The sequence below is a fragment of the Vreelandella sp. ssv genome (assembly GCF_059448525.1).
This window is the reverse complement of sequence record NZ_CM182545.1, coordinates 1842925-1900172: the sequence shown is the minus strand read 5'-3', so window position 1 is coordinate 1900172 and position 57248 is coordinate 1842925. Positions and strand designations below refer to the sequence as shown.

At 51.4% G+C, this 57248-nt stretch carries 59 protein-coding genes and 1 tRNA gene (2 of these 60 only partly in view); 35 read left to right on the top strand and 25 right to left on the bottom strand.

Annotated elements, in window-relative coordinates; translation table 11 throughout:
• Both AC5TBW_RS08705 and AC5TBW_RS08700 read right to left on the bottom strand, forming a co-directional pair.
• Positions 1-38, bottom strand: partial view of a GntR family transcriptional regulator gene (locus AC5TBW_RS08705; RefSeq protein WP_495511671.1) — the 5' portion only. Its footprint begins 664 nt before the window's first position; the window shows 38 of its 702 coding nt (coding positions 1-38); the start codon lies at positions 36-38; the stop codon falls past the left edge of the window.
• Positions 39-100: 62 nt separating this feature from the next.
• Entirely contained in the window at positions 101-1888 is a 1788-nt protein-coding gene (locus tag AC5TBW_RS08700; RefSeq protein WP_495511670.1) for an IlvD/Edd family dehydratase, read from the bottom strand.
• 208 nt (positions 1889-2096) lie between these two features.
• On the opposite strand from AC5TBW_RS08700, the gene AC5TBW_RS08695 reads away from it, so the two are divergent.
• From AC5TBW_RS08695 to rnk, 10 genes are all read left to right on the top strand, one after another.
• Positions 2097-3068, top strand: coding sequence for a tripartite tricarboxylate transporter substrate binding protein (locus tag AC5TBW_RS08695; protein WP_280106700.1), 972 nt, complete (start codon positions 2097-2099; stop codon positions 3066-3068).
• A 48-nt stretch (positions 3069-3116) separates the two neighbouring features.
• Positions 3117-3620, top strand: coding sequence for a tripartite tricarboxylate transporter TctB family protein (locus AC5TBW_RS08690; protein ID WP_495511669.1), 504 nt, complete (start codon positions 3117-3119; stop codon positions 3618-3620).
• Positions 3621-3721: 101 nt separating this feature from the next.
• The gene (locus AC5TBW_RS08685) at positions 3722-5227 is read left to right on the top strand and encodes a tripartite tricarboxylate transporter permease (protein ID WP_495511668.1); all 1506 of its coding nucleotides are present in this window, start codon (positions 3722-3724) and stop codon (positions 5225-5227) included.
• Positions 5228-5253: 26 nt separating this feature from the next.
• A complete protein-coding gene (locus AC5TBW_RS08680; protein ID WP_495511667.1) occupies positions 5254-6375 on the top strand; it encodes a mandelate racemase/muconate lactonizing enzyme family protein in 1122 nt (373 codons plus the stop codon).
• 23 nt (positions 6376-6398) lie between these two features.
• Positions 6399-7328, top strand: a complete 930-nt coding sequence (locus tag AC5TBW_RS08675; RefSeq protein ID WP_495511666.1) for a dihydrodipicolinate synthase family protein — start codon at positions 6399-6401, stop codon at positions 7326-7328.
• A complete protein-coding gene (locus AC5TBW_RS08670) occupies positions 7321-8337 on the top strand; it encodes a 2-hydroxyacid dehydrogenase (RefSeq protein ID WP_495511665.1) in 1017 nt (338 codons plus the stop codon). Before AC5TBW_RS08675 ends, AC5TBW_RS08670 begins: the two co-directional genes overlap by 8 nt.
• Entirely contained in the window at positions 8337-9494 is a 1158-nt protein-coding gene (locus AC5TBW_RS08665) for an alpha-hydroxy acid oxidase (RefSeq protein WP_495511664.1), read from the top strand. The genes AC5TBW_RS08670 and AC5TBW_RS08665 overlap by 1 nt, the downstream gene beginning before the upstream one ends.
• Positions 9495-9826: 332 nt before the next feature.
• The gene (locus tag AC5TBW_RS08660; RefSeq protein ID WP_495511663.1) at positions 9827-11188 is read left to right on the top strand and encodes a site-specific integrase; all 1362 of its coding nucleotides are present in this window, start codon (positions 9827-9829) and stop codon (positions 11186-11188) included.
• A gap of 476 nt (positions 11189-11664) precedes the next feature.
• Positions 11665-13017 carry an NADP-specific glutamate dehydrogenase gene (gene gdhA / locus AC5TBW_RS08655; protein WP_495511662.1) on the top strand — a complete coding sequence of 451 codons (1353 nt, stop codon included), beginning with the start codon at positions 11665-11667 and terminating at the stop codon, positions 13015-13017.
• A gap of 112 nt (positions 13018-13129) precedes the next feature.
• Positions 13130-13543, top strand: a complete 414-nt coding sequence (gene rnk / locus AC5TBW_RS08650) for a nucleoside diphosphate kinase regulator (RefSeq protein WP_495511661.1) — start codon at positions 13130-13132, stop codon at positions 13541-13543.
• A gap of 507 nt (positions 13544-14050) precedes the next feature.
• On the opposite strand, the gene AC5TBW_RS08645 is transcribed toward rnk, so the two are convergent.
• Genes AC5TBW_RS08645 through AC5TBW_RS08605 form a run of 9 tightly spaced genes read right to left on the bottom strand, consistent with a single transcriptional unit; the run spans position 14051 to position 24334 of the window.
• Positions 14051-14443, bottom strand: a complete 393-nt coding sequence (locus AC5TBW_RS08645; protein ID WP_495511660.1) for a radical SAM protein — start codon at positions 14441-14443, stop codon at positions 14051-14053.
• Between the two features lies 1 nt (position 14444).
• On the bottom strand, positions 14445-14717 hold the full coding sequence (locus tag AC5TBW_RS08640; protein WP_495511659.1) for a putative zinc-binding protein: 273 nt from the start codon (positions 14715-14717) through the stop codon (positions 14445-14447).
• Positions 14718-14769: 52 nt separating this feature from the next.
• Positions 14770-16032 carry a molybdopterin molybdotransferase MoeA gene (locus AC5TBW_RS08635; RefSeq protein WP_495511658.1) on the bottom strand — a complete coding sequence of 421 codons (1263 nt, stop codon included), beginning with the start codon at positions 16030-16032 and terminating at the stop codon, positions 14770-14772.
• The gene (gene moaB / locus AC5TBW_RS08630) at positions 16029-16607 is read right to left on the bottom strand and encodes a molybdenum cofactor biosynthesis protein B (RefSeq protein ID WP_495511657.1); all 579 of its coding nucleotides are present in this window, start codon (positions 16605-16607) and stop codon (positions 16029-16031) included. Before moaB ends, AC5TBW_RS08635 begins: the two co-directional genes overlap by 4 nt.
• 22 nt (positions 16608-16629) lie before the next feature.
• Entirely contained in the window at positions 16630-17451 is an 822-nt protein-coding gene (locus AC5TBW_RS08625) for a peptidylprolyl isomerase (protein ID WP_495511656.1), read from the bottom strand.
• 39 nt (positions 17452-17490) lie between these two features.
• Positions 17491-18174 carry a respiratory nitrate reductase subunit gamma gene (gene narI, locus AC5TBW_RS08620; protein ID WP_290693171.1) on the bottom strand — a complete coding sequence of 228 codons (684 nt, stop codon included), beginning with the start codon at positions 18172-18174 and terminating at the stop codon, positions 17491-17493.
• 13 nt (positions 18175-18187) lie between these two features.
• Complete coding sequence (gene narJ / locus AC5TBW_RS08615; protein WP_495511655.1) at positions 18188-19000, bottom strand: nitrate reductase molybdenum cofactor assembly chaperone; 813 nt, start codon at positions 18998-19000, stop codon at positions 18188-18190.
• Positions 18993-20555 carry a nitrate reductase subunit beta gene (narH, locus tag AC5TBW_RS08610; protein ID WP_495511654.1) on the bottom strand — a complete coding sequence of 521 codons (1563 nt, stop codon included), beginning with the start codon at positions 20553-20555 and terminating at the stop codon, positions 18993-18995. Before narH ends, narJ begins: the two co-directional genes overlap by 8 nt.
• Positions 20552-24334: a nitrate reductase subunit alpha gene (locus AC5TBW_RS08605; RefSeq protein ID WP_495511653.1), complete on the bottom strand. Its 3783-nt coding sequence runs from the start codon at positions 24332-24334 to the stop codon at positions 20552-20554. The genes narH and AC5TBW_RS08605 overlap by 4 nt, the downstream gene beginning before the upstream one ends.
• A gap of 265 nt (positions 24335-24599) precedes the next feature.
• Here AC5TBW_RS08605 and AC5TBW_RS08600 point away from each other — a divergent pair, with 265 nt between their 5' ends.
• Both AC5TBW_RS08600 and AC5TBW_RS08595 read left to right on the top strand, forming a co-directional pair.
• Complete coding sequence (locus AC5TBW_RS08600; protein WP_495511652.1) at positions 24600-25793, top strand: NnrS family protein; 1194 nt, start codon at positions 24600-24602, stop codon at positions 25791-25793.
• A 44-nt stretch (positions 25794-25837) separates the two neighbouring features.
• Positions 25838-26224, top strand: coding sequence for a SirB2 family protein (locus AC5TBW_RS08595; protein WP_495511651.1), 387 nt, complete (start codon positions 25838-25840; stop codon positions 26222-26224).
• A gap of 4 nt (positions 26225-26228) precedes the next feature.
• Here AC5TBW_RS08595 and AC5TBW_RS08590 read toward each other — a convergent pair whose 3' ends face one another.
• On the bottom strand, positions 26229-26666 hold the full coding sequence (locus tag AC5TBW_RS08590; RefSeq protein ID WP_495511650.1) for a DUF488 domain-containing protein: 438 nt from the start codon (positions 26664-26666) through the stop codon (positions 26229-26231).
• A gap of 109 nt (positions 26667-26775) precedes the next feature.
• On the opposite strand from AC5TBW_RS08590, the gene AC5TBW_RS08585 reads away from it, so the two are divergent.
• On the top strand, positions 26776-27342 hold the full coding sequence (locus AC5TBW_RS08585; RefSeq protein ID WP_071693152.1) for a YIP1 family protein: 567 nt from the start codon (positions 26776-26778) through the stop codon (positions 27340-27342).
• 104 nt (positions 27343-27446) lie between these two features.
• On the opposite strand, the gene hmpA is transcribed toward AC5TBW_RS08585, so the two are convergent.
• Positions 27447-28616: an NO-inducible flavohemoprotein gene (gene hmpA / locus AC5TBW_RS08580; RefSeq protein WP_495511649.1), complete on the bottom strand. Its 1170-nt coding sequence runs from the start codon at positions 28614-28616 to the stop codon at positions 27447-27449.
• A 137-nt stretch (positions 28617-28753) separates the two neighbouring features.
• Between hmpA and AC5TBW_RS08575 the strand changes: the two genes are divergently transcribed.
• The 8 genes from AC5TBW_RS08575 to AC5TBW_RS08540 all read left to right on the top strand — a co-directional run bounded on the left by AC5TBW_RS08575 (position 28754) and on the right by AC5TBW_RS08540 (position 36945).
• A complete protein-coding gene (locus AC5TBW_RS08575; protein ID WP_495511648.1) occupies positions 28754-29206 on the top strand; it encodes an RrF2 family transcriptional regulator in 453 nt (150 codons plus the stop codon).
• 169 nt (positions 29207-29375) lie between these two features.
• On the top strand, positions 29376-31223 hold the full coding sequence (locus AC5TBW_RS08570; RefSeq protein WP_495511647.1) for a histidine kinase: 1848 nt from the start codon (positions 29376-29378) through the stop codon (positions 31221-31223).
• A gap of 2 nt (positions 31224-31225) precedes the next feature.
• Entirely contained in the window at positions 31226-31891 is a 666-nt protein-coding gene (gene narL / locus AC5TBW_RS08565) for a two-component system response regulator NarL (RefSeq protein WP_495511646.1), read from the top strand.
• 239 nt (positions 31892-32130) lie between these two features.
• Complete coding sequence (locus AC5TBW_RS08560; protein WP_495511645.1) at positions 32131-33726, top strand: MFS transporter; 1596 nt, start codon at positions 32131-32133, stop codon at positions 33724-33726.
• 24 nt (positions 33727-33750) lie between these two features.
• Complete coding sequence (locus AC5TBW_RS08555) at positions 33751-35046, top strand: MFS transporter (RefSeq protein ID WP_495511644.1); 1296 nt, start codon at positions 33751-33753, stop codon at positions 35044-35046.
• Positions 35047-35183: 137 nt separating this feature from the next.
• Positions 35184-35573: a ribonucleotide reductase subunit alpha gene (locus AC5TBW_RS08550; RefSeq protein ID WP_495511643.1), complete on the top strand. Its 390-nt coding sequence runs from the start codon at positions 35184-35186 to the stop codon at positions 35571-35573.
• A 173-nt stretch (positions 35574-35746) separates the two neighbouring features.
• Positions 35747-36451: a succinate dehydrogenase iron-sulfur subunit gene (locus AC5TBW_RS08545; RefSeq protein ID WP_495511936.1), complete on the top strand. Its 705-nt coding sequence runs from the start codon at positions 35747-35749 to the stop codon at positions 36449-36451.
• A gap of 35 nt (positions 36452-36486) precedes the next feature.
• Positions 36487-36945 carry a 2-hydroxyacyl-CoA dehydratase gene (locus AC5TBW_RS08540; protein ID WP_495511642.1) on the top strand — a complete coding sequence of 153 codons (459 nt, stop codon included), beginning with the start codon at positions 36487-36489 and terminating at the stop codon, positions 36943-36945.
• A gap of 193 nt (positions 36946-37138) precedes the next feature.
• Here AC5TBW_RS08540 and AC5TBW_RS08535 read toward each other — a convergent pair whose 3' ends face one another.
• On the bottom strand, positions 37139-37654 hold the full coding sequence (locus tag AC5TBW_RS08535) for a hypothetical protein (protein ID WP_495511641.1): 516 nt from the start codon (positions 37652-37654) through the stop codon (positions 37139-37141).
• Positions 37655-38626: 972 nt separating this feature from the next.
• Here AC5TBW_RS08535 and AC5TBW_RS08530 point away from each other — a divergent pair.
• Entirely contained in the window at positions 38627-38914 is a 288-nt protein-coding gene (locus tag AC5TBW_RS08530; RefSeq protein WP_495511640.1) for a hypothetical protein, read from the top strand.
• Positions 38915-39222: 308 nt separating this feature from the next.
• Here the strand turns inward: AC5TBW_RS08530 and AC5TBW_RS08525 are convergent, their stop codons facing one another.
• Complete coding sequence (locus AC5TBW_RS08525) at positions 39223-39504, bottom strand: helix-turn-helix domain-containing protein (RefSeq protein ID WP_495511639.1); 282 nt, start codon at positions 39502-39504, stop codon at positions 39223-39225.
• An 86-nt stretch (positions 39505-39590) separates the two neighbouring features.
• Between AC5TBW_RS08525 and AC5TBW_RS08520 the strand changes: the two genes are divergently transcribed.
• On the top strand, positions 39591-40046 hold the full coding sequence (locus tag AC5TBW_RS08520; RefSeq protein ID WP_495511638.1) for a hypothetical protein: 456 nt from the start codon (positions 39591-39593) through the stop codon (positions 40044-40046).
• A gap of 84 nt (positions 40047-40130) precedes the next feature.
• Entirely contained in the window at positions 40131-40343 is a 213-nt protein-coding gene (locus AC5TBW_RS08515; protein WP_495511637.1) for a type II toxin-antitoxin system VapB family antitoxin, read from the top strand.
• A 77-nt stretch (positions 40344-40420) separates the two neighbouring features.
• On the opposite strand, the gene AC5TBW_RS08510 is transcribed toward AC5TBW_RS08515, so the two are convergent.
• Both AC5TBW_RS08510 and AC5TBW_RS08505 read right to left on the bottom strand, forming a co-directional pair.
• Entirely contained in the window at positions 40421-40750 is a 330-nt protein-coding gene (locus AC5TBW_RS08510) for a hypothetical protein (protein WP_495511636.1), read from the bottom strand.
• A complete protein-coding gene (locus AC5TBW_RS08505) occupies positions 40731-41648 on the bottom strand; it encodes an integrase domain-containing protein (protein WP_495511635.1) in 918 nt (305 codons plus the stop codon). Before AC5TBW_RS08505 ends, AC5TBW_RS08510 begins: the two co-directional genes overlap by 20 nt.
• A 957-nt stretch (positions 41649-42605) precedes the next feature.
• Here AC5TBW_RS08505 and AC5TBW_RS08500 point away from each other — a divergent pair.
• Positions 42606-42929 carry a hypothetical protein gene (locus AC5TBW_RS08500; protein ID WP_495511634.1) on the top strand — a complete coding sequence of 108 codons (324 nt, stop codon included), beginning with the start codon at positions 42606-42608 and terminating at the stop codon, positions 42927-42929.
• 115 nt (positions 42930-43044) lie between these two features.
• Here AC5TBW_RS08500 and brxL read toward each other — a convergent pair whose 3' ends face one another.
• Complete coding sequence (brxL, locus tag AC5TBW_RS08495) at positions 43045-44664, bottom strand: protease Lon-related BREX system protein BrxL (RefSeq protein WP_495511935.1); 1620 nt, start codon at positions 44662-44664, stop codon at positions 43045-43047.
• A 43-nt stretch (positions 44665-44707) separates the two neighbouring features.
• On the opposite strand from brxL, the gene AC5TBW_RS08490 reads away from it, so the two are divergent.
• From AC5TBW_RS08490 to AC5TBW_RS08480, 3 genes are read left to right on the top strand one after another with little or no spacing between them, the layout of a single operon-like run.
• A complete protein-coding gene (locus AC5TBW_RS08490) occupies positions 44708-45298 on the top strand; it encodes a helix-turn-helix transcriptional regulator (RefSeq protein ID WP_495511633.1) in 591 nt (196 codons plus the stop codon).
• 41 nt (positions 45299-45339) lie between these two features.
• Positions 45340-45855: a gamma-glutamylcyclotransferase family protein gene (locus tag AC5TBW_RS08485; RefSeq protein ID WP_495511632.1), complete on the top strand. Its 516-nt coding sequence runs from the start codon at positions 45340-45342 to the stop codon at positions 45853-45855.
• The gene (locus tag AC5TBW_RS08480; protein WP_495511631.1) at positions 45855-46283 is read left to right on the top strand and encodes an opioid growth factor receptor-related protein; all 429 of its coding nucleotides are present in this window, start codon (positions 45855-45857) and stop codon (positions 46281-46283) included. The genes AC5TBW_RS08485 and AC5TBW_RS08480 overlap by 1 nt, the downstream gene beginning before the upstream one ends.
• Positions 46284-47056: 773 nt before the next feature.
• Here the strand turns inward: AC5TBW_RS08480 and AC5TBW_RS08475 are convergent.
• From AC5TBW_RS08475 to AC5TBW_RS08450, 6 genes are all read right to left on the bottom strand, one after another.
• Positions 47057-47383 carry a hypothetical protein gene (locus AC5TBW_RS08475; RefSeq protein WP_441679164.1) on the bottom strand — a complete coding sequence of 109 codons (327 nt, stop codon included), beginning with the start codon at positions 47381-47383 and terminating at the stop codon, positions 47057-47059.
• A 368-nt stretch (positions 47384-47751) separates the two neighbouring features.
• A tRNA-Pro gene (locus tag AC5TBW_RS08470) sits at positions 47752-47828 on the bottom strand.
• Positions 47829-47965: 137 nt separating this feature from the next.
• On the bottom strand, positions 47966-48781 hold the full coding sequence (locus tag AC5TBW_RS08465; protein ID WP_495511630.1) for an inositol monophosphatase family protein: 816 nt from the start codon (positions 48779-48781) through the stop codon (positions 47966-47968).
• An 86-nt stretch (positions 48782-48867) separates the two neighbouring features.
• Complete coding sequence (locus AC5TBW_RS08460) at positions 48868-49311, bottom strand: anti-virulence regulator CigR family protein (RefSeq protein ID WP_495511629.1); 444 nt, start codon at positions 49309-49311, stop codon at positions 48868-48870.
• A gap of 83 nt (positions 49312-49394) precedes the next feature.
• On the bottom strand, positions 49395-49892 hold the full coding sequence (locus tag AC5TBW_RS08455; RefSeq protein ID WP_495511628.1) for a pilin: 498 nt from the start codon (positions 49890-49892) through the stop codon (positions 49395-49397).
• 62 nt (positions 49893-49954) lie between these two features.
• Positions 49955-50458: a pilin gene (locus tag AC5TBW_RS08450; RefSeq protein ID WP_495511627.1), complete on the bottom strand. Its 504-nt coding sequence runs from the start codon at positions 50456-50458 to the stop codon at positions 49955-49957.
• A gap of 241 nt (positions 50459-50699) precedes the next feature.
• Here AC5TBW_RS08450 and pilB point away from each other — a divergent pair, with 241 nt between their 5' ends.
• From pilB to AC5TBW_RS08420, 6 genes are read left to right on the top strand one after another with little or no spacing between them, the layout of a single operon-like run.
• Positions 50700-52457 (top strand): type IV-A pilus assembly ATPase PilB, encoded by a 1758-nt coding sequence (pilB, locus tag AC5TBW_RS08445; protein WP_495511626.1) that lies wholly within the window; start codon positions 50700-50702, stop codon positions 52455-52457.
• Between the two features lie 3 nt (positions 52458-52460).
• Positions 52461-53693 (top strand): type II secretion system F family protein, encoded by a 1233-nt coding sequence (locus AC5TBW_RS08440; protein WP_495511625.1) that lies wholly within the window; start codon positions 52461-52463, stop codon positions 53691-53693.
• A 48-nt stretch (positions 53694-53741) separates the two neighbouring features.
• Positions 53742-54587 (top strand): prepilin peptidase, encoded by an 846-nt coding sequence (locus AC5TBW_RS08435; RefSeq protein WP_495511624.1) that lies wholly within the window; start codon positions 53742-53744, stop codon positions 54585-54587.
• A gap of 23 nt (positions 54588-54610) precedes the next feature.
• On the top strand, positions 54611-55213 hold the full coding sequence (gene coaE, locus AC5TBW_RS08430) for a dephospho-CoA kinase (protein WP_495511623.1): 603 nt from the start codon (positions 54611-54613) through the stop codon (positions 55211-55213).
• 33 nt (positions 55214-55246) lie between these two features.
• Complete coding sequence (gene yacG / locus AC5TBW_RS08425) at positions 55247-55480, top strand: DNA gyrase inhibitor YacG (protein ID WP_240716791.1); 234 nt, start codon at positions 55247-55249, stop codon at positions 55478-55480.
• 43 nt (positions 55481-55523) lie between these two features.
• Positions 55524-56411, top strand: a complete 888-nt coding sequence (locus AC5TBW_RS08420; RefSeq protein WP_495511622.1) for a DNA replication terminus site-binding protein — start codon at positions 55524-55526, stop codon at positions 56409-56411.
• A 13-nt stretch (positions 56412-56424) separates the two neighbouring features.
• Here AC5TBW_RS08420 and AC5TBW_RS08415 read toward each other — a convergent pair whose 3' ends face one another.
• A complete protein-coding gene (locus AC5TBW_RS08415; protein ID WP_495511621.1) occupies positions 56425-56766 on the bottom strand; it encodes a hypothetical protein in 342 nt (113 codons plus the stop codon).
• 372 nt (positions 56767-57138) lie between these two features.
• On the opposite strand from AC5TBW_RS08415, the gene AC5TBW_RS08410 reads away from it, so the two are divergent.
• Positions 57139-57248, top strand: partial view of a helix-turn-helix transcriptional regulator gene (locus AC5TBW_RS08410; protein WP_495511620.1) — the 5' portion only. Its footprint extends 730 nt past the window's final position; only the first 110 of its 840 coding nucleotides appear in the window; its start codon is at positions 57139-57141; its stop codon lies beyond the right edge, outside the window.

Here is a 57248-nt window from a genome sequence, read left to right as displayed (position 1 = left end):
GTGCTGCTCGTAGAGAGCGGCTGGGCGGTTCGGTTCATGATCGCTTTCTCAGCAGCATTCAATGCAGTGCATAGGGATAATAAGTGTAACAAACTCGCTTTCAGGCTTCATGCTGTCTCGGTATCCGGCACGTAGGTTCTGGACGGCAAGCGCGAAAATCGCAGCCCTCCTCGGCTTGAAGGATTTGTTCCATAAACAGACGTCGATAGCCCAGCAGTGGTGCCCCAGCCTCCTCACTCTTAAAGGCTTGGCGTCGAGCATCGAGCTCTTTGTTATCTACTTCAAGGTTCAACTGATTATTAGCAACATCCAGCGATATGAAATCGCCATCGCGTACCAACCCTAGCGGGCCGCCCTCAGCGGATTCAGGAGAGACGTGAAGCACGATAGTGCCTGCCGCGGTGCCACTCATGCGTCCATCGGATATGCGAACCATATCTTTGATACCTTGAGCGGCGAGCTTCTTGGGAATCGGGATGTAGCCCGCTTCGGGCATACCCGGTGCTCCCTTAGGCCCAATGTTCTGTAGCACTAGCACGTCATCAGCTTGGACATCTAAATCGGGGTCGTCGATGCGGTTAGCCAAGTCCTCTAGACCGGTAAATACCACAGCGCGTCCACGGTGTGTCATAAGTTCGGCCGAGGCGGCTGACTGTTTAATAATGGCACCGGAGGGTGCCAAGTTACCGCGCAACACTGCTATGCCGCCCTGCGCATAGACTGGGCTGTTTTTGGGTCGCACAACCTTCTGGTCGATGAGATGAACGGCAGCATCAATGTTCTCACCTAAGGTATGGCCGTTAATGGTCATCGCATTCAGGTGCAGTAACGGTTTTAGCTCACGTAGCAAGGTGGGCAAACCGCCCGCCCGATGAAGATCCTCCATATATCCTTCTCCCGATGGTTTGAGATCTACCAGAACGGGGGTTTCCTGGCTCATTCGGTCAAATGCCTCAAGATCAATATCGATGCCCAACCGCCCTGCGATAGCGGTTAGATGAATCAATGCATTGGTGGAGCCGCCTAAGGATAGAAGTACGCGCAGGGCATTCTCAAAAGCTTCAGGAGTAAGAATTTGATCAGGCGTAACGCCTGCGTGTGCAAGTGCAACCGCCTGCGCGCCTGACTGTTCGGCGATGCGTTGCCGATCGGCATAGACGGCCGGAGCGGTGGCACTGTTGGGTAACATGATACCCAGAGTCTCAGCTAAGCAGGCCATGGTGCTTGCGGTGCCCATTACTGAGCAAGTGCCCACGGTGGGAACCAGTTTGTCGTTAACTTCATTAATTTCCGCTTCGTCGATGTCCTTACCGCGGTAGGAAGCCCAGTAACGTCGGCAATCGGTGCAGGCACCAACGCGCGTACCGCGATGTGAGCCAGCGAGCATGGGTCCGGTGACGACTTGGACTGTCGGAACACCGGCGCTAGCGGCGGCCATCAGCTGTGCTGGTACGGTCTTATCACAACCGCCGATCAGCACCACGGCATCCATCGGCTGGGCACGAATCATCTCCTCCGTATCCAATGCCATAAGGTTACGCAGGTACATGCTGGTGGGGTTAGCGAAAGATTCATGGAGGGTAATGGTAGGGAAGTCCACCGGTAGCCCGCCAGCGAGCATCACCCCTCGTTTTACGCTCTCGACCAGCCCTGGAACGTTGCCATGACAAGCATTGTAGCCGCTGTAGGTATTGGCGATACCAATGACCGGACGCGAGAGCGCATCATCCGTATAACCCATGCCCTTGATGAAGGCCTTGCGCAGAAAGAGCGAAAATTCTGCATCACCATAGTTGGTTAGTCGATTGGACATGCCCAAGGTAGGGCCTTCAGATGTCGATTCATGACGCTCATTGCCGTTGCTATTGTTTTTAAAGTTCTGGCTCATTGCGGTTTCCTCTATTTTGTTCGCGGTTTCTCGGAGGGGTCCGTAAATACTGTTCTTGATCATCAGGCTAGGCGGTATAAATCTAGCTGGCAAGATTATTAATAATATTATTGACAATATTATTGATATGCAACTACGTTGGATAGTGCAAGCACGCCTTGCGCAACCATGTGCATCACAATGACAAACAGCACTTGAGGAAATGACAATGCAAATACGTAGCATTTACACAGCGTCCCTACTATCCGCACTGATGCTTTCAGGAGCCGCTCAGGCGGAGTATTCAGCAGCCGATGAAATCAAGGTGCTTCAAGGGTTCAAGGCAGGTGGAGGCAGCGATACCTTGGCTCAGTTGACCCAACCATTTTTGCGAGAATCCCTGGGTGTGGAATTTATTAATGAATACATTCCTGGTGCTACAGGTGCGATTGCCTGGACCCGGCTAACCCAACAATCACCGAATGATGGCAGCGTCATCAGCATTACCAATACACCCATGTTGATGACCAACTACATAATGAATGACGCCATCCACTACTCGATAGATGAACTAACGCCGATCGCCAACGTAGTCACTGATCCGGGCATCATCGTTGTGCCGGAAGACAGTCCCTATCAAACAGTGGAAGATTTTCTCGCTGCTGCAGAGGAACGCCCTGGTCAGATTACGGTGGCAAATTCAGGCGTCGGCGGAGATGACTTTTTCTCAACCATTATGATAGAGAAGGCAACGGGGCTGTCCTTTCAAAAAGTCCCTTTCCAGGGCGATGGACCCTCCGCGACAGCAGCCTTGGGAAGCAAGGTCGACGCCAGTTTCAATAACCTTGGTAATGTCTATGGTCATATTCAGTCGGGCAGCCTGCGCCCACTAGCCGTATTCACCAACGAGCGTCTGGATATCCTGCCTGATGTACCCACCATGATTGAGAAAGATATTAACGTCGTGGCTGGCTCTTCACGCGGTTACAGCGCCCCAGCAGGCATACCAGATGAAGCACGCGATGAGCTTATTGCTGCCTTTGAAGCCCTAAAAGATAACGAGGAGTTCCAGCAGACGGCTCAGGAACGTGCCATGAATCTCGACATCCAGACCGGTGACGACTACGGCCAAATGATGCAGGACATGGAAGGCCAATTCGAAGAGATCTGGGCTGATGTCAAAGATGAGGTCAACCAGTAAGTCGCTTAACCGGCAGAGGGAAATGGCGAATCGACAAAGGGGTATGAAATGAACATAAGTCGTCTGGTCTTGGGTTTTTTTGCCATTGGCATTGCAGCGACCTTTTATATTACTGCGATGGGCTATCCCGCTAAGGCGGCGAACATGCCCCTTATCTATTCGGTTGTTGTGGCCTTATTAGGAGCGGCGATGGTGGGTCAGGAGGTATTTAGTATCCGGCGGCATCGCCATATGTCGGCTGATGGAGCAGCAACCTCTACTCATAATCCCCTTTCGGAGGAGGCAACCGTGAACGGTCAAGCTAGGCGCCGTAAGCCATGGAAGGCCATGCTGACCTTCCTGCTGGCCGCGGCCTACCTTTATAGCATTTCGATATTGGGGTACTTGATCGCCACTGTTGGCTTCATGGTCGTAGCATTGGCGATGATAGGGCATGTTTCATGGCGCTTCGCCGCCATAGGCATTGTGCTGCTGATCACGGTGGTATGTGCGGTTTTCATCGGCTTTCTGGGCCTACCTGTCCCCCTATTGCCGCCCCAGTTTTCCTCATAACTACAATTAGAGCACTTCTTTTCCCCGGTTCGTATTGCTTAGCAAGTAACGACAACGTGCTGGGGATGGGTGCCTGACGCAGGCTTCTGGAGTCTAGTCATATGGATAATCTTGTTCTGGTGGGCCTGACCAACGTCATGTCGTTCACCAACATTGCCCTGATCCTGGGCGGTACCCTCCTGGGGCTGTTCGTGGGTGCCATGCCGGGGCTCTCAGCGACAATGGCGCTGGCGCTGCTATTACCCCTCACCTTTGGTATGGATCCAGCTTCAGGTCTCAGCATGCTGGCCTCGCTCTATGTGGGTGCCTCCTACGGTGGCTCAATCGCCGCCATTTTATTGAAGACGCCCGGCACCCCCTCGGCTGCGGCGACAGTACTCGATGGATTCCCGCTATCGCAACAGGGCCAGGCCGGGAGAGCCTTAGGTGTGTCGCTCTTCGCTTCTTTTATCGGTGGCCTGCTGAGCGGCATCGCATTGCTCACTGCAGCACCTTTGCTTGGCGTATTGGTGCTCAAGTTCGGCCCTATCGAGCTGTTTGCGATCGCCGTATTGGGCATCACCATCATTGGCTCTTTATCACAAGGTTCGGTAATCAGTGGTCTGCTCTCGGGCACCTTGGGTCTACTGTTGAGCACGGTAGGCATGGATCTGATCACCGGCACGCCACGGATGACTTTCGATGTCATTAACTTATTCTCGGGTATCGAGTTTACCGTAGCGCTTATCGGTCTGTTCTCGATCCCGCAGGCGTTGATATTGATCGAGAATGCCCATGGTGCACAGAAGGTGGCAAGTAAGATCACAGACAGATTGATTCCACCTCTCGCTGAGATTCGCCGCTTGTTACCCAATATCCTCCGTTCCAGTGGCATCGGCATCATCACCGGCCTAATTCCGGGTACCGGCGGTGATACTGCCAGTTGGTTCGCTTACAACGAAGCCAAACGCTTTGCCAAAGATAAGAGTCGCTTTGGCAAAGGGGACATCGCTGGGGTGGCGGCACCTGAAGCGGCCAACAATGCGGTAGTGGGCGGTGCTTTGATACCCACTATTGCCTTAGGCATTCCTGGCAGTTCCTCTACCGCCATACTGCTCGGTGCGCTAATGGTCCAGGGTATTCTACCAGGGCCTAACCTGCTCACAGACTATGGAGATGTCACTTATACCCTTATCTGGGCGGTGATTTTTGCCAACATTGGACTACTGCTAGTGGGTCTGCTGTTTACTCGACTCTGCGTAAGTGTGACACGTGTACCAGACAGCTTTGTGGCTTGCTCGATCATTACGCTGTGCGTGATTGGCGCCTTTGCTATCAACAACAGCTTGTTTGAGGTTGGGCTGATGCTGGGCTTCGGTCTGTTTGGCTATTGGATGAATAAAGCAGGTGTGTCACCAGCACCGATGGTAATCGGTTTGATTCTCGGCCCAGTCATGGAGACCAGTTACCAGCAATCGATGCTAATCGGGCAAGGCAACTTGAGCATCTTTTTGACCAGCCCTATCGCTGTCGTGCTTCTATGCATTGCCGCCCTCTCAGTACTCCAAGCGACACCCTTCTTCCGCTGGGTGCGAGCTGCAATGCGCCCACGTACTCAGACAGAATAACCCCACTCTTAATTCGAGGCTTCATCATGACAACGATAACCGAAGTGCGTGCTCGAACGGTCAATGTACCGCTGGATAACCCCACTAGCTTTTCTAATCGTCAGGTACTCAAGCGCGATTACGTGCTCGTCGAAGTGGTGGGAGATGATGGCCATATAGGCATTGGATTTTGCTATGGCGGCAACAATGCTGGCTCGCTAGTGGCCAATGCAGTAAGGGAATTGCTGTCGCCAGTGCTATTGGGGGCTGACGCTCATGCGACTGAAGCACTGTGGCAGGCAATGTACCAGGAATCGCTGCTGCATGGTCGCAGCGGTTCAGTGATGCGTGCCATCAGTATTTTGGATACCGCGCTGTGGGACCGTAACGCCCGGGCGGCGAAACTTCCTCTCTATAAATATTTGGGCGCCAGCGATACCCACAGCGTGCCGGCTTATGCCAGTGGGGGCTACTATCTGGACGGCAAAACGCCCGCGATGCTTGGCGAAGAGATGGCAGGCTACGTGTCAAAAGGTTTCACCTCGGTAAAGATGAAAGTGGGACGAGAAGACCTAGCAGGAGAGGAAACTCGCTTGGCGGCGGTTCGCGAGGCGGTGGGCCCAGATGTACAAGTAATGATGGATGCCAACAACGCCTGGCGGGACCTGCCGTCGGCATTAGCCTTTATGCGCATGGCAGAACCTTATAATCCGTTCTGGATCGAGGAGCCCTTTAGCCCTGATGACATCGACAACCATCGCCGCTTAGCGGAGCGCACCCCAGTTCCGGTTGCCACCGGCGAAATTGAAGCAGGTCGTTGGCGTTTCAAGGAGCTGCTGGACAAAGAAGCAGCCATGATTTTGCAGACTGATGCGGCGGTTTGTGGGGGTATCACCGAGTTTCGGCGTATAGCCGCAACGGCTGCCAGCTATGGAGTGGATATTTATCCGCACTGGTTCCACGACTTGCATATCCACTTGGTGGCATCGGCGCCTAACGTAAAAATGGTCGAGTTCTTTGCCGATGATCAAGTGCTTAATTTTAGGCGCCTTGTGGATACACAGCTGGAGTTTGCCAACGGGCAACTGCTACTGCCCACCAAGCCTGGGCTTGGCTTCAGCTTTGATAAGGCTACGCTTGAGCGCTACGCCATCGAGCCTTGGCACTAATTGAATAATTAGGAGAAAAAATTATGCCGCAATCAAACGGCGACGTCTGGTCACCTGTCATTACACCCTTTGGCGCCGACTTGGCGCCGGATACCCAATGTTTTGTGGCCCACTGCCAGTGGTTGGCTTCGAGTGGTGTCGGGCTGGCCGTTTTCGGCACCAATTCCGAGGCAAATTCGATGACAGTGACTGAAAAGCAGACACTGTTAACTGCGCTAGTGGATGGCGGTATCGATCCCGCCAGAATGATGCCCGGCACAGGGAGCTGTACAATTGATGACTGCGTGGCGCTGACACGCAAGGCGGTCGAAGCTGGCTGTGCCGGTGTACTGATGCTACCGCCCTTCTACTATAAGGGCGTTAGCGACGAAGGCTTGTTTCGCTACTACAGTGAGGTGATCAACCGCGTCGCAAATTCCCGTTTGCGGATCTACCTCTACCATATCCCCCCTGTGACTCAAGTGCCGCTCTCGCTTGAGCTGATCGAGCGTTTGCGCGACGCCTTCCCTGGCATTATTGCCGGTATCAAGGACAGCGGCGGTGACTGGGCCCACACCCAAGCGTTAACTGAGCGCTTTGCCGGGCAGGATTTTGCCGTATATGCGGGCAGCGAGCGGTTCTTGCTGGATACCCTGCGAGCGGGCGGTGCTGGCTGCATCAGCGCCACTGCCAACGTCAATCCGGCGGCTATCGTTGAGTTGGCCCGGCATTGGCAAGCGGACGATGCCGACGACAATCAAAAGCGCCTCAATGTTATACGCGACCTGTTTGAAAAGTACCCCCTGATCCCTGCCATGAAGGCGGCAACAGCTTACTTCTCAGGAAAAGACGTTTGGCGGAGCGTGCGCCCGCCTTTAGTGGAACTGGAAGAGCAGCGTGCGTCTGAACTCGTGTCTGCGCTTAAAGCGACAGGATTTCAGATGGAAGGCGTAGGCGAGGCGAGTCATGGCTAAGCAAACGAAAAAATGGCGTATCGTTGCCGCACGGCGGCTCAGTGAGGGCCAGCGTGGGGCGCTTTCCGAGATTGCCGATGTCGACTACTTCGAGGATGTGAACGAGTCAAACCGCGCTGATTTTATGGCAGCGCTTTCCAAGGCCCATGGAGTGATTGGCGGTAAGCTGGAACTCAACGAGGCAATGCTAACCGAAGCGCCTGAGCTTCAAGTGGTCTCCACCATTTCAGTGGGCTATGACCACTTGCCTCTTGAGGCACTTAACCGGCGCGGCATTCTTCTCTGCAATACGCCCGATGTGCTGACGGAAACCACCGCCGATACGGCATTTGCGTTAATCATGGCGACCCAACGTCGGCTGGTCGAACTAGCCAACCTTGTCCGCGATGGTGGCTGGCAGGCACATATTGGTGCTGAGTACTTCGGAGTGGATGTACATAGCAAAACCCTGGGTATTATTGGAGCAGGTCGCATTGGTGCAGCGATTGCCCGACGTGGGGCATTGGGTTTCGGCATGCCCATCCTCTACACAGCCGCTTCACCCAAGCCTGCGCTTGAACAGCAGCTAGGGGCACAAAGACGAGAGCTAAATGACCTGTTAGCCGAAGCGGATATCGTCTGCATTAGCGTGCCCTACAACAACGATACGCATCACTTAATAGACGCCCATGCCCTAGCACGCATGAAACCCACGGCGGCCCTAATCAATATAGCGAGAGGCAAGGTGGTCGATGAACCAGCGCTGATTGAGGCACTCCGCATTGGCGGAATCCGCGCAGCGGGGCTTGACGTCTTCACCGAAGAACCTCTTCCAGCCAATTCGCCCCTGGTTGCCATGAAGAATGTGGTAACGACACCGCACATCGGTTCAGCGACCCATGAAACCCGTGAGGCCATGGCTCAGTTGGCAGTCGATAACCTACTGGGAGCACTAACCGGTAGCGGCCCACTCAGTCCTGTCAACGAAAGCAGATGGCTTCGGGTTGCTGCTGACGCCAAGGAGGCATGATGCGCCGACGTCTAGACCATATTTTAAGCCTTGATGATTTCGAGCGAGCCGCTCGCCGACATTTACCGCGACCGTTATTTGGGTACGTGGCGAGCGTCGCTGAAGACGGAGTCACTGCCCGATCTAGCCATGAAGCCTTCGATAACTATGCATTTCTCCCTCGGGCGTTGGTGAATGTCTCTGGCGTATCGACTGAAACCGAACTCTTTGGACGCCGCTATGCCTACCCTTTCGGTATAGCACCCATGGGCATTAGCGCCCTAACTGCCTATCGGGGTGACCAGGTGCTTGCGCAAGCAGCATCAGACAGCGGCATCCCCATGATTGTCAGTGGTACATCGCTGATACCAATGGAAAATCTTTCGGGAGCAAAAGGCTCGGATTGGTTTCAGGCTTACCTTCCCGGAACTCCGGAGGAGATCGACGTCCTGCTGACACGCATCGAGCAGGCCGGATTTACCAACTTGGTGATCACTGTGGACTACGCCGTGCCGCCGAATCCCGAAAATCATCGTCGCGCAGGCTTCTCCTCTCCGCTACGTCCCAACCTACGATTAGCCTGGGATGGTTTATTGCGACCACGGTGGCTATTTGGGACTTTCTTTAGGACATTGTGGCACCACGGTGTTCCGCACTTCGAAAATAATGCGGCGACACGTGGCGTGCCGGTACTGGCAAAGAACGTCAACCGTGATTTTTCGGGCCGTCGGCATCTTGATTGGTCGACGCTTGATCAGGTTCGGGCACGGTGGAAAGGAAATCTAGTGGTAAAAGGTATTCTGCACCCGGACGATGCACGGCGTGCTGTCAGCGCGGGTGCCGATGGTTTAATCGTCTCCAACCATGGCGGCCGACAGCTTGATGCCACCGTACCCCCGCTGACCATGCTGCCAGAAGTTCTGGAGGCGGTCGCTGGAGCAGTGCCTGTGATGATTGACGGTAGCTTTCGACGCGGCAGCCAGGTTCTCAAAGCACTGGCGTTGGGGGCAAATTTCGTGTTTCTTGGTCGCCCCTTCAACTATGCAGCCAGTATTGGTGGCGAAGCCGGTGTAAAGAAGGCAGTTATGCTGCTGGGTAGCGAAGTAGAACGCAATATGGCGCTGCTTGGTGTAACAGGCGTGGAGGAATTGACCACCGACGTGTTACGGACACATTGATATCGTCTGTCCAACAAAAAATCTTCAAGCGACGAATATCACCGCGAATTTTTCAAAACAAAAACGGCCACTATAGCAATTTGCTAAGTGACCGTTTTATATGTTCTTGGTCGGAGCGACAGGATTCGAACCTGCGACCTTTGCAACCCCATTCCATCTACACCAAATTTAAGTAGAAACCACCCTATACAAGTAGAAACAAGAATAAACATTAACATATTGAAAAATATAGAAATTAATCATGAATCATAGTTTTCTCGTTGTTTCCCACCGTACCCCATTATATTCTGCTTCTGCTACCTATTTGCTACCTAGAAAATAAGAGGCTAAGCATGGCAACCTCGGAAAAAATGAAGTTAACCGAACAAGTGCTTAAGGAGCTAACCCAGAAGCCGCCGAGCGCAAATGTCTTCGATACTGATTTGGCTGGTTACCATGTAAGGCCGAGCAAACGTGGTTTAACCTTCCGCTTGTTTTATCGCACTAAGACCGGTAAACAGCGCATTCTTACAATTGGACGCTATGGCATATTGACAGCGGCTCAGGCGCGCGAAAATGCTAATAATGCGCTAGCTGCCGTGGCCCTAGGTGGCGACCCGCGTGAGTTGCTAGAAGAAGCCAAAGCAGAGGAACAGCGCCAGCAAGAACAAACGCTGCGAGCATACCTAGATGGCCCCTACACTGCTTACCAGAATCGCAAGAAGGATGGCAAAGGAACTTTGCGCCGAATCCAAAAGGATTTTTCTGAATGGTTAGATAAACCCATGAGCAGCCTCACTCGTGCGGAGGTTGAACGCTGGCAAGCTCGTCAAGAAACTAAAGAAAAACCACTGGCCTTTAACAGTCTCAAGCGTTCTTTCGACGCAATGCACGCCATGTTGATGCACGCTACCGAGCGCAAGGTTATACCCGCCAACCCACTTACGGGCATAAAACTACAGAAGCCAGCGATGAATGACGACGATATGGCTGAGCAAGCGTCACAGCGTCGCTACCTAGAAAATGATGAAGCTGAAGCACTATTTACTGGCTTAGAAGCCTATCAAGAAATGAAGCGAGAGCAGCGTCGCCGCAGTCGAGCCCATGGGAAATCATACCTCCCCGACCTGGATGGCTTAGTGTATGTTGATCACGTTAAGCCATGGATTTTGACAATGTATTATACCGGCTTTAGGCCCGGCGATATAACTGGCCTACGCTGGGAGCACGTCAATCTCACCTTTGGCACGATCCGAAAGGTGATAGAAAAAACGGCGCATCATCACCCTGAGCCAATGTCTTTCCCTTTATCTTCAGCCGCCCTAAACATATTGGCTATCTGGCACAAGCAGATAGGCGAACCAAAAACAGGCTTGGTATTCCCCTCGCATCGCAATGGGAAGCGAATGGACAAAACCGCCATGCAAAAGCCGTGGACAAATGTACGCAAACTCGCCGGACTAGCCGACGACTTGCTGCTATACAGTTTGCGGCATAACTTCGCGAGCCAGTTAGTAATGGCTGGTATCGATTTGCTGACAGTTTCTAAGCTAATGGCTCATTCCGATATTCAAACAACCATCCAGTACTATGCTCACTTGCGACCTGATCATGCCCGCGATGCTGTGGAGGTATTCGTTAAACAAGGCCCACGTCAGCAGGATGCTGATGATACTTTGGAAATAGCTCAGATGAAGCCAAGGTGTATTAACTGAATAATATGAATACAATCATTTACTTAGTATCTCTTTGAATTGCTTAGGTATCCGGACACTTCGAGCCTCAGTATAAGGCTTCAACTTGTCCAGATACCTTGGGCTATTCATGACGATGGAAGTACAACGAAGAAAGACCGAAGAAGAGACTTGGAGGGCGGACACCGTCAGCCTATGCCGAGTCAATGGCGGTAAAACACGATAAAGTTATTTCTGACTCTAAACCCGGATGCTACTGAAGATGGGGATGACGTCGCTCAAGCTAATAAATTACTAGATGCCGTTTATTAATCGTTAACAACTTTTCTCAGAATTCAGGAAAACAGGCGGCTGACGTAATGCTTTAGTCTTAATTTTCTATCATACTCCCCCATACCGAACAGACATAGGCTATGCACAGAAGCATGCTGCCAGTTAAATATTCTAACGCCCTGGCCAGCCAATACTCTGTTGAATAACTATGACGATATCCTCCAATGCCCTACGTTCACGATACGCTGACACGACTTAACAAAAGCAGCCCTGCACAGTCAGAATTTTATCAAGCCACCGAAGAAGTGCTCGAATGTTTACGTCCGCTAATCGAGCAGAGTGATTACTATCACCAACACAGCATTATTGAGCGGATAGTCGAGCCCGAACGGCAAATTATGTTCCGGATAAGTTGGGTAGATGATGCCGGGAGAGTACGGGTAAACAAAGGCTATCGCGTACAGTTCAACTCTGCCCTTGGCCCTTACAAGGGAGGCTTACGATTCCATCCCAGCGTTACCTCGGGCACCGTAAAATTTCTCGGCTTTGAGCAAATTTTCAAAAATTCGTTAACCGGTTTGCCAATCGGCGGTGGGAAAGGGGGTGCCGATTTTGACCCCAAGGGAAAATCAGATAAAGAAATTATGCGCTTTTGTCAGGCGTTCATGAGCGAGCTATACCGTCATATTGGCCCCCACTGCGATGTACCTGCAGGCGATATCGGCGTCGGTACGCGTGAAATTGGCTATCTCTTTGGCCAGTACAAACGCCTCACTGGCCACTATGAAGGCGTGCTAACAGGTAAAGGACTTAATTGGGGAGGCTCGCTTGGCCGTAAAGAGGCCACCGGCTACGGTGCGGTGTACTTTGCACAAAACATGCTGGCTGCCCGCGGAGAAGAGTTGCGCGATAAGACCTGTCTCGTTTCCGGCGCTGGCAATGTAGCGATCTACACCATTGAGAAGCTATACGAACTGGGCGCTAAACCGATCACCTGCAGCGATTCACGTGGCACCATTCACGATAAAAATGGGATTGATTTAGGCTTACTCAAACAGCTCAAAGAAGTGCAGCGCACCTCGTTAGAAACCTACTTACAAGAGCACCCAGACGCGCACTACATTTCTGCACGTGACTACCCCCAGGGTGGGCACGCCGTATGGCGTATTCAAGCTGATGCAGCCTTCCCCTGCGCGACGCAGAATGAGCTGACCGAGAGCGATGCGGAAATTCTACTCGCTAATGGCATCACGTGTATTAGTGAAGGGGCCAACATGCCCTCTACCAAAGAGGCCGTTGATCTCTTTCTAAACGCCAAAATTGCCTATGGGCCTGGCAAGGCCGCCAATGCAGGTGGCGTTGCGACCAGCCAGTTAGAAATGGCACAAAATAGCAGCATGGAGCAGTGGCCGATGGAAAAAGTTGACCAGAAATTAAAACAGATTATGGCTAATATTCACCGCCAGTGCGCCGACACCGCCGAAGAGTTTGGTGATAAAACCAATTTGGTACTAGGCGCCAACATTGCCGGCTTCAGAAAAGTAGCTGATGCCATGATTGAACAAGGGGTCACCTGATCGTATTTACTTTGTAAATCGCTTATACTGAAAAGAGTAAGCAGTCCTTCCTTTATTGAGGAAGGGCTGTTTTTTATTGGTTTAAACTTATTGCTTTCTAAGGAGAGTAATCATGGGACAACGTCCTGCTATTATTATTAATCGTCTTGATGCCGAACGCCTCCAGCGCTTGATCGACAATGCATCAGATAAAGACATGGCCGTGGCTCAACTCCTTGAGGAAGAGTTATCACGAGGAGAAGTCTGCGACCCACAAGATATTCCGGATGACGTGGTGAGCATGAATAGCCAGGTTCGCTTCACCGACCTCACCCGCGGGCTTAAAATGATTCGAACCCTGGTCTACCCACACTCTCTGGAAAGCGTACCAGATGGCATTTCGGTCATGGCGCCCATTGGTGCGGCACTGATAGGCCTCAAAGTGGGCGACATCATCGAATGGCCGCTACCTAATAATACCGAAATACGTCTGCGTATCGACGCTATTTATTGGCAGCCCGAGCGCGAAAAGCAGTTTCATAGATAGTTAGCGCTACTGAAGTGATACTGTACTGCTAGCTCCCGATGAATAAAAAGACTACTTGACTTGTTTCAGAAACTAGAGCTGGTTAACAATCACTTAAGCTTAGTGTCTGTACCTATTAACCATAAATTATTAATAAATTTTTCTTTAAAAAAAAACTACTAACTCACCGCAATCACTTCGCACTTCGCGGTATGACTCACTTTGTGCGAAACACTGCCAATAACGACGCCTGCGAAGTCGCTTCACCCTCGGCTTCCCAATACGATGACATCAACATTACAGGTGTTAGCGTTATCTAACATCACTCGAACCGGATTACCTTGCGTTAGCATCTCTTCGATAAAGCTGATACCCGCCTCCGATCGTCCCTGGCAAAATTCACCAGATCAAGGATCTCGTCATCATTACGCCCTTTAAGCAATACGGCATTGAGTTTGATCGACTTAAAGCCAGCCTTGCGGGCTGAGCGGATACCCGCGATCACTTGCGAAAGCTCCCCCGTGCGCGTTAAATTTTAAAGCGCTCGGGCTTGAGCGAGTCGAGGCTGATATTGAGGCGATCAAGTCTGCCTAAACGTAAGGCTTCGCATGTTTGACTAACCCTGAGCCGATGGTGGTCATGGCCAGCTCGCGCAGGCCTTCCAATTCCGAGTTTTTTTACTAGCGTTAATCCGCCCTGGCGTACCAATAGCTCTCCGCCAGTTAGACGAATTTTCTCCACGCCTAGCTCGACGAACGCCTGCGACAGCGTGGCTATCTCTTCAAGAGTAAGCAGTTGGGCGCGAGGCAGGAAGTTCATCTCCTCAGCCATGCAATAAACACAGCGAGAATCACAACGATCATTCACAGATATGCGCAAGTAACGCACCGTACGGCCAAACTCATCGACTAGCATACTCATTCTAAAGTTTTACATGCTCGGTGGGCGTAACACCTGCTTTGGAGAGACAGTGGCTGGCGCAATGCATCTGAAACCCATCAATGGCTATGATAGGCCGCCCGGCGCGGGCGATGCTTACCAAGCCTGGCACGCCACCGCCAACACCGGCAATGCAGGACATTTCTGCCTCCCCTGCATGGTCAAGACGCAGAGCAACACTATTGGCCAGTTGCGCCACATCAGAACAACCGGAGAAGGCATAAATCAGTGTGTGCGGTTTATGATGTGAAGACATACCCTCTCCTATAAAAGCAAACGACGTCAGCGGTCACGCCAGAAAAAGCGATTCAAGCGTCGAACTGACTGATCGGGTAATAGGGGTATGAGCCCCCTTCTGTCACGTCGGTGTCAGGATTAATCATCAAATAACCATGGGCCTGGCTAGCCGCGCTGAGCATATGCGAGCCCTGCCCGCCCGCTAACTGCGCCACGGGAGTCCCCTGTGACCAATCCATCTCCACCCGTAATAGCTCGCAGCGCCCTTGAGGCCCACGCTGAGAAAAGCCGGCTTTTACCGGGTAACGCTGTAGAGCCGCTAAAGCTCTACCTTGCATGGCATGTATAAACGTCAGCGCCAGCAGTTGCCAGCCCACCAGGGATGCCACGGGGTTACCCGGTAGCGCGATGAGTGGCTTGGCAGAAGAAGGCTGCAGGCCAAGATAACCGAACGCAAAGGGCTTCCCTGGCTTCATCGCGACACCATGAAAATGCAGCCCGCCGCGCTGCTCGAACACCGGACGAACATGATCCTCTTCGCCTACCGAAACGCCCCCGGTGCACACCACTAAATCTGCAGCGGTTTGTGCGTGCTCAAAGGCCTGATGCAATGACGCCGGCGAATCTGCGATGACACCCAAATCCAGCACGTCGCACTGCGCCTGTGCTAGCAGGACGTTAAGCATGGCGCGATTGCTGTCGTACACCTGCCCCGGTGACCGCGACGCGCCAAGGGCAATCAACTCATCGCCGGTTGAGAGTAGTGCCACCCGCAGGCGTCGTTTGACGGAAACCGTGTTGATACCATGACTGGCCAGCAGCGCAATTGAAGCAGCGTTTAGATATTCACCCGCGGGGAGTAGCGGGGTTCCCATACGGGTCTCCTCACCTTGACGGCGAATATTAGCGCCTACCACCACGTTACCCTCAAGGTGTATATGCCCGTGCTGATCAAGGGTTACCCGCTCTTGAGGTACTACAACATCTGCCCCCATGGGTACCGGTGCACCGGTAAAAATACGCGCGCAGCCTCCTTTGGGTAGCAGCATGACGCCTGCACCAGCAGGCACGCGTAGGAGAATGGGTAAGCCTGAGCCGGGAGGTGTCGCTTGGTAGTCAGCTAGACACAGCGCGTAACCATCCATAGCGCTATTGTCCACACCTGGCATATCGAGAGTTGCGACCACCGTTTCTGCCAGCACTCGCCCCGCCGATTGTTCAAGGGTGATGGTTTCTACTGCATTAATGGGCGTGGCGGCGTCGATAAGCCGTTGGCGTGCATCAAAAAAATCTAACAAGCCGGGCGTGACTATTTCTGCGCAGTGATAGTTCATAAGCGCTCCAACTCCTTGGAAGAGGTCGCTGCCTGACGTCCACTACACGTGGTCGCTGAAGGCAGTACCATGGCGGCGAAGTTGCAGGGCCGAGTACGGGAGTCCAGCTGCAAAGCGATAATGTTGTCCCACGCCAACGCACATGCTTTGGGTGAGCCGGGCATTGCAAATATCATCGTTCGGTTGGCCACCCCCGCGACGGCGCGAGACTGGATCGTCGCTGTGCCGATTGTCTTCAGGGAGTAGTGCCGGAACAGCTCCCCATACCCTTCAATCGCTTTGTCGAACAGCGGTATCAACGCCTCGGGAGTGGTATCCCGGGCGGTAAAGCCAGTGCCGCCATTAACCAGAATCGCCTGGACATCTGTTCGCGCAATCCACTCCGAGACCACGGCGCGAACCTGGTAGATATCATCAGGAACGATACGTCTATCAATCAGGATATGGCCGCTTTCGCTCAGATGTTTAACCAGCAGGTCACCGCTGCCATCTTCATCGAAACCACGCGTATCGGAAACCGTTAGCACCGCGATGCCAAGCGGAGTGAAAAGAGCATCTACAGGAACATGGGACATCAAGCCTCTCCTATTAGCTTTCCTACTGCATCAAGCTACCGCCAGCATCGTCATCCATAACAATCCCTTCGACGCCTATTTCGCTTTCCAGCGCCAGCAAATAGTGGCGCAATGCGCGTCGCGTCGCCTGCTCCCGCAGGCTGTGACGCACTCGGTCGGCAACCTGATCGAAAGGTAACGCCCGCCCTTCACGCCGTTCGTCAATGATTACTACATGCCAGCCATAGCGAGACGCCAAGGGGCGCTCGTGAAGGCCTTCGGGCAGGTGCTGCAAAGCGCGATCCAGCTCAGGAACGGTCTGGCCTGACACTAGCCAGCCCAAATCACCATCCATCTCTTTTGAAGGGCACGCGGAGTGGTGTTGCGCAAATTCGGCAAACCGCTCGGGTATAGAATTAAGTTCTTTAAGCAGTTTTTCGCCAAGCTGGTACGCGTCGTCGCGGCCCTGGGAGTCATCCGGCGCCGCTGCTAGCAGAATATGCCTTACCCGTAGCTGGGTCGGCTCGCTAAAGCGCTCACGGTGGGTGTCAAAAAAGCGTTGGCAATCTGCTTCTCCCGGTTCGGGCACCTCAAGTTCCTGCTCAAGCAAGGCAGCAATCGCCGCATCCTCCTGCGCTTCGCTGGCTTCCTGTGTCGATAGTAGACCCAGGATGTTAGCTCGCTGGCGCAGCAGCTCCCTCACCACCAGCGCACGAGCCGCCTGAAGCTGGGCCTCACCCGCCGTTTCAGCGGGGTGATACTGCATCTCTAACGCAATCGTTTCTTCATCGATACTGGCGTCGCCGACGCGTACCGGAGGCGGAGCGATGCCTCCAGGTAATTGTTCGATATCAATCATCTGCATGTTATTTCTCCTTTAGTCCTGGGCAAGCACAGCAAGTGTTTAGGCGCGACGGCGGACAAGCTGATAGCGACGAGTCACATAGCCGAAAGGCACGCTCCAAACATGCACCAGGCGCGAAAATGGGAACAGCAGAATGATAGTCAGGCCGATAAAGATATGCAGTTTGTAGACCCACGACACTTCCTGCATGTAATCCGCTGCGCCGCCGCTGAAGAAGACTATTGACTGTGCCCAGCTGGAGAGCGTCAGCATCATTTCACCGTCCATATGGCCTAGCGAGAAAATGATGGTCACCATGCCAAGGCACGCCTGTAAGACGATCAAACCCAGGATCAAGTTATCCATCAAGCTCGACGACGCCTTTACGCGAGGATTGAACAATCGCCGATAGAGCAACATGGCACCGCCCACCACGCACATTGCACCGGCAATACCGCCGACCACGATGGCAATCAGCTGCTTGGTACCGGCATGCAGAAAAGGCGCGTAGACCCAGTGCGGCGTGAGCATGCCCACCAAATGACCAAAAAAGATGACGATAATCCCGATATGGAACAGGTTGCTGGCCAGTCGCATGTTTTTTGAGGACAGCATTTGGCTGGAGCCGGTCTTCCAGGTGAACTGACCTTGGTCATAACGCATGAGACTCCCGACCAAGAACACCGTACCGGCCAGGTAGGGGTAATAGCCGTAGATAAGATGTTGCAAGTATTCTATGAACATGGCGACTCTCCTTTTAGCGATCGGCCACGGTTGAGGAAGGGGCTGGGCTCCAGGCGGAAGGCATGATTTTGACGGGGTCGCTGTGCACTGCATTTTTGCGCTCGGCAAGCCGCCGCCCTTCCGCAGACTGCAGCGCGCAGTCTTCGTCAGAGGTCGCCGAGAAGCGTACTGCTTCTTCTTCCCATACGGCGTCCAATGCTTCGGGGGTGTTATCAGGCGCTTCTTTTTTGACCTGGGGCCGATGCTCCTCGACGTCGCTCTCAGCCCCAATTAACGCCAACAGTGACAGCGGTACTAGCGCGTGATCCGCTCCCCGCTCCTCCAGCCGTGCGGTAAGCAGTGCCAGGATATGGCGTATTTCTCCCAGCCAGCGACCAATCTCGGCTTCGTCGCACATCGAAAGGTATTCAAGAAACACCGGTAGATGATCGGGCAGTTCACGGGCATCCAGCTCGAACCCGGCCGCGCTGTACTCGGCCATAAGATCCACCATGGCCTGCCCCCGATCACGGGACTCGCCGTGAACGTGTTCAAATAGCAGCAGCGACGTAGCCCGACCCTTATCGAACATGGCGACGTATTCGGACTGCAGCTCAAGCAAGTCACCATCCTGGAGACGCTGACACCACTCCATTAGCGACGACTTGAGAGCCGCCCCCAGGCGGCGCTCGGCATTGAGGATTTCGATGAGTTCACCGCAAGCATCCTGCAATTCCTGGGTCGGGTAATCGAGCAAGCGGGCCAGTACACGCAGGCTGCGCATGCCCAGTAACGGCTCGAACGACGGCTCTACCGGGGTCGGCGATTGAATAGCGGCTTCAGTCATGACGAGAATCCTCAAGTTGTGCCTGCGGGTCGAAGACCTCTACCGGTTTTACCAAAACGCTAGTCTGCTTACGTCCATTGAACAGGCTGGATTGGCTCTCACCGTGGCAACCATCGCCAAAGGTAAAACCGCATCCCCCCCTTTCGGGGAAGGCCTCGGTAGCCATCTCGCGATGGCTGGTGGGGATCACAAAACGATCCTCGTAGTTGGCAATGGCCAGGTAGCGGTACATCTCCTCTACTTGGGCTACGCTCAGCCCCACGGCATCGAGCACTTCGGCGTTGGGGGCGCCATCCACATGCTTGCCGCGCATGTAAACACGCATCGCCATTAAGCGCTTGAGTGCCAATACTACGGGCTCCTCTTCGCCAGCGGTGAGTAGATTGGCCAAGTACTTCACGGGGATACGCAGCGATTCGATCTTGGGTAGGATGCCGTCGAACTCGACATGCCCCGCCTCGGCGGCGGACTGAATCGGCGATAGTGGCGGCACGTACCACACCATCGGCAGCGTACGGTATTCCGGGTGCAGCGGCAGCGCCAATCCCCAGTCGATGGCCATCTTATAGACCGGTGAGGCCTGGGCGGCTTTAATGACGTTATCCTGGATACCATCCCGCTTGGCCTGGGCAATCACTTCCGGATCATTGGGATCAAGGAAGATCTCGCGCTGGCGATGGTAGAGGTCACGCTCGTCGGGTGAACTTGCCACTTCCTCAATGCGGTCGGCGTCATACAGCAGCACCCCGAGGTAACGAATGCGCCCCACACAGGTCTCGGAGCAGATAGTCGGCTGACCGGCTTCGATACGTGGATAGCAGAAGATGCACTTCTCGGACTTACCGCTTTTCCAGTTGTAGTAGATCTTCTTGTAGGGACAGCCGGAGATACACATCCGCCAGCCGCGGCACTTGTCCTGGTCGATTAGAACGATGCCGTCCTCTTCCCGCTTGTAGATCGCACCGCTGGGGCAAGCCGCTACACAGGTAGGATTCAAGCAGTGCTCGCACAGACGCGGCAGATACATCATGAAGGTATTTTCGAACTGGCCGTATATATCTGCCTGCACCTTGTCGAAGTTGGCGTCTTTGCGCCGCTTGGCGAACTCGGTGCCGAGAATCTCTTCCCAGTTCGGGCCCCATTCAATCTTTTTCATGCGCTGACCGGAAATCAGTGAGCGTGGGCGCGCCACCGGCTGGTGCTCACCGATTTTGGCGGTATGCAGGTGTTGGTAGTCGAACGTGAACGGCTCATAGTAGTCGTCCATTTCGGGCAGGTCGGGGTTGGCGAAGATATTCGCCAGCACCCGCCATTTACCGCCAATTCGCGGTTCAATCCGGCCATCGGTCCGGCGCATCCAGCCGCCCTTCCACTTGGTCTGGTTCTCCCACTCTTTTGGGTAGCCGATACCGGGCTTGGTCTCGACGTTATTGAACCAGGCGTACTCCATACCTTCGCGACTGGTCCAGACATTTTTGCAGGTCACCGAACAGGTGTGGCAACCGATACACTTATCAAGGTTGAGAACCATGCCTACCTGGGAGCGAATCTTCATTTCACGGCCTCCTGAACGCTGTCATTGCCTTCACCATCCAGCCAGTCAACGTGTTTCATCTTGCGTACCAGCACGAACTCGTCGCGATTGGAGCCGACCGTTCCGTAATAATTGAAACTGTACGAAAGCTGCGCGTAGCCGCCGATCATGTGAGTGGGCTTGGGGCAGACACGGGTGACAGAGTTGTGGATACCGCCCCGGGTGCCGGTTATTTCAGAACCGGGCACGTTAACGTTGCGCTCTTGGGCGTGGTACATCATTACCATGCCCGCCTTGACCCGCTGACTGACTACCGCTCGCGCGGCAATCGAGCCGTTGGCGTTGTAGACCTCGATCCAGTCGTTGTCCTCGATATCGATCTCCTCCGCGTCCGCCTCGGAGAGCCACACCACCGGGCCGCCTCGGTTGAGGGTCAGCATCAGCAGGTTGTCCGAGTAAGTAGAGTGGATACCCCACTTCTGGTGCGGTGTGAGGAAGTTCAGCGCCTTGCTCTTGAAGCCGTTGTCGGCGGGAAGCCGGAAGCCTTTGGCCGCCTTGGTATCAATGGGCGGGCGATAGACCAGCAGGCTTTCGCCGAAGGCTCGCATCCAGGCATGATCTTGATAGAACTGCTGGCGACCACTCACAGTGCGCCAGGGAATCAGCTCGTGAACGTTGGTGTAACCGGCGTTATAGGAGACGTGCTCATCTTCGAGGCCGGACCAGGTCGGGCTGGAGATAATCTTGCGCGGCTGGGCGACGACATCGCGAAAGCGAATTTTCTCTTCATGCTTGGGTCTCGCCAGGTGAGTATGATCACGCCCGGTAATTTTGGAGAGCGCTTCCCACGCTTTAACCGCCACTTGGCCGTTGGTTTCCGGTGCCAGGGTCAGAATCATCTCGGCGGCATCGATAGCGCTGTCAATCAGCGGACGTCCTTTATGTGGGCCATCCAGTTTGCGGTGGTTAAGCTTACCTAGCAGCTTAACTTCAGCATCGGTATTCCAGGCGATGCCCTTGCCGCCGTTACCGATGCTTTCCAACAGCGGCCCAACGGAAGTGAAACGCTCATAGGTCTCTGGATAGTTGCGCTTGACCTCGATCAGCGATGGCATGGTCTTGCCGGGAATCGGCGCGCATTCGCCCTTTTTCCAATCCATCACCGCCGGTTGAGCCAACTCCCCAGGCGAATCGTGCTGCATAGGCAAAGTGACCAGATCAGTCTCTTCACCCAGATGCCCCACGCATACCTTGGAAAATGCCTTGGCGATGCCCTTGTAAATATCCCAGTCGCTGCGCGACTCCCATGCCGGGTCGGTCGCCGCAGTCAACGGGTGAATAAAAGGGTGCATGTCGGAGGTATTGAGATCGTCCTTCTCATACCAAGTGGCCGTAGGCAGCACGATATCCGAGTAGAGGCAGGTGGTGGACATGCGGAAGTCCAGCGTCACCAGCAGGTCGAGCTTGCCTTCCGGTGCCTCGTCATGCCACACGACCTCCTCGGGCTTCTGGCCGCCGAAGTCGCCCAGGTCTTTGCCCTGAATACCGTGGCGGGTACCCAGCAGGTACTTGAGCATGTACTCATGGCCCTTACCGGAGCTGCCCAACAGGTTGGAGCGCCAGATGAACATATTGCGTGGGAAGTTCTCTGGCGCATCCGGGTCTTCCGCGGCAAAGCGCAGTTCACCGCTCTTGAGTTGCTGAACCGCATAGTCGGAAGTCGACATGCCCGCGGCTGCGGCTTTTTTCGCCAGGCGCAGCGGATTAGTGTCCAGTTGAGGTGCTGACGGCAACCAGCCCATACGCTCGGCGCGCACGTTAAAGTCGATCAGGCTGCCGGGGTAATCCTCGGCCTTAGCCAACGGTGAGAGGATCTCCTTGATTTCGAGCTTCTCATAACGCCACTGGGAGGAGTGGTTATAGAAGAACGAGGTAGAGTTCATATGGCGCGGCGGGCGCTGCCAGTCAAGGCCGAAGGCCAGCGGCGTCCAGCCAGTCTGCGGACGGAGTTTTTCCTGGCCCACATAGTGCGCCCAACCGCCACCGCTCTGGCCGATACAACCGCACATGACCAGCATGTTGATCAGACCGCGGTAGTTCATATCCATGTGGTACCAGTGGTTCATACCGGCACCAACGATGATCATGCTACGCCCGTTGGTTTTATTGGCATTGTCGGCGAACTCCCGGGCAATACGAGTGCACTGCTCTGCCGAGACGCCGGTGATTTTCTCCTGCCACGCCGGGGTATAGGGGCGAATCTGGCTATACGCTGTCGCGCCATCATCTTCACCCTCTCCAATGAAACCCCGATCGATACCATAGTTGGCACACATCAGGTCGAAAACAGTGACAGCCAGCATTTCACTGCCATCAACCCGTTTCAGTCGTTTGGCGGGCAGGTTGTGGAACAGCAGGTCATCAGCGGCACCTACACCGGCACCTTTCACGTGCTTAAAGTGTTCGTGCTCAATACCTCCGAAGTACGGAAATGCCACACGCGCCACACTATCGTAATGTTCAGCCAAAGTGAGTAGTGGCTTGATCTCGGTGCCCTCGGCATCCAGCGATTCCAGGTTCCACTTGCCCACTTCATCGCCGGTCTCTCCCCAGCGGAAACCGATCGAACCACGCGGCACCACCAGCTGGTCACGGGTTTCGTCCCATGCAATGGTTTTCCACTCAGGATTGTTTTCCTGGCCCAGTGCAGCATCAAAATCACTGGCCCGCAGTTGGCGACCTGGTGCGAAGCTGCCATCTTCACGCACTTCCAGTTCCACCAGGAACGGCATGTCGGTATAGCGGCGCACATAGTCAGTGAAGTAAGTACTAGGCTTGTCGAGGTGGAATTCTTTGAGAATCACGTGCCCCATGGCCATCGCCAGGGCGGCATCGGTGCCCTGTTTGGCGGACAGCCACTCGTCGGTGAGTTTGGAAACTTCGGCGTAGTCCGGGGTGATCGAGACCGTCTTTGTGCCCTTGTAGCGCACTTCGGTAAAGAAGTGGGCATCCGGGGTACGCGTCTGGGGTACGTTGGAGCCCCAAGCGATGATGTAGCCGGAATTATACCAGTCAGCGGACTCGGGAACGTCGGTTTGCTCGCCCCATGTCATCGGTGACGCCGGTGGCAAGTCGCAGTACCAGTCATAGAAGCTCATGCAGACGCCACCAATCAACGACAAGTAGCGGCTACCCGCGGCGTAGCTGACCATCGACATAGCAGGAATTGGCGAGAAGCCGATGATGCGGTCGGGGCCGTAATGCTTGGCGGTGTAAACGTTAGAGGCAGCGACCAGCTCGTTGAGCTCGTCCCAGTCACCGCGAACGAAGCCGCCCATGCCGCGCGCACGCTTGTACTGTTTGGTCTTGGCGGGGTCTTCGACAATAGACGCCCAGGCATCGACTGGGTCGGGATAGGCCTTAAGCGCTTCGCGCCATAGCGCCAGCAGCGGCTTTCGGATCAATGGATACTTCAGGCGATTGGCGCTGTACAGATACCAGGAGTAGCTGGCACCGCGTGGGCAGCCACGCGGTTCATGGTTAGGCAAATCAGGCCGAGTGCGTGGGTAGTCAGTTTGCTGGGTTTCCCAGGTGACCAAGCCGTTCTTAACGTAGATCTTCCAGCTACAGGAGCCGGTACAGTTTACGCCATGGGTAGAGCGCACCACTTTATCGTGCTGCCAGCGGGCACGATAACTATCTTCCCAATCGCGCGACTCGCTGCGCAGTTCCCCGTGCTCATTGGCAAAAGGCTCTCGCGCTTTGCGGAAAAAATTCAGCCGGTCAATGAAATGACTCATGGACGATCTCCAGGCTTTTCAAAACAGAGCAATTGCCTGCTGACAGGCACCTTGGAGACCGATTCTGGGTGATTAAAGCGGCAATTACTGCGTGGTTACCCCTATATAGCCTCTCTCTACCTCTTAGGTGATAGCCAGGAAAGTCACTGGGGATAGAGGGCTGAAATAGCTTGCTGCCATTGATCTATGTCATCAATGCTAAGCACAAGTTTTATAGGCTCTTTAAACCTGAACAACACTCCGGCACTTCGCCAATAGGCTTTCCATGACCGCACGCCAGAACCCTAAACGCTTCGCCTTTATACGCCTTGCCTTTCGACCCTTCTTCCTATTGGGGGCACTGTTTAGCCTACTCTCACTGCTAGTTTGGCTGGCGTTTTGGCATGGCAATCTATGGCTCACCCCCTACGGCGGCATGCTGTGGTGGCACCAGCATGAAATGCTGTTTGGGTTTGGCAGTGCCATTATTGCCGGATTTCTGCTCACCGCGGTTCAGAACTGGACAGGGCGTCCTGGCCTCTCTGGCTGGCCACTCTTAGCACTTGTAAGCCTATGGCTGACCGCTCGCTTACTCCTTGCTTACGCTGCTCACCTGCCGGCTTGGTTGTTGTTATTGATTGACGGTGCGTTTTTACCGTTAGTGGCGCTAGCCATGGCAAAACTGGTCATCAGCGTACGAATGTGGCGGAACCTGATGTTTGTCCCCGTTCTGCTAGCGCTGGCGCTGACGAATATCGCCATGCATGCCGGTGTGATGAGCGGCAATGCGCTTTTGATTCGGGAGGCCGGGCACTTGGCGATGCTTATCATCACGTTAGTGATGGTGCTGCTAGGGGGGCGCGTCATTCCTTTTTTCACGTCGCGTAAACTGGGGGTTTCTCAACCTGAGCGTACACGCTCGATTGAGATCGCCAGTATGGGTGCCTTAGCGGCAGTCGTACTTCTTCAAGCGATAATCATGGTCAGCAGTCTGCGCGCTAACACAGTGCTGGCGGCGTTACTGGTGATAGCGGCTATCAGCAACGCTTGGCGTTTAAGTCATTGGAAGGGGTGGCTAACCTGGCGAGAACCACTGCTCTGGGGGCTACACCTTAGCTATGCATTTATCCCGCTCGGGCTAGCGATGTGGGCGTGGCAGCTCTTCACTGGTCAACGGGTAGAAACCGCTTTGCACGCGCTTGCGATTGGTAGCATGGGCACGATGATGCTGGCAATGATGTCACGGGTATCGCTAGGCCACACAGGTCGCGCCATTCGCACACTGCCAGGGGTTGGGGTCGCGTTAGCGGTGCTGCTTATCGCTGCGCTGCTACGCTCGATATGGTTAATGCTCTTTCCTCAATCTAGCCACTGGGTTTACAGCGTCGTCATTATTGCCTGGTGCTTAAGCTATCTAGTGTTTGTGTTGCACTACGCTGTGCCACTGTGGAGCGCGCGTGTTGATGGCGAGGACGGCTAACCATCGCCAATTATTGGCGCGGCATACAGCAAGGGAGGATGAGGGTGATTGAACACTACTTAATACTGAAACATCTGCATATCACAGCGGCTTATGCCAGCCTGGCATTTTTTGTTCTACGGGCATTCTGGTCGGTTCGGGGAGTAGCTTTACTGCAAGCGCGCTGGGTTAAAATCGTACCCCATCTGATGGATACCCTACTGCTCACACTCGGGGTAACACTGGCCGTTATACTCAACTTCTGGCCACTACCGCTCTGGCTGAGCGCCAAAATCACCGCGCTTGTGATTTATATTTTGCTCGGCACTGTCGCTATCAAACGTGGTAAAACACCTAAAATTCGTGCTACTGCCGCTGTCGCCGCGGTTTTAGTGTTCGCTTATATAATCGGCGCTGCGGTAGAGCGCTCTGCCCTCTCCTGGCTTGGCTAAGGCATCAACGCTCGTGTCTAGAGGTGGGTAGCATATGAGCCCAGCAAGGCGGAGAAGAAGGTTCACTGTCGCTAGCGTCCTCTTCTGCAAGCGCGGCCAGCGTCGCTTCCTTTAGCACTGGAAGGTGCGACTTCTCTATGTGGCGACTTGCGGTGAGCAGCGTCAAACGCCCCTGCCGCGCATACGTCATTAGCGGTAGCAAATTATCTAGTGCTCTTTCCAGCTCATGACGGTAGCGTGAGTTAAACACTGCTTGGCTAATCTGTTGCTGATGGTAGTGACGGCGTAATTCGTTTGATGGCGCCACCTCCCTGCACCACTCATCCAGTGCCAGGGAGCTGTGCGATTTCCCGCGTGGCCACAACCGGTCGACTAATATTCGAGCTCCATCCTGCTCGTCGATAGGGGCGTATACGCGCTTTAGTTCAATGTGATAAATCATCGCTCTGTCACCCTATCCGCTGACAATGCCCTATTTGCTGCTACTCTAGAGATACTATCCCATGTGATGCAAAAAACGGTTTAGCCGATGTTCACTGGAGGGGTTAACGATGAAAGTAATGGCCTACATGAAGATGCCTTTCAGCTATCGTGAAGGGTGGCGAGAACTTCAGGCAAAGTCTCCCTCAATTCCACTGCTGGCATGGTGTGTGGTGTTACCCATGTCGCTGCTTCCCCCCGTTATGCTCTACTTTGCTGGCACGCATTATGGCGATGCTTTCATGACAGGCTTTGCTGACCGCGAGTGGCGGTTCATCACCACTATTCTCTTTTTAGCTGAACTACTGACCTTTTTCATCATGGGCTGGGTAATCCACGCCGTCGTCAATGGCACGGAGCAGCTCTCCATCAATTATCAAGATGCCTACCTGCTGGCGGCTTTGGCTCCTTTGCCGCTCTGGGCATCTTCATTGGCGCTGGGGGTGCCCAGTCTGCTCTTTAATACGCTAGTGGCGCTCTTTGCACTAGGCATCTCTTGCAGTTTGATTTACCACGGCTTACAAGCGCTCTGCACAAGAAAAGAGCATGACGTCGTCACTATCTCCGCTACCTACACCATTATGTCGGCTGGCATTTTAGGGTGGGGAGTGCTGTTAGCCGTTATTTGGGCTTATTGAGCGGGGATAGGTTTACAGTGATAGTGCATATCGACTAGGGAGCTCAGCTTGTTTGAGCCCCCTCCTACTTGCTCTATCGCCACTGCTCAGCAGCACCCTGCGAGTTACGCCGCATTTAACGCTTCGGCTGGGCCAAAGTGCTCAAAGTGTCGCTTCGAAGCTGGTACACCCAAGCGCTCCAGCTCTTGATTAATGAGCACCATAAAACCGTGTGGCCCTACGAAATAGCAACGAGCCTGGGCCGGCAAATAGTCCGATAGTAGACTCCGGTTAATGCGTCCTTGATGATTCCCGCCCGCCTCATTTTCGTAGATGGTGACAGTATTCAACTGGGCGGGGTATGCATTGCGTAACTCCGCCAAATCATCGGCAAAGGCGTGGTGCTCGGCATCTAGTGCAGCATGCAGGTAGGTAACGCTGCGCCCCTGTTCAAGCGCCTGCTTGGCAATTGGCAGCAAGGGTGTTTGACCGACGCCCCCGCTAATCAGCATCAACGGCTCTTTATTACCTGCCAAGATCAACTCACCCGCAGGCGGCAGCAGTTCGATGGTGTCGCCTACGTTAAGCTGATCATGAAAATAGCGGCTTGCTACACCGTGAGCTTCCCGTTTGATAGAGAGCCGATAGGAGTGCCCGTTGGGTACATCCGAAAGGCTATAGTGACGGTAAACCGGTTGGCCACCGATGGTAAGTTTGACACCGATATATTGCCCTGGGAGGTGGGCGGCAACTTGGCCACCATCTTCAGGTTCGAGAATGAACGAGCGAATCACGCGGCTTTCCTGGTGGGTTTTCGCAATACGAAAACGTCGAGCACCACGCCAACCGCCTGGCTCCTGCTCAAAAGCTTGGTAGCGCTGCTTTTCCAGGCTTATTAGCAGGTCAGCCAGCTCCTGATAAAGCGCACTCCAGGCATCGGCGACTTCCTGTGTTACTGCATCACCTAGTACTTCACCAATCGCCGCCATCAAACACTCACCCACAATGGGGTATTGATCCGGCTGAATGTCCAGGGCGACGTGCTTATTTACCACGATTTCTAACGTCTCTCTGGCTTTTTGTGGCGACTGGCGTAACTGCACATAGGCAAGAATCATCCCTGCCAGTGCGCGGGGTTGCCCGCCATTTTGCTGATGCGCTTGATTAAATAGGGGCTTTACCTGGGGGTAGCGCTCAAACATAAGCGGGTAAAAGCGTTGAGTAATCACGTCTAGATGTTCTGCCACCACAGGTGCAGTGGCTTGAACAATCTCTTCTTGCATTGGTGTCAACATAAGCGCCTCATAAGATATATTTTAAATACATCTTTAAAATATCAAGCTTTCCCCTTGGCGTAAACAGAAGTCGAATATCATTTCCGCAGGCCTGCGCAGACCGTACAATAGCGTTTTACTTGAACTGATGGCCCTCTATGCACTTGACTCGCTATACCGATTACGCCATTCGCGTACTTCTCTACCTCGCAGTTAAGGGCGAAGAGCGCACCACGATTAATGAGATAGCAGAGACGTTCTCCATCTCACGTAATCATTTGATGAAAATCGTTCAAGAGCTAAACCAGAAAGGGTATCTCACCGCCATACGCGGTAAAAGCGGTGGATTATTGCTGGGTCGACGGCCAGAAACTATTTCATTGGGGGCATTGGTCCGAGATACCGAACATGAGATGGCGCTGGTTGAGTGTTTTCGTGAAGATAATACATGTGTCATCACACCCTCTTGCCGATTGCAGCCGATTCTGGCGGAAGCGCTCTCTGCATTTTTAAGCGTGTTGGATCAATACACGCTTGCTGACTTGTTATTAGATCGTACATCACAGCTCTCAACGCTGATGCGTATTCCTACCCTCACACTTCCCAACTAGCCGCTAGGTTACTAACACTTTTGCGTAATGTAGCGCTTTGCAAAGCTCTTCACCTGTTAAGAAGTAATTTACTTACTACAATTATGTAAAATAAGCGTTTTTGGATATGGATTTGTAGAATAGGCATTGCAAGAAAACCAACACGTTTTCACCCACCACTTGGAGCTGCATGAAATCTCTCCGTCACTCACTCGTTACTCGTATTGTGGCGTACTTGCTGGCCATCAGCGGTATGGCCATTATCAGCATTAGCTTAACAATGGTGATCGCTTATAGCAGCAAAGGAGATGCAACAGCCATTAATTTGGCTGGCTCATTAAGGCTCACTAGTGCGCAAATTATTGAAGAGTTACAGGATCGAGCAGAGGCAGAAGACAGCACCGCCAATATTAATCGATTAATTGAGAGTTTGACCGCTCGCCTTGACAGTCCAACGCTATATCAAGGCCCCCTCTTCTCCCGTAACGAAGTTATTTTAGAGCAGCTTGATGAGCTTCAGCAGCAGTGGCAGCGCACTCTTGTGCCCGCACTTGAGCAAGTTTTGACCCTTAATACGGTCGACACCAGACAATCCAAAGCAGCTCTAAATCGCTTTATCGTCGATATTGATCAGTTCGTTACGCTCCTTGAGAACAGCTCCGAAGCAAAAGTACGCCTCATCAGTGCCATTCAAATACTCTTTTTAGTCTTGATCGCCCTCTTGTTGCTAATGGCCCTTTACGATGTTCGCCACAATTTGGTCACACCGCTACGCCAGTTAATGGTGCTAAGCCGGGAAGCAGGAAAGCGCAACTTTCACCACCGTTCAAACTTTCGCAGCCACGATGAGTTAGGCCAACTTGGGCGGACGTTTGACCAGATGGCTAGCGAACTCAACACTAGCTACCGTGAGCTGGAGGCACGAGTCTTCTTCAAACAATCGGAGTTGGAGCGCCACATTAAGGCACTTCAGATCATTCATAATGGAAGTCGCACGCTTTATGGTGGTGGCAACGATCTGTGCGCCAGTGCTGCCCCTATGCTTCGTGAACTGGAAATTCTGCTAGAGATAGGTCCTATCGTGCTGGCGCTACGCAGTGAGCACGATGCCAGCGACATGGAAATTCTCGCCACTCACTCCTCCGAACGCCCGCTTTACTGTCGTGATTTAGCCTGTTTTGCCTGTTTGGAAGACCCTATAAAAGCATCGAATCTGAAGTTTGATACTGAGGCACTAGCTCTTCCTGTCGCTGTCGGCAATCTAACCCTTGGTTACCTGACGGTCGGGTATCAGATAGCGCCTAGTGCTTCAACGCGACAATTATTGAATACACTAACTGATCATCTGGCGACCGCTATTTATCTACAGCAGCGGATTGAAGAGCAGCAGCAACTTTCGTTGATTAACGAGCGCACTATCATCGCTCGGGAACTGCACGACTCCCTGGCGCAGTCACTCTCCTATCTCAAAATGCAGGTCGCCAGACTAGAACGGATGCAGGCTAAACAATTCCCTGCTGAACAGCAGAGCGGAGTAATGAGTGACTTGCGTGAAGGATTGAATAGCGCTTACCGTCAGCTACGCGAGCTATTGAGCACTTTCCGCTTATCGTTAGATAAGCCCGGACTTCAGCCAGCTTTGCAGCAAACTGTTGGTGAATTTAGCCAGCGGCTGGGATTCTCTGTCGATCTGGCTTACCAGTTACCTCCCCACTTGCTCAGTGCCAACGAAGAGGTTCACCTATTACAAATCACCCGGGAAGCATTAGCCAATACGCTTAAACATGCACACGCCGGATGGGCAAAGGTAAGTTTGACGTTTAGCAATGCGGCGATACATCTTGCGATAGAAGATGATGGTATTGGGCTTGAAGATGACTGCTCTCCTCCCATGCATTACGGTTTAATCATTATGCGAGATCGAGCCAAGAATATTGATGCCGAACTCATTTTTAAAAACCGCCCAAAAGGTGGCACTGGGGTCTATCTCAGTTTTACCCCTAAAACTGAACGTCTTATCGAAGAAGGGAATGGATAAGCATGCCTAACGCTAACCACGATCAAATAGCCACTATTATGGTCATTGACGATCATCCCCTATTGCGCCGTGGGGTTCGACAACTTCTAGAGATGGAAGACGACCTGGATTTGATATTCGATACCGGCTCACCGCAAGAGGGTATTGAAAAGGCCGTTGCACTAGAGCCCGATATGCTGCTCCTTGACCTTAACATGCCGGTAATGAATGGTCTCCAAACCCTCAAACAACTGCGTGATGGGGGATATTCCGGCCGAATCATTATGTATACAGTCTCTGACCAGGAGAACGATGTTGTTGATGCACTGCGCGGTGGTGCCGATGGCTACCTGCTCAAAGATATGGAGCCGGAAGATATGGTGCGCCAGCTCCGTCAGGCGGCCAAAGGGCGGATGGTTGTCAGCGAGAACTTAACAGCTCTGCTTGCTGAAGCGCTTCGTAGTCAACGAAACTCCCCGCCGACACAGTCAGTAGACGCGCTGACTCTGCGCGAAAAAGAGATTTTAGCTGAGCTCGCTGCTGGTATGTCGAACAAACTGATCGCACGCAAGCTCGACATTACCGAAGGAACCGTGAAGGTACACGTTAAGCACTTACTAAAAAAATTACGTCTGCGCTCCCGAGTGGAGGCAGCCGTTTGGGCAGTTCAAGAAGGACTTAACAGGTAGCCAGAAGTCGACTCTAAGTGGATACCCCTAAAAATTCTGGAGGTAAACAATCTGTTAGATTACCTACCTATTTTTTCATAAACCATTTAATTAACAGCAACATAGATAATATTTATCTATACCTCTGATTAGGTATAAACGTGTTTTTCTAGACTTTTTCGCCCGTTTCCCCTATGCGCACTTACGCGTATCTTTGCCTCAAAAGCGGCTTAACGCGCGCTTTTGCCTAGGGGGTAAAGATGGCCAGAAAAAATGCCGACATCGAAAAATGGGACGTTGAGAATAGCGACTTTTGGGAAACGAGTGGTAAGCGAATTGCTAACCGCAATTTATGGATTTCTATACCCAGTCTGCTGGTCGGTTTCGCCGTTTGGATGATGTGGGGAATGATCGCTGCCCAGATGCAGAATTTGGGCTTCCCCTTCTCTACTGACCAACTTTTTGCGCTAACGGCCACGGCTGGCTTGGCCGGTGCAACCCTTCGCATTCCCGCCGCTTTTATGCTGCGCTTAGCTGGCGGGCGTAACACAATATTTCTTACCACCGCTTTATTAATGTTGCCCGCCGGTGGTACAGGCTGGGCACTAACGAACCCCAATACACCATTTTGGGTCTTCCAAGCTCTAACGCTACTTTCAGGCATCGGTGGAGGCAATTTCGCTTGTTCAATGAGCAATATCTCCAGCTTCTTTCCCAAGCATCAGCAGGGTTATGCATTAGGTATGAATGCTGGTTTAGGCAATTTTGGCGTCACCACGATGCAAATAGTGGTGCCGCTGGTCATGACCGTTGGCTTGTTTGGTGCCCTTGCCGGTGGGCCGATGGAGCTACAGAGCGCCAGCGGCACACTCATAGGCCGCATCGAAGCGGGCACCGAAACGTGGATACAGAACGCTGGTTTCGTATGGCTACTGCTGCTAATTCCTCTAGCATTTATTGGCTGGTTTGGAATGAACAACCTACGTCCTATCAGCCCCAACCCGGGCTCTCCTCTTCAGGCATTTGGTAAAATTCTCGGCCTCTATGGGGTAGGCATCTTGGCCACCGTCATTGGGTTAGTCGCTCTTACATGGCTCTCTATGTGGCTGGCGCTACCATTGACAGTTCTGCTCACGCTCACCTTACTCCGACTGCTCCCCGGTGAAGAGATTAAACCAAATATACAGAAGCAATTTACGATTTTTCGCGATAAACATACCTGGTCAATGACGCTGCTCTATATTCTTACCTTTGGCTCGTTCATTGGTTTTTCGGCAGCGCTTCCCCTCTCTATTACCGTTATTTTTGGCAACATGATGGATATCGCGGCTGACGGTAGCATTACGCGGGTCACTAACCCTGAGGCCCCTAGTGCGCTTACCTGGTCATGGATTGGCCCTTTTGTTGGTGCTCTGGTTCGGCCTATCGGCGGCTGGATTGCCGATAAATTTGGCGGGTCACTGGTGACTCAAGTGATTACGGTGGTGATGGTCTTCGCTTCGGTTTCGGCTGGCTATGTGATGATGCTTGCCTACAACGCCACCGATCCCAATCAGTATTTCTGGCTATTTATGCTGTTGTTTATCGTGCTGTTTACCGCCAGCGGTATTGGTAACGGCTCTACATTCCGGAGTATTGGTTTTATTTTCGATGCGCAGAAAAAAGGGCCCGTATTAGGCTGGACGGCCGCCATTGCTGGGTATGGCTCCTTTATTGCGCCCGTGATGATCGGTGACCAAATTAAGGCAGGCACTCCGGAAATAGCCATGTACGGCTTTGCCGCCTTCTATGTGATTTGCCTGGTGATCAACTGGTGGTTCTACCTGCGCAAAAACGCCTCTATCAAAAATCCTTAATACGCTCTGCCAAAGAGGGTCATCATGGCTACTCAGCGCTTTAAACAGAATGCGGTATTAATTGCCAACACCTTTGCTTTCACCATGTGTTTTATGGTGTGGACCATGTTCGGTGAAATTGGCGTACCTATTGCCGAAGAACTAGGCCTTAACGGTACGCAATTTGGGATTCTCACCGCGACGCCTATTCTTACCGGTGCCATAGCGAGGCTGCCACTTGGTGCCATGACAGACCGATTTGGTGGGCGCCCCGTTTTCTTTATCGTTTTACTGGTGATTGTTCCCGCTATTTGGATGGTGCAGTTCGCAACCGCTTATTGGCAACTGCTGGTACTGGGGGCGTTTGTGGGTCTCTCTGGCGGCGCCTTTTCGGTCGGTATCACCTACACAGCGAAGTGGTTTGAAAAAGATCGTCAGGGCTTGGCTATGGGTATCTTCGGCGCTGGCAATGCCGGTGCGGCAGTGACTAAGTTCATCGCCCCAACGGTGATTGTCATGCTTGGCTGGCAGGCAGTCCCCAACATTTACGCCGCTATCATGCTCGCCACCGCCGTTCTCTTCTGGTTCTTTACGTTTAGTGACCCTACTCATCGCAATACCAAAAACGTCTCATTGCACGATCAACTCAAAGTACTCAATGACCCTAAGGTTTGGAAATACTGCCAATACTACTCGGTGGTATTTGGTGGTTACGTAGGCGTATCGCTGTGGCTAACCCGCTATTACATGAATGAGTACGGATTTGGCATTCAGGTTGCCGCCTTGATTGCGACGATTTTTGTGCTGCCCTCCGGTGTCATTCGTGCATTCGGCGGCTGGCTCTCTGACCGGTTTGGTGCTCATACGGTGACATGGACCTGCCTTTGGTCAAGTTTGATTGCACTCTTCATTATGTCCTACCCCGAAACCTACTATAGCGTGCAAGCAGCTGGCGGCGGCGAACGTGTTGAATTTGGCTTTGGTGTCCCCGTATGGCTATTTACCAGCGCGCTGTTTGTGGTGGGCATTGCCTGGGGGATTGGTAAGGCCTCGGTCTTCAAATATCTCGCTAACGATTACCATGAAAACCTGGGGTTGGTATCCGGTATCGTAGGATTGGCAGGGGGTGTAGGGGGCTTTCTGCTACCTATCATGTTTGGCGTATTGGTCGACCTGACGGGCATTGCTACTACGGTATGGATGCTCTGCTTTGGGGTCACCCTGGTATCGATTATTTGGATGTGGTGGACTGAGCGTAGGAGCTACGCACCTATCAAAAACGAAATTTATACTGATAAATCAATCTTCTCTAAAAATACTGCCAATGCAGATCAACTTTGAACGATGTCTTCACTCATTAGAGTCTGTCGACAGCGCTAACGCTTACTAATGTTGCAAAGTATGACGGTAGAGGCAAATTTGAACCGTAATTTTTAAGCATAATTTTTGCTTCTTATAGCATGAATCCAGGAGTCTCCATGACCATTGCCAGCTATAACGACCTTCTCAACGAGGCGCGTCAACAGCCTGATTCACAGCGACTGCTGTTTGTCTTTACCCGTGCCGAATTACCAGACCACCCCAGTGTGGAACAGCGACTACACTTCAACGAGGGAAAAGGCGGAGTGCTCATCCCGATGCTGTGTGTCGACAAGGCACTTGAAGGGCTCAGCAACATGAAAGATTTACGAGAGGAATCAAAAGCGACCGGCGTTGAGTGGACTATTGTGTTCGTTGCAGCCATGACCGAGCAAGGGTCCGAACTCGCCGAACGACAGTTGGATCGCATGGTAGAAGCGATCAAGGTGGGAAATATTGATTCGTATCTCGCCTTCGATCAAGACGGTGAAATAGTCAGTTTTCAATAAGAATATAAAAAGCGAACTTAACCTCCTTTCCCCCGCTAAGTGTCTGTGCTGATGAAATGCTGAAGATCATCAATAACTAGTTGCCAAACCTTTTCATCGAAATACTCCAGAAAGGTTTCGCCCAGGCCGTACCCCTCTTCGCATAAGACTACACATCGAGGAAAGTTTAAATGATCAAGGTGCAGCTTTACCGTTATCACCCTGAACTCGATGACAAACCGAGGATGGAAACTTGCGAGGTGGGTGAACACTTCCTTAAGGCCATGGTTCTCGACGTGCTAGAGCATCTCAAGCAGCAGGATTCAACCCTAACCTATCGGCGCTCCTGTCGAGAAGGGGTATGCGGTTCTGATGGTATGAACATCAACGGCAAAAACAGATTAGCCTGTATCACATCCGTTGAGGAGGTGATGGGCAGCTCGGATACTCTGACCCTGCGGCCGCTACCAGGCATGCCAGTGATCCGCGACCTAGTGGTAGATCAGCGTCTTTTCTTTCGGCAGTTCGAGAAAATTCGCCCCTGGCTAATTAACAACGAACCTCCCTCTGCAACTGAACATCGGCAAAGCCCTGAAGACCGCGAAAAACTTGATGGTCTCTACGAGTGCATTCTCTGTGCCTGCTGTAGCTCTGCCTGCCCCTCTTGGTGGTGGAACCCGGATAAATATATCGGCCCGGCCGGTCTCATTCAGGCGTACCGCTTCCTGATAGACAGCCGCGATACCGCCACCGAGGAGCGACTGGCCGAACTCGACGATCCTTTCAGCGTTTTTCGCTGTCGCCAGATAGGCAACTGCACCTGGGTATGCCCGAAAGGACTCAACCCCATGTGCGCGATTGGCCATATAAAGGCAATGCTGTTATCGCGTGGAAGCTGAGTATTATTTAACAACCTGCATTTAGGAGAAGCGACATGGCCTTTCGACAGGTAAAAGATCTACTCACTTGGATTTACGATTTTCACAATCAGCTGTCAGAGCAGTATACAACCTTGGCAAACCAGCAATCGGACGAGCGAATGAAAATGGCTCTCCTCTTCCTGGCTGGTCGCGAGCTACGAATGCGCGACGCCATGTCAAGCTATCTTGAGGATGCAGATCAGGGGTTACTCACCACATGGTTAATCGACCATCAAATTTTCGGTCATCCAAGTGTGTTGGAGCGTTTGCCCCTATGCTCAGGGTGTCATGATTTGCATGATATTCTGGCCAACGTCATGACGGCTCACCAACTTCTTAAGGACATGTACCTTCTACGCGCCGAGCTGGCTGATATGCCAGAGGAAGCTGAGCTTTTTCAGCAGTTAGCGTTAAATCAGGATGCAGAAGCGCGCCTGCAGAGCCGAGACATTGCCCGGCTTGAGATCTACTGATCAACAATTGAATGTCCGGGACTTAACAATCTCTTATACGGTAACGCTTTTCACTAGCTATTATTATTAATATTATCTTGTAAAAAAGACCCCAAATTAGCATGCCCTGGAAACAAGCGGTAAGTGACATATTTTGTTATCTAAATAACTGTATCAATAAGTTCGTGGTTGAACACAAAATGTGGCTCTTGTATTAGCAAGCGCCATAATTTGGGTAACTCGTGACGGTCGCTTTAGCGTAACGCTCCGCATCACCCTGGGCGCGGTGAGGTATCGGTAATTTTTTAAGCACGTGTTGTAGCGATAACATATGCTCATCGCTTAATAATTTATGCAACTGATATAAGTCTGCTAAGCGGAACGAAGGTTCTATATTTGCGGCATCGAAGAGCCTGCTAATCCAGAAAAGATCTGAACCCAAAGCATCACAAAACACAGTTTCAAAGCCGAGCATGTTATTCAGCCTTTCCGTGGCATTAACGACATCTAACCCTCGCTGGAACAAATCATCACGAGCGATACCATGTATAGACTCTGCCACGGGATCCCAATGCGTCCAGTCGTCAAGAGGGCGAACGAGAAATCCATCGCTGTTGCCAAACGTGTCGGCCCAGCCAAGCTCTATTGGATAGCTCTCAGGTTCAAGTCCCGAAGCTTCGATATCAATGAACGTAATAAGAGGAAGATCACTTGCCGTTAAAATATCCACCTGAATGCTACACTCCGTTTTCTGTTACGGGATGTTTTTCGAACGTTCTTAGCGACACAATCACAGCAATCTCACCCTGTGCGATAAGGCACTAAGCGCTTTAACTTGCTCTGAAAAGCATATTCAATCAAGCACTTCGTGCAAATAATTATCAAAATAACATTTAGCTCAAAATACTCATTAATTCACCGTCAGAATCAGGCTGCAGGCTTTATCGAAGCCCAAGCCTAAACTACAACAGAGAGCAGTAAGATTTAAGCTTCATTATACACAATAAATAAATTTATCTGATCTTGGCTTTACTGATATTACCTAGCCACATTACGTCATTTATTTTTTTTCATTTTTTCGATGCCAAAGAACATACCCCGCTGCAATTAGCGTCCCGAACATGATGATCAAAATAGGAGAGACGCCAATTAAAAACCGTGACAATTCGCTCACACCCACCCACCTCTCCGAAAATAATGATATAAAATGACTTAGCATATAACATCTTACTGGCTATAAAAATTATAACAATCATTTAAACTTACTAAGTTCCGCTCAAAAAAACTACTAATTACGCCCATATATTTTTCAGCAAACAATACTTGTTGGGAAAAAGTTTGAGGGCTCGAACTTTGGTCACTGTGAATCGCCCCATCGACGTATTACCACCACGAAGCACTTGAGGCTGATCCTACACCGCGGGCAGGCCGATATCGGCAGGATACGTTTGTTACGGCTGGAAATCATCAGGTATAGGAGGAAAAATTCTGCGTCTACGCTGCTAGTAAGATTTGGCTGCAACTCCGCTTTGAAGGCGTTGATGTTGCTCATTCCAATGCAGAACAACTCATGCGCCGCCTGGGTATTCACGACATGGTGCGAGGTCAACGTCCTTTCATGACCTACATTGATCCAGCCTAGGAACAAGCACCTGATTTATTGAAGCGTGACTTTACGACCACGCGTGCTAATTAGCTTTGGATGGCCGATTTTACCTATGTCGCTACCTGGTCTTGTCTACGTTCCATTTGTTATCGATGTTTATGCACATATATCGTGGGTTGGCGTGTAGCAACATCGATGAAAACAGCACTGATACTGGATGCTCTGGAGCAAGCTCTATGGGCGCGGAAGCGCAGACAAGGGGTGATCCACAATAGTGAACGGGGAAGCTATTATCCCTCGACCCGATATACAGAACGTATAGCTGACGTCGAGGCATCAATGCCTCAGTCGTCACCACTGGCGACCCCTACGAAAACACGTTAACCGAGACATAATCGCCTTGTTCAAAACGGAGGTGATATACCATCAAGGTTCATAGAGAGGACTGAATGCTGTTGGGTATGCAACGCTGGAATAGGCTGGCTGATTCAACAATCGCGACTACTGAAAGCCATTAGAAACGTTCCACCAGCAGAACGAGAAAGGACGAATAATCGTCCACTAAAGGAGTCGGGAGAAATAAACCGATCTCAGGAATAACCTGGGCGGCTCATGGATTGTGGAAGTAGCAAACCAGCCAATCGAGCTTTTTGACTACTATTGGATTTCCATCGTTCACCCAACCTCCCCCACTAATGATTTTGCATGCTCGCTAGCTCTTGAGTAATCCTCTCGAAAATTTCCTCAATATCTAAATTATCTTTGAGCGAATAGCACTCTGTTAGCAAGGTTAAAGGGTGGATATCCATTGTCGTAGCTAGCTCTTGGATCTTATCGAGCGTCGGATTTTTAAGCCCTCGCTCCAACTCGCTTAGATACGTCCTGCTGCTCACGCTCGAAAATGCTTCCTGAGATAATTTTTTTTCTCTTCTCTGATGCCTGAGAGCTTTCGCGAATGCCATATGCAGCTCCATGTCGCCTCCTTCAAGTCAAAGGGGCATGACACAGGATTGCATGCTATAGCACTACAAACTATAGTGTTCATTTTTGAGATTAAACTATGTTCATGACTCATATTAAGGCTGAGCAGCTTTTTGGGCGTCCATTTACTCACGAGCAGTTTTGGAGCTCTGTCGAACTTGCTACGGACGATCTTTGGTTCTATGTATGTACCGCCTACACGCGTGTTGAAGGCCCAGGTCGGCGATATTTTCTGCTTACAGAAATTGCAGATCTTATGGCACTTATGAAAGAAGACAGCGATTATTTCTGGATTGAGCAAGTAATGGTGATGACTCCACCCCACATTAACGGCACTGATTGCTGGAATATGTATCGATTAAATGAACTGATTGCTATCGCCGATAGCAAAAATCTTACATCTGTGAAATATATTTACCTCGTGGATGACAGTTTGCGTTATGAAACTGGAGCTATTTCAGAGTCTAACGATCAAACAGAGCCGCAAATTCTATTTTCTGAAGAACGTGACACTTATCAAGTTAATAACAATTAGTAACTAGGCTTGACATATAAATAATGAGGTGGCTCAGCAGAGACAGGTATCGAACAAGCTAAACTATTTTTTTGGATATTGAAGATGAAAATCACTGTCACTATTGATGATGTCTTGTATGCCGACGCGTTAAGAGTTGCTGAGCTAGATGAACCTTCACGACTATTTGAGGAAGCATTAAAGACGTATTTGCGAGTAAAGGCAGCTCAACGTCTCGCTGACATGGGTGGCAAGGCTAAGGACATGCCAGACATACCTCGCAGTAGGGATACCTCCGGCGATGAGAAATCGGACTGATAATTTGGCTCCTGATTTATCGGATGAGTACTCTTTCAAAGCAGCGCAAAAAAACTGGTAGCGTACTGACAAGTGAATCATTCACTTGTCAATTTTTTTCGTTCTTTACGACGCTCAACACTAAATGGTTTTGGCGGAGAGCACTGCTTGCCAGCCAGCTTCCAGAGTTGCTTAAGAGCATAATAGTGCGCTTCGCGGGTGCGGTCGCTGAGTCCGGATATCGGCTCACTACGATAGTATCGGATCACGTGCTTACCCCCCACTTGCCCAAGCGAATGGGCTCCTTGCGCAATACAAAACTCACCGAAAGCTAACATCCGCCTTTGCTGTTGAGCGCGGTTATCTTTACCGCCTTTTCTTGAATAGCCATTGGTAAGCCGATGTATTTCAAGCAATAACGGTTTCATAAAAGCCCCCAATATAACTTGACACAACACGGATACGATTATGTCCAAGTTCCCGCGAGATCACTTCTCTTGCAAAACGATCCTGTTCCTTATTAACAATTTTTCCGCAAATAACCGGCGCTGGATATCCAGTAAGCTCTTTGTAGCGGCGACAAGCATAAGCAGCGCGTAGATCGTGAAACTTGAAAATGCCATGAATTTTCAGGGATTTACGTGCTCTGTACAGCACAGACTGTCGAAAAGCTTGCCAATCGATTTCTAATGAGATGACTGAGCTGCCCTGGCCTTGCACCATCGATGCAGCTTCTAACGCATCGAACTGATGAGAATGATAAAGTTTGATAACACGTTTACGCCCACCTTTTGTACCAAGTGTGACCTCTACATAGCCTTTTTTAAGTGCCTGAAAAAATGCTTTATTAGCGTTCAAAAGCGCCGCTTCTTTTAAGCGCAAACCAAAACTCCAACAAAGCCTTACCACCGCTGCTGCTGCAACCTGATTGTTAGTTATTAAATCTTGAACTACCTTCTGAACCTCATGAGCGTCCATTCCAGACGGTGCATGCTTTCGTACAGCGACTCGTCGGGCAACGCCGCAATCACTCACAGCTTTGACCCGCCGCCACTCTGGTTTAGCCAGTCGCATCACGGTGTTGACTGCGCTGATCAAACGCTGAGCATAGCCTGCGGTATATATTTTCTCTTCCACTTGTTTGGCAAGTTCCTTACCGTATTGAACTAGGAGTTCGAACGTCACATGTTCAAGCCTGCGCACCCCGGAACTTCTGGCATAGCCCGCAAATTTGACCCACGCTTTGTCGACTGAATCGACTGACAGGTAAGACAGATTTTTTCTTACCACTTCTCCGTTTAGCAATATTCGTCCTGCAGATGCCATATTCCTGGTCCCCACCCCTACGTTGCGACTCATATTGTTACTCTCAAATGTAAAAATCATAGTGGGGATGCCAACGCACAGTTCATAAGCGGTTTGAATGACACCCCCGTGTTCGCTCAAGGCCGAAGAACTGCACGGTAAGTTCTAGTCGCGCTCGTAACGTACGAGGCAAACGTGAGCGAGCGACTTTTTTTGAAGGGGTCGCAGACCTTGTATTTATTATTGCCATTTGCTTTCTCCTGTAGGTGCTGGCCAGGCTTTGCTACACACCCTTACTTGGCATGAGCATCCTATTCCGCAGATCAAAACTGGGCGTTCTGAAGATGCATATCACGCGTTTTCACGCAACATGCGATGGTTAAAATCCACGGATAACGTGGCCTTCATGGTATTTATTCAATCCGTTACTTTTTGAAATCATAATTTTTAACGGACAGCGCCAACTCACAGCTTCGTGGTTACGATCACAGGATCGGTGCGTATGAGTTGGCAGGGAGGGGAGTAACGAAGTTACTTTCGATCAATAGCTGGACAACGCCAGATTTTTATAAGTGAGACATGGTCTCGTTTGTGAGTATTTGTGTTCGTACTGGCATGACCAGTTTTAAAAGCTGATTTTTTCTATTGCCCAGCTAGCAAATTGACCTGCCTAGCTTAACCAGTGATATCCAAAGCAGCATCAGGCCTAAATCATTGTTTTCTGCAATTAGACCAAGCTCTGGAGTGAGGGCTGAAAAATCATTCTTTGTCACAATGCTTAAAAGTACACTCAGTGTACTTTTAACGGCCTTTTTTAAGCTTTTTTCACAAGCCATAAGGAACCAATAAATCACAAATACGCTGTGTGTACCTACAAGACATTCAAAAGTACACTGAGCGTACTTTTGAGGTTTGAAGAGCCGGGGAATTTCTTACATAAGAGAGTTATTAATCCAAATAGAGAATTTTGACGGCATTTTGCTTACCACCACCAACCGTGTGGCTAGCCTGGATCGTGCCGTGATGCGCCGGTTTGATCTCAAGGTAGAGTTTTTACCGTTAGCACCCGAGCCGTTACGGGATTTACTCAAAGCAGTGTTGCCCGAACGCGACCACGCCCCCTTAGGCACCATACCGATGGGCCACTTAGCAAAGCGTCGCGTGACGCCTGGGAACGCTCGTACAGCACTAGATCAATTGGATTTACGGGGGCTACCTATTCACCTAAATAACTTGCTGGATGCGCTGACGCTTGAAGAGCGCGAACAGCACGGCAATCGTCAGTCCATGGGCTTTGTATGAGTTAATGTCCCAATGAAAACATGCGAGAGAAACACTAGGCATCAAGGGTAGCCAGATCTAAACGAATAAAATTAACCCTGACGCTACCCTTCACTTGATAACCTGAGGTTTAGCCTTAATCCACCCCCAGCGCTTTGACCACTGCGTCGATTGGCTCTGCATAGAAGCTGGTCTGAAATTTGGTAAATAGCTCACCGGGGATGGTGGGGATATCCATAGCGCTGCTCATGGGCAGGGTGACGCGCTTGCCATCGGCATCAAAAGCAACCTGTAGGCATTCCGCTAGGCTTTCGACGGGTTTCAGGCTTCCCCCTAGGCTCATATCGCCCAGCACCACCATTTGGCTTTGGGTAGGTTTACCTACCAGGCCAGAGGAGAACGCGACCAAGCTTGCTAGCGAAAGATCACGCAGCACGCCGCTATTTTGCAGATCTACCACATGGAGGTGGAAATCATGCTCCATGACCTTACAGGCACCGCTGATGCGGCTGGCATTGGCCTTGAAGTAATCAAACGCCATTTTGACCTGCTCTTTGGCTGCGGTGGAATTCCATAGTCCCGACATCGCCAGCTTGCCGCTGCCTGCGGTTACCTGCATTTCGATGCGGTAAACACCTGGCATACCCTTGTCGCTTAGGCCAATAGTATGTACTACACCCGGCTTACCTTGGCCTTCTGGAATCAGGCCACCGCCGCCCTGCTCTTTCACCGATACAAAGTGCTCTTCCAGGGTCTCCTTGTCGATGTAGCTGAAATGGACATCGTAAAACTCCATGCCACCAATTTTTTTCAGCTGCTCTTTCACCCCGCGTCGCACTTGCATGGCGTATTCCAGGCACTCCCTCACCTCTTCTTTCGCATACTCACCATGCGGGAACATCAGTTTGAGCAGGCCAGAAACCGTTTTACGAACCGCGATCACGTCACGCTGATTAAGATTGTCACCCAGGGAAAAGTAGCGATCAATTGCATCCGCGAAACTGCGCTTGCGCATTTCGCGGAAAAATTCAGCCAGATAATCGACGATAAACCCATAGCGCTGAGTGAAGAACGATGGCCGCATCTTAGGTATTTCCCAGCCGGGAATGTAGGCATGAAAGTGATCAAAAAACGCCGCATCGATCATTGAATCAGGGAATGGCGTCAACAGATGGCTGGCTTTCACCATCGACTCAACGCTCTGGTTGATATTGCCCACAAACACCATCGAGGCCGATGCCTCCATCTGCTCACGCCCACGGGCGAATGAACCAGACGCCATATAATCCTTCATGATCTGCACCCCGTCATTATCCTTGAACGAGATACCCGCTACTTCATCGAACGCCACCAAATCCCACATGCCGACTAAACCAATGCGCCGTGAGCTCATGTTGTAGAACAAATTAGCTACCGTTGTCTGCCCACCGGAGACCAGAATACTGTTGGGGGAGCACTCCTTATAGATATGGCTTTTGCCGGTCCCGCGTGGCCCTAGCTCACAAACGTTATAGTTGTTTTCAACAAACGGTATCATCCTGGCGAGCAAGTGCCACTGCACACTCTCGTCTAGCTCAGCGGGTTCAATGCCAATCGAGCGGATCAGTACTTCACGCCATTGTGAATTGGTGAACCCACGCCGCCCTTCAAATAGCTCGTCCATATTCATATGCGGCATTTGAATCGGCTTGAGCAGGCTGACACCAAATATTGTTGTTGTCTGCCCCTCTTCATGGAAGTAGCTAAGCGTTGCGATTACCCAAATACCGCCTACTAGAAGCTTTTCGTTCTCTTGGACGATGCCTGCAGCGCTTAATGAATCGACATGGCAGATTGTCTCTCAAGCCCTGCTGGAGCAGAAACCGTTGGTTGTCGTGTACTTATCACGCACGTCCAAGACAGAAAAGCATTTCACCCTTTATCCTCAATGGCTGGTCAGCCGACACAGCGTGACGTATTTGCTGGCGACAGTGGACGACTATGACGATATTCGTCAGTTCGCCATGCACCGCATCGAAACAGCCACTCTAAGTGAAGCGACCTGGCGACCTTTGCTCGGCTTTGACTTAGATAATTACATAGCGGGTGGAGCGTTCGGCTACCTGCAAAGCAAAGCCCCTGTCACACTTGTCGCCCATGAAGCGCCACAAGTTGCGTGGCTACTCAGTGAGACGCCACTGTCGGAAACTCAGCAACTGACACCACTTCCCGATAGCAGCTGGCAACAGCTAGAAGCCGAAGTGCCCGATGATCAACAAACGCTGTGGTGGCTGATGGCCATGGGTGTCAACGTCCTGGCCCCAACATCGTGGCGGGAAACGCTAAAGGCGAATGCAGAGCAGGTACTCGCGCATTATCAACACAAACCGGTCGCGCACGAGGCCTCTTAACAACATGCCAATGGAAGCCAACCTACTTTAAGGAGATAACGGTGCTCTGTTTTGCTTATGGCTCTAACATGTCTAGCCAGCACTTAGCCGCGCGGATTCCCGCGCGCTTTGTCACTATCGCTCTCCTACCGGCTTATCGCTTGGCCTTTCATCAGCAAGGCGGTGACGGTTCCGGTAAGTACGATATTGTCCCGGCATCCGATCAGTCGGCTGTCTACGGCGTCATTTGGGAAGTCGCTTCGCACAACAAGGTGACGCTAGATCGTTATGAAGGACTCAACGCTGCTTATGATGAAACCTGGCTGACGGTAACGGAACTAGCGGGAGATGTGCAGTTTGAAGTACAGGCGTATGTTGGCAAAATAACGTCCATCGGTATGCGCCCCTATTCGTGGTACAAGCACCATATATTAGCGGGCGCACGAGAACACGGATACCCCGCAGCCTATGTTCGCGCGCTAGAACGAATTGAAGCCCGACTTGACCCAGACACCAAACGCCACGCACGCGAAATGGAGCTACATGGCCTCGATGTACCGTTATTGCGGGGAGCATAATGGGCAATGATGAGCGTTTAATCACCTTTTACCGCGGGGAAGGCCACGATCATAAAGGTCGTCGACTCGAAGACATCTGGGAACTCCCCTCTTTCTGGCTGGAACACACCCACGATTATATTCAGTGGCTGTTTCCTATCCCGGAAATGGGCCGCTTTAACGCCATTGCGCCGTTAATGACACCCGAAGTACAACTGGCCTTTGAGAGAGAAACTCTATTACGCCAGCACCAGCAGCGCTCTCTTGACGTGATTTTAGATTTTTTTGGACTTGCGCGCGAAGGCAACGCCATTTCTCCACAACCTTCCCTATCCATCCTGTCCTATATTTGGTTAAAAGCCGGCTGCCACAACCACCTACGCATTAGCCGCATCATCCGTTCATTAGCTTTGTGTCATCAGCCAGAGCTTGCTCGGGCTTTTCAGTAGGCCGTGATACATATTGGCGCTCAGCACGGCGTAGTGTCCGAAACGTAGCTGTAGTTTTGGTGGAATGCGGAGTAAAGCAATCAGGCATATTTGTCGTATCAAATGATTTACAGCTGCGGGCACTGATGCGATAGGTTCGACCACTGCTCGAAACAGATAGGCCTTTCTCAAGCGTGAATCAAGATAGAAACCGCATATTTTACTTTAAATCAATAAGTTATAACCATTTTGATAGCTATAACTAAGCCAATTCGTATCTAAAACGCTTAACATCCATCGTCCGCCAGCGTTAGCGATAACGCTTAAAATGACCAATAAATATTTTTATACAATAAAATCATATATTTACGTGTTATTTAAAAAATAAACGAAAGCTATTCATACACTGGATCTGCGTGATTTAAGATAGAAAATCATTAAATCCAGCAGTGATACGCTCAATCCACCAAGCTCAATTATGGCCAGTAAAGGGCCAATCCACTTTTCATCTACGAAGCCACGCCGTAAGCGACATGCTGAACGATAGGCACGCTCTGCCAGGCCCTCTCACCAGCTAGTAGCTCAGAAAAAATTGTGGCAACGAAAAAGACATGGCTGGTCTTGTTAGAAAAGGTACGGAGAAGAAGACAGGGTGGAAAGCCTCAGAAGCTATCAAAAGGTTTTCACCATACTTTCATAACTAGCTTACCTGAAGCCTTCATGTCGGAAATAATTTGAATTTTCGACATGAAGTAAAACTAGATAAGTCAAATCATAAAGAAACGATTAATCCCTTATTCACTACTGAGATTAAGCGAAGCTTCCAGGCTTTGTTTCGCCATGAAAGCTTCTGCTGTTGAGCGCTGCGGATCTACTTCAGACAGCCAAGCTAAAACATCAGAGAGTCGGTACCTGACATTACGTCCACGACGCACGAACCGTGGAGCGGGCTCCCCTAACAGCAGTCCAGTCACCCTACTTTTACGTGCAGTCGAAGGGGCCGCAGGAATCAAGGAGGGAAAGACGGCGCTTTCTGGCAACTCAATCAGCTCCGGACTGTAGCCTTGATGGTAAAGGCGAAATGCGTTATCCAAGATGTCTTCACTTTTCTTTTTGGTCATGACGGGAGCTCCTAATAATTTACCCTTGTCATGTTGCCCAATCGAACTCTCAGCTTGTTGGGTGTAACTTACCCATTTTCGCAATTGAACGGCTGTACTTTTCCTGCTGTTTCTGGGGCATTTCAGAATTCGATAGAAAAGACCTTCGCTAACTGTTTCGGACACGCACGTGTCAGCTATATATCACCTTTTGACCAGCAGTACCCACCTGCTAAGTGAGGGATACGGTGTGGTGAGAAAGGCGAATCATTGTTGCCAGCTGCGCCTTCTTGTTTCCGACGCGTGCTACCTATTTGCTACCTAAAATCTAACAAAGCAAAAACGGCCACTGCAGCAATTAGCTAAGTGACCGTTTTATATGTCTTTTTTGGTCGGAGCGACAGGATTCGAACCTGCGACCTTTGCAACCCCATTGCAACGCGCTACCAAGCTGCGCCACGCTCCGCAGTCTTTATTGGCCGCTACATCTTTGCCTCAAGACGGTGCGTATACTAGCGCTTTACTGTATAAATGAAAAGCCCTTATAGCGCTTTCTTTTCAAGTATTTGTCATACACCGTCTTAACAGAGCCACCCTTTATCGTTAGCTCTGGTCAGCATCAAGTAACAGATATGCCATGGCGTCATAAACGCCAGGTGCCGTCACTAACAAGTGCTCTGGGTAAAGATCTTCTGGAATGGATTTAGGTGGTTCGTAAAGGTGGCCTACCCGCGCACCGGCTTCGCGTGCAATGACCCAACCCGCCACAAAATCCCACGGCGAAACACTTTCATAGTACGCATCTAAACGGCCGCAGGCGACGTCGCACAGATCGAGTGCCGCCGCGCCATTACGACGCACATCTTGGCATTCAGTGAGCACAGCCCCCAGACGCTTTAAAAGATGTTTGCGTTCTTCTTTGCGGTAGGGAAATCCTGTACCAACCAGAGTGTGCGCCAATGAATCGGCATTGCTGGGTTGGATGGGCTGACCATTGCAAAAAGCCCCCCCTCCTTCCGCAGCGCTAAAGGTTTCGCCCAGAAATGGCGCATGGATGACCCCCACTTTAGCGACGCCCTCTTCCATCCAGCCGATGGATACGGCCACATGTCGCAACCCCTGAGCAAAATTGACCGTGCCATCAATAGGATCCACGACCCAGAGCCGCGGCGCTTCAACATGCTGGGCGCTTTCAGGCGCGAGCTCCTCACTCAGCAATGCTTCATCTGGAAAGTGCTCTCTAAGACGCTGGCTAATAAGCTGATCAACGGCTACGTCCACATCGGTGACCAGTTCATTATTCTTTTTTAACCGTTGAGCAAAGCCTTGCTGCTCACGCGCCTGAGCAATCATCTGCCCCGCTTCTTCGGCGATGGAAATCGCGATCTTTAGGCGCGCCTTTAGTGCGTGGCCAGTCATTGGATCTCCCATTGAAGATATTTAACCATTATGACCACCCACCATAAGCCGACGTGATGAAATTTTCGAGTCAGTTGTAGCCCTGGCTAACGTAAAACATCCACTAACACATCGACCACGATGCGCGTGGCTGCTTCGATCAAGACAACGTCAGCCCCTACACGCTCCCACTCATAACCGGGATAGTTCGGCAATTCTGCGGCTAACTGACCATCAAAACGCTTAGCAATGCCCGGTGGCAATGGCTTACCGCGCTCTAAATTGCGCTGAATACCTGGCGGCAATGATTCGGCTCTCGGCGCGTCGTACTGGCGGAATATTTGGCGTAGTTCACGCACATCAATACGTGGCAGATCTACCCGCTCATCTCGGATGTTTTCTGAACGGCGAGATTCATGTTGCTGGGCCTGATCACGATGACTCTTATCACGGGCACCATGGGCTTGTGCATGGTCAGGTTGTGCAAAGGCAGCGCCATTGAGCAGCACGGCGCCAAGAGTACTAAGAATAATCAGTTTGGTAGGGGTCACTGTAAGCTCCTCAATTCAACGTTGGAGCTGACAGTGTAAAGAACAAATGCGTAGGGATTGTGGAAGGAGCAATATTAGAAATGTTACTTTTGATCGCGGCAAGTTGCTGGCAAGTACTTCAGCTCCATCTTATTTGCATCCCCAGTAGTAGTACGGCAAGACCACTCAATAGAACCAGTGCCAGCGTCAGCTTCCATTACAACCCATTTGCCTGCGATTGCACTATTAGATTCATCGCTCATTTCCATTACGATACGAGACTCAAAATCACCTTCCGCGGCCCAAATCCCCATATAGCCAACATAGCTACCTACATCGCTAGCACCCGCTGAACCACTCCCAGTTGGAGACGTATCTGTTGCGTAACCGATATCAGCATTACTTTGCGGGAAACCGCCTGTCGCCATGTAATACTCGCTGATCGCAACCTTCAATTCAGCAGCGAGGTTAAAAGCTTCTGACACCTGAGCCCGTGCTACATAATTTTGATATTGAGGCACCGCAATCGCAGCCAATACTCCGATAATTGCGACCACGATCATCAGCTCGATAAGAGTAAAACCGCGCTGCAAACCTTTCATTAAGTAATCTCCGCTTAAAAAAGGGGCTTCAAGGCCCCTTAATATTAGCTATCAGTTAAGTATTACTCTGTTGTTGTCGTAGCACGGCAACTTGCAGGCAGGTATTTGGTTGGAATGCCATCTGAAGAAGCACCGCATGACCATTTAATAGCACCACTATTGTCATCACTAGATGATTCAGGCGTGAAGTTTAATACTTTGCCTTGCAGATCACTGACTACTTCTGAATCAGACATTGCTACAGTGATCACGCCGCCATCTTCTACAGAAACACTCTTTACATAACTTCCGGAAATATCTGTGCCAGCGTCGAGTGAAGATACTCCAGCTTCCGTATTAGTATCAGGGAAATCGCCAGTGGTCATGTAAAACTCAGAGACGGCTGTTTTAGCCGATGAGGCGAGACTGATAGCTTCACTCACCTGGGCACGAGCAACGTAATTCTGGTACTGCGGCACAGCGATTGATGCCAATACACCAATAATCGCCACCACGATCATTAGCTCAATCAGCGTGAAACCGCCTTGTTTTTTATTGCTTATGGCCGGATGTGCAGATTTCTGCATGAAGACATCTCCTAAGGGAAGGGGCAAGCCTTTATAAGGAACGTAAATCCTTAAAAAGAGTTAGGAACACTGGGTGTTACACTAGCTTACGGGATATTTTTTTACAACACGCTCTTCTAACGCTATCGGCCCATGCGCCTAGTACTTGAGCTGTTTTGAAAGCCCCGTCATTTAGTGCCCGTAACCGCTAGTTTATGGTACAAGTAGTTTGCCTACGCTGATGTAAAACAGGTCTTTTTTAATGAGCCAGTCCCCTTTTGAGTCGACTCTTAGTCACGCAGCCGCTCGTGGTGGCCTGCGTGGTATTGCTCAGCGCTTGGTCAAACACCGCTTGCTGAGCGATACCCAGGCCGCTACGGCTGAGACAACCGCATCAGATTTAGAGATATCGTTTCTTCAACACGTCATTGAAAGTGGCTTGGTTGACCCTATCGAAGCCACGGTGGCGGCGGGCTGGGAGTATGGACTCCCGGTCATTAATTTAGAGGCCTTACGACTTAATACGCTACCGCCTGTCTCTGATTACCCCATTAAAGTGCTGCAGAACCTTAACGTGCTGCCGTTAGCACGCCACGGCCATCGCCTCACCGTCGCGGTCCCCTACCCCGCGACATTGACACAACTGGATGAATTGCAGTTTGCCACTGGTCTTAGCGTTGAAGGCGTCCTTGCTCCTGTCGATCAGATTACGGTTGCGCTGAACAATTACCTTGCTCAAAACGAGCGTGGCATGCTGGATGAGCTTGAAGGCATTGACGATGCGGTAAGCTCGCTGAATGTTGTGCAAAATAACGATGGTAATGAAGTGCCGCTTGAAGAGTCCTCCCAGAATAGCGAGGACGCCCCGATCGTTAAATTTGTGAACAAGATCCTGTTAGATGCAATTCGCCGTGGCGCGTCTGATATTCATTTCGAGCCTTACGAGACGCTTTACCGGGTACGTTTTCGTGTTGATGGCATGCTGATTGAAGTGGCCCGCCCTCCTTTTGGCATGCGCAGCCGCATCGCAGCTCGTCTGAAAATCATGGCACGCCTTGATATCTCCGAGCGTCGATTACCACAAGATGGGGCGATAAAACTCAAGCTGTCTCGCACCCGCTCGCTGGACTTCCGGGTGAACTCGCTGCCTACCGTCTATGGCGAAAAGCTGGTGCTGCGGATTTTAGACCCTGCCGCCGCTCAGCTGGGTATTGAGCAACTGGGCTTTACCGATGAACAGCGTAGCCAATATGAACATGCATTAAAGCAACCCCAAGGCATGATCCTGGTGACTGGCCCAACCGGTAGCGGTAAAACCGTCTCGCTGTATACCGGGATTAATATCCTGAACAAAGTTGAGCGTAATATTTGCACCGCCGAAGATCCGGTTGAAATTAAAGTTGCCGGCATTAACCAAGTGAACGTAATGCCTAAAATCGGCCTCGATTTTGCCAGTGCTTTACGCGCCTTTCTACGCCAAGATCCCGATGTGGTTATGGTGGGCGAGATTCGCGACCTTGAAACGGCTGAAATAGCCGTTAAGGCTGCGCAAACGGGCCACCTAGTGCTATCAACGGTGCATACCAACTCGGCCGCTGAGACACTCACACGCTTGGCTAACATGGGCGTGTCCTCGTTCAATATTGCCAGTGCGGTTAGCCTGATTATTGCCCAACGCCTCGCCCGCAAACTTTGCATGCATTGCAAGGAGCCAATTGACATTCCCCAGGAAGCCCTGCGTAAAGAGGGATTTAACCTTGAGGAAATCCACCAAGCGACCATTTACAAGCCCGTAGGCTGTAAACACTGTACCCACGGCTATAAAGGACGTATCGGTATTTATGAGGTCGTGCCGATTACTGAAGCCATGCGCCAATTAATCATGCGGGATGCTAATGCGTTAGATATCGATCATCAGGTGCGTAAGGAGGGATACCCCAGCTTACACCGCAGCGGTTTATTAAAAGTCATGCAGGGCATTACCAGCCTGGAAGAGATTAACCGAGTGAGCAAGGAGTAAGGCATGGCTAAAACGGCACGTCGACGCCAAACGCCCGCCATCAAGCTAGCGCGCTGGAAATGGGTAGGTAAAGGCCCTCAGGATAGACCGCTAAGCGGCGAGATGATTGGACGCAGTAAAGCCGAGGTAGCCGCTGAACTTGCCAAACAAAACATCATCATCCGCCGCATTACTAAAAAGGGCAATCTGGGCGGCAGTGGCCGCATCAATCCTAATGATATCATGGTGTTTGCCCGTCAAATGGCCACGATGATCCGGGCGGGCATTCCTTTGCTACAGGCATTGCAGGTAGTGGCTGAAAGCCTCAAAAAACCCGCTATGGTTGCGCTCGTTCAGCAGATGATGACCGATGTGTCGTCGGGGTCTAGTTTTTCCGACGCTTTACGCCTCCACCCTAAACACTTTGATCGGCTGTTTGTTAACCTTGTCGACGCGGGTGAACAGTCAGGTGCGCTGGATCAAATGCTTGATCGTATTGCAACCTACAAAGAGAAAGTAGAGTCACTTAAAGCACGGGTAAAGAAAGCACTCTGGTACCCCACTGCGGTTATGACCATTGGCATAGCCGTCACCATGCTTTTGCTAATAAAAGTGGTACCTGAATTTGAAAGCATGTTCCAAAGCTTTGGCGCTGAATTACCCGCCATGACGCAGATGACGGTGAATCTATCCGAGCTTGCTCAGCGCTATTGGCTAGCAGCGCTCGGTGCAGTAATCGCTAGCGTGCTGCTGCTTAAAGTAAGTATTCAGCGCTCACCTAAAATTGCCTACCGTATGCACGCGCTACTGCTTTGCTTACCGATAATTGGCGACATTCTGCACAAATCTGCGATTGCGCGTTTCTCACGTACATTAGCCACCACTTTTGCCTCAGGCGTCCCTCTTGTTGAAGGCTTAGACACGGCTGCCGGTGCCTCGGGTAACAAAGTATATGAACGCGCGGTGGTGCAAACACGCCAGGATGTAGCGACAGGTCAGCAATTACACTTCGCCATGCGAATGACGAATTGCTTCCCTCCTTTGGCGATCCAGATGGTGAGCATTGGTGAAGAAGCAGGCTCACTGGATGCCATGCTCAACCGCGTCGCTGATTATTACGAAGAGGAAGTCGACAATAAGGTCGATGCGCTCACCTCTCTAATGGAGCCCGTTATTATCGTGGTTTTGGGTGTGCTGGTGGGTGGCGTTGTAGTCTCAATGTATTTGCCCATTTTTGATTTAGGCTCTGCGCTCTAAGATCCAAGCTTTTCAACAACGCTGACGTTAAGAAACCTAAGGAGCTACATGCACCACCCTCCGCTTATCATTTGGTTTATCGTTTTACTTATGGGGCTTTGTCTAGGCAGTTTTCTTAATGTCGTTATTACTCGCCTACCTGTCATGCTGATGCGCCATTGGCGGCACGAGGCTCGGGAAGCGCTTGAACTGAAGGACGAAAACCCGCCTCGCTTCAATTTGGCCACTCCCGGCTCAATGTGCCCGCGCTGTGAGGCCCCTATTGCTTGGCACGACAACCTGCCCATTATTGGATGGTTAAAACGCCGCGGGCGCTGCGCAGAGTGCCAATCACCTATTAGCATTCAATACCCGCTAGTGGAAATAGCGGGTGGTCTACTGTCCATGGTCGTTCTCGCGCTAAATGGGCTCACTTTTGCGTCACTTTTCATTTACGCTGCCTGTCTAATGCTGCTAGTGCTTGCTGTTATCGATTTTCGTACGCAGCTATTGCCCGATGTCATTACACTGCCCCTATTATGGGCAGGCTTGCTTTTCCAACTCCTCTTCCAGCCACTGATGCTGCCCAATGCCGTTATTGGTGCCATGGTGGGCTATGTTTCACTATGGAGTTTTTATTGGCTTTTCAAACTGGTCACCGGTAAAGAAGGCATGGGTTTTGGCGACTTTAAACTGCTAGCAGCTTTGGGTGCCTGGCTTGGCTGGAGTTTTTTACCGCTCATTTTGATACTTTCGGCAGGGCTTGGAGCCATTGTTGGACTGATTGCTCAAGCTTGCGCTCCTGGCTTACGCGGAAAACCGCTCCCCTTTGGCCCTTTTCTCGCGCTTGCTGGATGGGTGGCATTACTAGTCGGCGATGACCTTATGGCGCTGTATGTCAGCCTGGTTATTTAAAATTTAACTACGTGAGGCAGTCGATGATTATCGGATTAACAGGCGGTATTGGCTCGGGCAAATCGACCGTTGCTCGCGCCTTCGAAACACTCGGTGCCGCTTGGGTTGATGCCGACGATGTCGCCAGAGAAATTGTCCAGCCAGGGGAACCTGCCCTGCTTGCTATTCAAAAGCGCTTCGGTGATCAGGTCATTAATGTGGATGGCACGCTTAACCGAGCTGCCTTGCGCGATATTGTATTTAAAAATTCTGACCAAAGACGCTGGCTAGAAGCCGTCACACATCCCAAAATAAGAGAGCGTTTATTGCAGCACTTAGAACAACTTAAAGCTCAAGGCGCGCCTTATGTTCTGCTTGTAACGCCGTTACTGTTTGAATCAAGCCAGCATACACTGGTTAGTCGCAGTCTCGTGGTGGATGTGCCTCAAGCACTGCAACTATTGAGGACTCAACAGCGTGATGGGGTGAGTGAGAGCCAAGTGCATGCTATTCTCGCCGCCCAACTTCCCCGCGAACAACGGCTAGCAAAAGCCGATGACGTGATCGATAACAGCGGAGACCATGCCAGCATGATGGAACAAGTGGTACGGCTCGATAAGCAATACCGTCGACTGCTGAACGGCTGAGTTATCGTAACTATTAACGCTATTGGAGTTTTTATGGTTCGCCCTGCAAACGATTCCCCGCTTGAAGTTAATTGCCCTCAGTGCGCCAAGCGCGTGCCTTGGCTGCCAGAAAGCACTTATCGCCCTTTCTGCAGCAAGCGCTGCCAACTGATCGATTTGGGTGCCTGGGCCGATGAGTCTCATCGTATTTCGGGCGAATCGGCGATGGATGAAGCCGATATAGAAACGCTGCTGGCACAAGCGGACAAAGATGCGCCGCTCACCTAGCGAGCAAGGCAGTTAACCGACACCTCCCGCAACGCAACCGACCATGGCTATGACAATGCCTGAACAACCATCGCCATCAGCCTATCACTTGGTGCTTCAATTGGAGCAGCGGTTTGACGCTTTGCTTGGCACCATTGAAGCTGCCGTGTCGCTTTACGAGCAGCAGCATCCAGCTTCATGGGTATTTAATCAGACCACGCCCAGTCATCATTGGTTACGCGAAGCGCTTTTCGATATGTGGCACGAGCAGGATCAAGATGGTCGTGAGACGCGCAATTATATTGCCATTGTGGCAGCGAACGACGAACTGTTATCGGCGATAGATGACGTTAACCACTCTAAAGCCCGTTTTAGTGAACTTCTGCAACATATTAAAAAGGCTTTTCCCCAGACGCTGAGTGAGGCAAAAAGCCGCCTGCCACAACGCCATCCCCATGTTGAAGAAGTGCTTCGTCGCAAAGGGCTTGCCCGCTTGCACCTTAAGCAGTGTTGGCGGCAATTACCCATCGCTCAAGCGCCAGTCTCACGCGTTCGCTTTGCGTGGTATAGCAGTGGTCGCTCTATAAAGCGTCTGACCGTTCAGGAGGCAGAATTTAAGCTTTTAAAGCTCGATACAGATGCACCGCACATCCGTATTCAGCTTCGCAAACTAGCGGGTATCCCCAGCGGCGAAGTGCTCGCTCAGGTGCAAACGCAGGCTCCCCTTATGCGAGCCAATCTATTCTTTACCGAGCCACTCGATGATGGGCATACAAGACGGGCGCTGAATGCCGCTATGCCTATTTTTGTACCAGACAATAACCAGCGATTACCGCACATTAACCTGCCCGCTTCACAGCCCCCCACCACCCGCACAAGAGCTCGGCGACGCGATGAGAAGCTTGAGCAGGACGTGTTTTTGCCCAGCTTACGTATTTATCGCTACCGGTAGGATTTACCAAAGGTTAGCTATCGGGCACTGAATCCTGCTGCCACAGCCCGTAGCCAAGCAGCGTTTCAATCAGTTCGGCCAGATCATAGTGGTCTACGCCATACTCATTCACTAAAGCTTCAAAGCGCTGCCTGAAAACACGATCAAGCTCCTCTTGCTGTTCCCTCTGCTTTGTATCTACATCATCTTGCTCCAATGCCGCAAGCGACCGTACCGGCGGTCCCGTCGGTATATCAAAGTCACTATCAGGATCGTCTAACTGACGTAACGCCTGCGCAAAGGCATCGTCTAATTCACGAAATTTACGCAGCTTCTCACGCTCATCTACCGGCTTTTGAACCTTTTGATATTTCATCGATGTTTCATTTACACCTTACTTGAAATGGTCGACAGGACTATCAACGTAGCATTTTCCGCAAAAACTGTGCACAAACGCGTAAAGATAACGAGCAAACTTGCCTTTGCCCCCCAGTTACCAGCATAAAGGCAACAACATTAGGCATCCCAGGGTGACAAGCACATTTATCAAATACGCCACAGTCAGCGATAACTCAAAAAATCATGTTTAGCATCAACGTACCCACAAGTAGCCTGAACAGAGAGTCAACTCTCATCTGTACGCTGAACGTTAGCTCTTCAGCTAGGTTACCAACACTAACGCACTGGGAGAGTGCATTACAGGCGAAACAAGCACGACCTGTATGATTCACGTATGAGAGGCCAGATAATGTTCAACGCGATGACACGAGCTGAGATCTGGCTACAGGATACTATTGATAAGCCACTCGGTATCGAAGACCTTGCTAACCACATAGGGTATTCGTCTTCTCAAGTTCG

Coding starts and splice junctions, on each gene's coding strand:
- AC5TBW_RS08700 (WP_495511670.1), bottom strand. CDS start 1,888: ATGAGCCAGAACTTTAAAAACAATAGCAACGGCAATGAGCGTCATGAA.
- AC5TBW_RS08695 (WP_280106700.1), top strand. CDS start 2,097: ATGCAAATACGTAGCATTTACACAGCGTCCCTACTATCCGCACTGATG.
- AC5TBW_RS08690 (WP_495511669.1), top strand. CDS start 3,117: ATGAACATAAGTCGTCTGGTCTTGGGTTTTTTTGCCATTGGCATTGCA.
- AC5TBW_RS08685 (WP_495511668.1), top strand. CDS start 3,722: ATGGATAATCTTGTTCTGGTGGGCCTGACCAACGTCATGTCGTTCACC.
- AC5TBW_RS08680 (WP_495511667.1), top strand. CDS start 5,254: ATGACAACGATAACCGAAGTGCGTGCTCGAACGGTCAATGTACCGCTG.
- AC5TBW_RS08675 (WP_495511666.1), top strand. CDS start 6,399: ATGCCGCAATCAAACGGCGACGTCTGGTCACCTGTCATTACACCCTTT.
- AC5TBW_RS08670 (WP_495511665.1), top strand. CDS start 7,321: ATGGCTAAGCAAACGAAAAAATGGCGTATCGTTGCCGCACGGCGGCTC.
- AC5TBW_RS08665 (WP_495511664.1), top strand. CDS start 8,337: ATGCGCCGACGTCTAGACCATATTTTAAGCCTTGATGATTTCGAGCGA.
- AC5TBW_RS08660 (WP_495511663.1), top strand. CDS start 9,827: ATGGCAACCTCGGAAAAAATGAAGTTAACCGAACAAGTGCTTAAGGAG.
- gdhA (WP_495511662.1), top strand. CDS start 11,665: ATGCCCTACGTTCACGATACGCTGACACGACTTAACAAAAGCAGCCCT.
- rnk (WP_495511661.1), top strand. CDS start 13,130: ATGGGACAACGTCCTGCTATTATTATTAATCGTCTTGATGCCGAACGC.
- AC5TBW_RS08645 (WP_495511660.1), bottom strand. CDS start 14,443: ATGAGTATGCTAGTCGATGAGTTTGGCCGTACGGTGCGTTACTTGCGC.
- AC5TBW_RS08640 (WP_495511659.1), bottom strand. CDS start 14,717: ATGTCTTCACATCATAAACCGCACACACTGATTTATGCCTTCTCCGGT.
- AC5TBW_RS08635 (WP_495511658.1), bottom strand. CDS start 16,032: ATGAACTATCACTGCGCAGAAATAGTCACGCCCGGCTTGTTAGATTTT.
- moaB (WP_495511657.1), bottom strand. CDS start 16,607: ATGTCCCATGTTCCTGTAGATGCTCTTTTCACTCCGCTTGGCATCGCG.
- AC5TBW_RS08625 (WP_495511656.1), bottom strand. CDS start 17,451: ATGCAGATGATTGATATCGAACAATTACCTGGAGGCATCGCTCCGCCT.
- narI (WP_290693171.1), bottom strand. CDS start 18,174: ATGTTCATAGAATACTTGCAACATCTTATCTACGGCTATTACCCCTAC.
- narJ (WP_495511655.1), bottom strand. CDS start 19,000: ATGACTGAAGCCGCTATTCAATCGCCGACCCCGGTAGAGCCGTCGTTC.
- narH (WP_495511654.1), bottom strand. CDS start 20,555: ATGAAGATTCGCTCCCAGGTAGGCATGGTTCTCAACCTTGATAAGTGT.
- AC5TBW_RS08605 (WP_495511653.1), bottom strand. CDS start 24,334: ATGAGTCATTTCATTGACCGGCTGAATTTTTTCCGCAAAGCGCGAGAG.
- AC5TBW_RS08600 (WP_495511652.1), top strand. CDS start 24,600: ATGACCGCACGCCAGAACCCTAAACGCTTCGCCTTTATACGCCTTGCC.
- AC5TBW_RS08590 (WP_495511650.1), bottom strand. CDS start 26,666: ATGATTTATCACATTGAACTAAAGCGCGTATACGCCCCTATCGACGAG.
- AC5TBW_RS08585 (WP_071693152.1), top strand. CDS start 26,776: ATGAAAGTAATGGCCTACATGAAGATGCCTTTCAGCTATCGTGAAGGG.
- hmpA (WP_495511649.1), bottom strand. CDS start 28,616: ATGTTGACACCAATGCAAGAAGAGATTGTTCAAGCCACTGCACCTGTG.
- AC5TBW_RS08575 (WP_495511648.1), top strand. CDS start 28,754: ATGCACTTGACTCGCTATACCGATTACGCCATTCGCGTACTTCTCTAC.
- AC5TBW_RS08570 (WP_495511647.1), top strand. CDS start 29,376: ATGAAATCTCTCCGTCACTCACTCGTTACTCGTATTGTGGCGTACTTG.
- narL (WP_495511646.1), top strand. CDS start 31,226: ATGCCTAACGCTAACCACGATCAAATAGCCACTATTATGGTCATTGAC.
- AC5TBW_RS08560 (WP_495511645.1), top strand. CDS start 32,131: ATGGCCAGAAAAAATGCCGACATCGAAAAATGGGACGTTGAGAATAGC.
- AC5TBW_RS08555 (WP_495511644.1), top strand. CDS start 33,751: ATGGCTACTCAGCGCTTTAAACAGAATGCGGTATTAATTGCCAACACC.
- AC5TBW_RS08550 (WP_495511643.1), top strand. CDS start 35,184: ATGACCATTGCCAGCTATAACGACCTTCTCAACGAGGCGCGTCAACAG.
- AC5TBW_RS08540 (WP_495511642.1), top strand. CDS start 36,487: ATGGCCTTTCGACAGGTAAAAGATCTACTCACTTGGATTTACGATTTT.
- AC5TBW_RS08530 (WP_495511640.1), top strand. CDS start 38,627: ATGGCCGATTTTACCTATGTCGCTACCTGGTCTTGTCTACGTTCCATT.
- AC5TBW_RS08525 (WP_495511639.1), bottom strand. CDS start 39,504: ATGGAGCTGCATATGGCATTCGCGAAAGCTCTCAGGCATCAGAGAAGA.
- AC5TBW_RS08520 (WP_495511638.1), top strand. CDS start 39,591: ATGTTCATGACTCATATTAAGGCTGAGCAGCTTTTTGGGCGTCCATTT.
- AC5TBW_RS08515 (WP_495511637.1), top strand. CDS start 40,131: ATGAAAATCACTGTCACTATTGATGATGTCTTGTATGCCGACGCGTTA.
- AC5TBW_RS08510 (WP_495511636.1), bottom strand. CDS start 40,750: ATGAAACCGTTATTGCTTGAAATACATCGGCTTACCAATGGCTATTCA.
- AC5TBW_RS08505 (WP_495511635.1), bottom strand. CDS start 41,648: ATGGCATCTGCAGGACGAATATTGCTAAACGGAGAAGTGGTAAGAAAA.
- AC5TBW_RS08490 (WP_495511633.1), top strand. CDS start 44,708: ATGCCTGCAGCGCTTAATGAATCGACATGGCAGATTGTCTCTCAAGCC.
- AC5TBW_RS08480 (WP_495511631.1), top strand. CDS start 45,855: ATGGGCAATGATGAGCGTTTAATCACCTTTTACCGCGGGGAAGGCCAC.
- AC5TBW_RS08475 (WP_441679164.1), bottom strand. CDS start 47,383: ATGACCAAAAAGAAAAGTGAAGACATCTTGGATAACGCATTTCGCCTT.
- AC5TBW_RS08465 (WP_495511630.1), bottom strand. CDS start 48,781: ATGACTGGCCACGCACTAAAGGCGCGCCTAAAGATCGCGATTTCCATC.
- AC5TBW_RS08455 (WP_495511628.1), bottom strand. CDS start 49,892: ATGAAAGGTTTGCAGCGCGGTTTTACTCTTATCGAGCTGATGATCGTG.
- AC5TBW_RS08450 (WP_495511627.1), bottom strand. CDS start 50,458: ATGCAGAAATCTGCACATCCGGCCATAAGCAATAAAAAACAAGGCGGT.
- pilB (WP_495511626.1), top strand. CDS start 50,700: ATGAGCCAGTCCCCTTTTGAGTCGACTCTTAGTCACGCAGCCGCTCGT.
- AC5TBW_RS08440 (WP_495511625.1), top strand. CDS start 52,461: ATGGCTAAAACGGCACGTCGACGCCAAACGCCCGCCATCAAGCTAGCG.
- AC5TBW_RS08435 (WP_495511624.1), top strand. CDS start 53,742: ATGCACCACCCTCCGCTTATCATTTGGTTTATCGTTTTACTTATGGGG.
- coaE (WP_495511623.1), top strand. CDS start 54,611: ATGATTATCGGATTAACAGGCGGTATTGGCTCGGGCAAATCGACCGTT.
- yacG (WP_240716791.1), top strand. CDS start 55,247: ATGGTTCGCCCTGCAAACGATTCCCCGCTTGAAGTTAATTGCCCTCAG.
- AC5TBW_RS08420 (WP_495511622.1), top strand. CDS start 55,524: ATGGCTATGACAATGCCTGAACAACCATCGCCATCAGCCTATCACTTG.
- AC5TBW_RS08415 (WP_495511621.1), bottom strand. CDS start 56,766: ATGAAATATCAAAAGGTTCAAAAGCCGGTAGATGAGCGTGAGAAGCTG.